The organism is Ruegeria sp. BHSB172, assembly GCF_059613165.1.
The window spans coordinates 1-50,600 of the sequence record NZ_JBXWRZ010000021.1 but is presented as its reverse complement, the minus strand read 5'-3'; the positions used below and the strand labels follow the sequence as shown (position 1 = coordinate 50,600).

Below are 50,600 nucleotides of genomic sequence, written 5' to 3'. Positions count from 1 at the left end.
ATCTCGGTCTCGGCCTGCCGGATCTGGTCGATCAGTTCGCCCAGCCGGGCGTCGTGGTCGGGCGCGGGAGGACATGTTTCGGAGAGCGCCGGGATCCCGACGCCCGTGCTCAGCACTGCGGAAAGGACAAGGTTTCTCATATACCAATGGTGGCGCACCACCAGATTTCGTCAACCCACACCATCGATGGCATCGGCCAGCCCGGTCTCTTTCACCGCCTCCATCGCCACGAAGGTCGAGGTGCTGGCCACATGCGGCATCGAGGAGATCTTTTCGGCCAGAACCGCGCGATATTCCGTCATAGACCCGGTCCGCACCTTCAGCAGATAGTCGAAATTCGACGCGATCATGTGCGCCTGTTCGATCTCGGGCACTTTGCGCACGGCCGCGTTGAACTCGGCCAGCGCCTTTTCCCGCGTGTCGGTCAGGCGCACCTCGACAAAGGCCACATGGTCCAGGCCCAGGCGGATCGGGTCCAGCATCGCACGGTAGCCGGTGATGATCCCCTCGGACTCGAGTCGTTTCAGCCGCGCCTGTGTCGGCGATTTCGACAGCCCGATCCGACGGGCCAGATCCGCGACCGAGATCCGCCCGTCCTCGGCCACGATGGACAGAATCGCGCGGTCGAACCGGTCCAAACCCGGAAAGTCTTTTCGCATGGCATTTGATCCTAAATTCAGGACATCGGGTGCCCGATATTTCATTTTCGGTCCGTTGTCCCGCAAAATCGCAAGTATACTGCGTGAAAGACCGGAGGACACATGACTCACAGCCTGCGCCACACCATCGATTCCATGACCTACGCGGACCAGACCGCGTTGCTGAAATCCCTGACCGATCAGGCCGCCCTGACCCAAGCGGACCGCACCGCCATCTGCGAGGCGGCTGCGCAACTGGTGCGCGACATCCGCTCCAGCACCGCGCCGGGGCTGATGGAGGTATTCCTCGCCGAATACGGCCTTTCGACCGAAGAAGGCGTGGCGCTGATGTGCCTGGCCGAGGCGCTGTTGCGCGTGCCCGATGCCGACACGATCGACGCGCTGATCGAGGACAAAATCGCGCCCTCGGACTGGGGCAAGCATCTGGGTCACTCGTCATCGTCGCTGGTCAACGCCTCGACCTGGGCGCTGATGCTGACGGGCAAGGTGCTGGACGAGGGCAAGGCCACGCCGGTCAGCGCCCTGCGCGGCGCCATCAAGCGGCTGGGCGAGCCGGTCATCCGCACCGCCGTCGGGCGCGCGATGAAGGAAATGGGCCGTCAGTTCGTTCTGGGCGAAACCATCCAGTCTGCCATGAAACGTGCCGCCGGGATGGAGGCCAAGGGCTACACCTATTCCTACGACATGCTGGGCGAGGCCGCCCGCACCGAGGCGGACGCGGCGCGCTATCACCTCGCCTATTCCCGCGCCATCGCCGCGATTGCCGAGGCCTGCACCCATGACGACATCCGCGCCAACCCCGGCATCTCGGTCAAGCTGTCGGCCCTGCATCCCCGCTACGAAGTAGCCCAGGAAGAGCGCGTGATGCACGAATTGGTGCCGCGCCTGCGGGCCCTTGCCCTGCTGGCCAAGGCCGCCGGCATGGGCCTGAACGTGGACGCCGAAGAGGCCGACCGCCTGTCGCTGTCGTTGCAGGTGATCGAGGCGGTGATGTCCGAACCGGCGCTTGCCGGCTGGGACGGGTTCGGCATCGTGGTGCAGGCCTATGGCCCGCGCGCGGGGCTGGTGCTGGACACGCTCTATGACATGGCCGAGCGCCACGACCGCAAGCTGATGGTGCGCCTCGTCAAGGGTGCCTACTGGGACACCGAGATCAAGCGCGCGCAGGTCGCGGGCGTCGATGGCTTCCCGGTTTTCACCCAAAAGGCGGCGACCGACATCTCCTACATCGCCAATGCCCGCAAGCTGCTGGGCATGACCGACCGGATCTATCCGCAATTTGCCACCCACAACGCCCACACGGTCAGCGCGATCCTGCACATGGCTGACGACCAGCCCTTCGAGTTCCAGCGCCTGCACGGCATGGGCGAAACCCTCCACCGGCTGGTGATGGAGCGCCAGAACACCCGCTGCCGGATCTACGCCCCGGTCGGGGCGCATCGCGACCTGTTGGCCTACCTGGTGCGGCGCCTGCTGGAAAACGGCGCCAACAGTTCCTTCGTCAACCAGATCGTTGACGAGCACGTCCCGCCCGAAGAGGTCGCCGCCGACCCGTTCGAGGCGGTTCAAGAGCCCGCGAAACACCTGCCCACCGGCCCCGAACTGTTCCTGCCCGAGCGCCCGAATTCGCGCGGTTTTGACCTGACCCACACGCCGACGCTGGGTGCGATCGACGCCGCGCGCCACGCCTTCCGCGCCCACCACTGGTATGCCCGCCCGCTGCTGGCCGGCGAGGCATCGCCCGAGGCCGACGAGGTGGTCACCAACCCGGCCCACCCGCAGGACCGCCCCGGCACCGTCGCCCCGACCAGCGCCTCGGATGTCGAGCTTGCGCTGGCCGCAGCTGCTCCGTGGCAGCCCCCAGCGGCCGAGCGCAGCCGCATCCTCAACGCCGCAGCAGACCTCTACGAGGAGCACTATGGCGAGATCTTCGCCCTTCTGGCGCGCGAGGCCGGCAAATCGCTGCCCGACGCGGTGGCCGAACTGCGCGAGGCGGTGGACTTCCTGCGTTACTACGCCGCCAACATCCCCGAGGGCGAGCCTGCGGGCACCTTCACCTGCATCAGCCCGTGGAACTTCCCGCTGGCTATCTTCACCGGCCAGATCGCGGCGGCACTCGCCACCGGCAACGCCGTGCTGGCCAAGCCCGCGCCGCAGACCCCGCTGATCGCCCACCGGGCCGTGCAGCTGCTGCATCAGGCCGGCGTGCCGCGCGATGCCCTGCAACTGCTGCCGGGCGGGCCGTCGGTGGGCGCCGCGCTGACATCCGACCCGCGCGTCTCGGGCGTGGCCTTCACCGGCTCGACCGCGACGGCCCTGAAAATCCGCGCAGCCATGGCGCAGAACCTCAAACCCGGCACGCCGCTGATCGCGGAAACCGGCGGGCTGAACGCGATGATCGTGGACAGCACCGCCCTGCCCGAGCAGGCCGTGCAGTCGATCATCGAAAGCGCCTTTCAGTCGGCGGGCCAGCGCTGTTCCGCCCTGCGCTGCCTGTATCTGCAGGAGGACATCGCCGATGACGTGCTGACCATGCTCAAGGGCGCGATGGACGCCCTGTCGGTGGGCGATCCGTGGCTGCTCTCGACCGATTGCGGCCCGGTGATCGACGAGCAGGCCCGTCAGGGCATCGCCGACCACGTCGCCAAGGCCCGCGCCGAGGGTCGTGTGTTGAAAGAACTGGCGCTGCCGCCCGAGGGGATCTTCGTGGCGCCCACGCTGATAGAGGTCCCCGGCATCAATGCGCTGGAACGCGAGATCTTCGGCCCCGTGCTGCATGTCGCCCGCTTCAAGTCGCACGAGATCGACCTGGTGATTGCCGACATCAATGCCACCGGCTACGGCCTGACCTTCGGCCTGCACACCCGCATCGACGACCGCGTGCAGCACGTCACCGAGGCGATCCACGCGGGCAACATCTATGTCAACCGCAACCAGATCGGCGCGATCGTCGGCTCGCAGCCCTTCGGCGGCGAAGGCCTGTCCGGCACCGGCCCCAAGGCGGGTGGCCCGAACTATCTGGCCCGTTTCTGCGCCCCGGACCGACAGGTCGTGGACGCGGAATGGTCCGCCGCGGCCGACCTGCCCGCACCGATCGGGCAGCCTGCCGCGCCGACGACCCGCTCGATGCCCGGACCGACCGGTGAATCGAACCGGCTGACCGAGTTTCCCCGCGCGCCGTTCTTGTGCCTAGGCCCCGGCCCCGAGGCGGCCAAGGCGCAGGCGGAGGCCATACTCGGGCTGGGCGGCACGGCAATCCGGGCCGAGGGGGCGCTGGCCCTACACCGGCTGGAAGACCTGCAGGGAATTGCAGGCGTTCTGTGGTGGGGCGACGCGGACACCGCGCGCCAGATCGAACTGCATCTGTCGCGCAGAACCGGGCCCATCCTGCCGCTGATCCCCGGCTTGCCCGACCGGTCGCGGGTGATGGCCGAGCGCCATCTCTGCGTCGATACCACGGCCGCCGGAGGAAACGCCGCACTTCTGGGCGGTGCGGCATAAGCTGACTTGACGCTGGGCCAGGAAAAGCCCAGCGTCCCCCCATGTTCCCAATTCGAGACCACAACCCCTCGGGGCGCACGCCCTATGTCGTCTATGCGCTGATCGCGGCGAATGTTTTGATTTTCCTCAGCTATGTCGGAATCATGGACGACGCCCGGCTGATCAATCGGTTCTATTTCGACTATGCGATCATCCCCGCCCGCATCAGCGACGGCGTGGCGCTCGAGACGTTGGTGACGTCGATGTTCCTGCATGGCGGCTGGATGCATCTGATCGGCAACATGCTGTTCCTTTGGATCTTCGGCGACAACCTGGAAGACGAGATGGGCCACCTGCCCTTCCTGCTGTTCTACATGGTCGCCGGTATCGGCGCAGGGCTGATCCACATCATCACGGCACCGGGGTCGCTGGTTCCGACCATAGGCGCCTCGGGCGCCATTGCCGGGGTCATGGGAGGCTACCTTCTGATGTTCCCAAGGGCACGCGTAGATATCCTGCTGATTCTGGTCGTCTATGTGCGGGTCTTCACCATCCCGGCCTTCGTGATGCTGGGCGTCTGGCTGGGAATGCAGTTCCTTGGCAGCGTGTCCAGCAACCCTGACGCCGGCGGTGTAGCCTATTGGGCGCATACGGGCGGCTTCGTGATCGGTTTGATTTTGTGCATCCCGCTGTGGCTGAAACGCGGCGGGCCAGCTTATTGGAGCCGTACCCACGGTCACCCGCCGCATCCCGAACACCGCTACAAGCTCAGCCAGTCCCGTATACCAAGAGTGCCACGCCGATGACCCGGATGACCGCCACCTGCCATTGCGGCACCGTGAAGATTGAGGCCGAGTTCCCCGGCGGCCTGTCCACGGCCGCCCGATGCGACTGTTCCTTTTGCATCCGCCGTGGGGCCGCCGCCGTGACCGCCATCACCGACAGCCTGCGCATCCTGCAGGGCGCAGACAATCTGAGCCTCTACACATGGGGCACGCACACGGCCAAACACTATTTCTGCAAGACCTGCGGGATATATGTCTATCACCAGAGGCGATCAGACCCCGCGGAATGCGGGGTCAACCTGGGGTGCATCGAAGGTGGCAACCCGCGCACGCATGGCCCGATTCCGTGGAATGACGGGGTCAACCACCCCTCGGACCGAACCGATTGAGCGGAAGGCTCAGCCCCGGATCACCTTGGCGAACTGGTCGAAGATCGGCTCGTTGGCACAGATCACTTCACCATCCTCCAGAATGCTGCCCTCGGGGTTCAGCGGCTGCACAAGACCACCGGCCTCTTTCACGATGATGATGCCCGCGGCCATGTCCCAGGCATTCAGCCGACGTTCCCAGAACCCCTCGTAGCGACCGGCAGCCACATAGGCCATGTCCAGCGCCGCGGCGCCCCAACGGCGCACGCCCGCGCAGACCGGCATCAGCCGGGCCAGGTCCTGCAGCGTGGCCGGCAGATCGGACCGCCCGCCAAACGGCAGACCGGTCGAAAAGATCGACTCGATCATGCGATGCCGGCCCGACACGCGGATACGCATGTCGTTCATCCAGGCGCCTTCGCCCTTTTCGGCAAAGAACATCTCGTCCTTGGCGGGGTCATAGATCACGCCGGCGACGATCTTGCCCTTGTGTTCCAGCGCGATCGAAATGGCCCAGTGCGGCAGGCCGTGCAGGAAGTTAGTGGTGCCATCCAGCGGATCGACGATCCAGCGCCGGGTCGGGTCTTCGCCCTCGATCTCGCCGCCCTCTTCGGCCAGCCAGCCATAAGTGGGGCGCGCACCCAGCAGTTCCTCTTTCAGGATCTTCTCGGCGGCAATGTCGGCCTTCGAGACGAAATCGCCCGCGCCCTTCATCGACACCTGCAGGTTCTCGACTTCGCGAAAGTCCTTTACCAGCGATCGGCCCGCCTTGCGTGCGGCCTTGATCATGATGTTGAGATTTGCACTGCCAACCATTGTTCCGAGGCTCCTGTCCGGTCAAACCGCGCGTATACTGGCGCAACGCCCCCTTGCCAAGAGGAATGATGCGCATGGCAGCCCACCGTCTCGCGCGGGGCCACGGCCCTATTGCGCCTGCAACTTGCGCGCCTCCTGGCTGGCCAGCTTGACCAACTCCTGCACAAAAGGCTTTTCCATGTCCTCGGCGCGAACAGCAGCGTAGAGGCGCCGCGTGATGCCATCCTTTGTCAGCGGGCGGGTCACATAGTCCGAGTTGTACTTGACCTCGCGCACGACCCAGTCGGGCAGGACCGAAATCCCGCGGTTCGATGCGACCAACAATAGGATCACTGCCGTCAGCTCGACCTGCCGGATCGCTGCCGGCTCGACCCGCGCGGGGATCAACAGCTGGCTGAACACGTCCAGCCGGGTCCGTTCGACCGGATAGGTGATCAGGGTCTGGCCGCGGAAATCCTCGGCCTCGATATACGGTTTTTCTGCCAGCGGATGGGTCGAGGCCGCAACGAAAACGGGGTTGTAGTCGAACAGCTCGATGAACTCGACGCCCGGCAGGTCTTCGGGGTCCGAGGAGACGACCAGATCGACCTCCTCCTTCTGCAGCGCGGGCAGCGCGTCAAAGGCCAGACCCGGCCGGATATCGACATCGACATCCGGCCACGACTTGCGGAAGGCCTCGAGCACCGGGAACAGCCACTCGAAACAGGCGTGGCATTCGATCGCGATGTGCATCCGCCCCGTACGCCCGTCGCGCAGCGAGGAAAACTCCTCCTGCATGGCCTCGACCTGCGGCAGGATCTGCTCGGCCAGACGCAGCAGGCGCAGCCCCGCCGCCGACAGTTTCATCGGCTTCGACCGGCGCAGGAAAAGCTCGACCCCGGCCTGATCCTCGAGCCCCTTGATCTGATGGCTCAGCGCCGATTGCGTGATGTTCAGCTGATCGGCCGCGCGCGCCAGCCCACCGCAGTCATGGATGGCCTTGATCGTGCGCAGGTGCCGGAACTCGATATGCATTTGCAGTCTAACTCATGTTGTTCTTGAGGAATATGAGTTTGTCTCACAACCCGCATCATGGCACAAGAGCCTGGTCACAAACAGCGAGACACCGATGACCAAGCCCGAGATCTCCTTTGAATTCTTCCCGCCGCAAACGCTCGAAGCGTCGTTTAGGCTGTGGGATACGGTTCAGACCCTGGCACCGCTGGGGCCGCGATTCGTTTCGGTCACCTATGGCGCGGGCGGCACCACGCGCGAGCTGACGCGTGACGCCGTGGCCACGCTGCACAAATCGTCGGGGTTGCCGGTGGCCGCGCATCTAACCTGCGTCGATGCTTCGCGCTCTGAAACCCTGGCCATCGCCCAGGAATTCGCCGCCGCCGGCGTCACCGACATCGTTGCCCTGCGCGGCGACCCACCCAAGGGGCAGGACCGTTTCACTCCGCATCCCGACGGTTTCGCGACCTCGGTCGAACTGATCGCGGCGCTGGCCGAAACCGGCAAGTTCAAGATCCGGGTCGGCGCCTATCCCGACATCCACCCCGAGGCATCCGATGCACAGGCCGATATCGACTGGCTCAAGGCCAAGCTGGATGCTGGCGCCGATGAGGCGCTGACTCAGTTCTTCTTCGAAGCCGAGACCTTCTTCCGCTTTCGCGATGCCTGCGCAAAGGCGGGGATCGACAAGCCGATCGTGCCGGGCATTCTGCCGATCGAGAACTGGACGGGCGCCCGCAAATTCGCGAAACGCTGCGGTGCCCGGGTTCCCGGATGGGTCGAGGATGCCTTTGAGAAGGCCATCCGCGACGACCGGCACGACCTGCTGGCCACCGCGCTGTGCACCGAACTGTGCTCGGACCTGATTGAGGGCGGCGTGGACAAGCTGCATTTCTACACGCTCAACCGCCCCGAGCTGACGCGCGACGTGTGTTTCGCCCTGGGGATAACGCCCAAGGTCGACCTGCAACACGTCGCCTGACCTCTCTTGCCGCAATCCCCTGTGCTGGGGCCGCCCCGGGCGGCCCCCTTTTTTTTCGTCCGGCGGCTGCGCAAACCAGCCATGAATACAATCGCCGCGCAAACCTCGAACTGTTGTCCAGAAGCGCCCAATCAGTTGATTTATTTGACACAAACACCGGTTGTCCCGGAAAATAAGGGAACGTGTTTTAAAGAGTGATTTTGGTATGGAGCCAGTCGACAAAATTCAGGCTCGGGTTGATGCATTGCGGGCGCTTGGCCTGGATCAGACCGCGACGGCATCTGACATTCGCAACGCGTGGCGCGACATCGCCTTTCGCGCGCATCCCGACCGCACCGGCGGGGATTCCGTGCAGTTCGCCGAGGCCAAATCGGCCTTTGACCTCCTCAGAAGCGAAGGGCTGGCCACTAAGGCCGCCGGCCCGGCACGTCCACGCCGCCCCAAGCTCAGGGCGCGTCTGATCGAATTGGCCGAAGATGCGCTCGAGTCATGTCGGTCTCTTCTTGGGGCCGGCGGCGCCTTGCCGCATGACGATCACCGCGCGCCCTGCCGAAATTCAGAACAGGCCAACGCAGACCACATTCCCTCGGCCGTGGGGTGCCGGGGGCGCGATCTGACGTTCTTCGTGGCCACGCCGGTTTGCGAGGGTAAGAACCGGGTCGCCCTGCCGACCTCGATCCTGACCAGCGGCCGCAAGTTCGAGGCCGAGATCCTGTCTTTTCAGGCCACGTCATCCGGCGCGGGAGAGGTCTTGGTTCCCGACACGATCCGCGAACGCAAGTTCCCCGGGGCGAAAAGCGTGCGGATCCGGTTTGAGGCCGACCCGCACATGAACGAAGCGTTCTGAAAACGCGAAAAGGCCCGGCAAGTCCCGCCGGGCCCGCGATCATCGAAACAAAGGATCAGTTCTGGATCGGTCCGGCCGAGGTGAATTTGGGGATGACGCTGGTCGAGGCGTCCGACGGCTCGATCTCGGGCCAGTTGCCTTCGGCTAGGTTGATGTTGCCCGACACGTCCTCCTCCCAGAAACCGACCACGACATCGGTGATGTTCAAATACAGCTTGTCATCCACGATGCGCCACAGGTTGGGGTTGCCCGGCACCTTGCCCCCCTTGGACACGCCATAGGCGCAATGCCCGTCATATTGCGGGGCGTAATAGGCGGGATTTTCAAGAAACTTCGCCCGGTTCTCCTCGGACGCGAAAGCCCAGGTGGCCCCGTTGTATTCGGCCGTGATGTCGGCGCGGCCACGCACGGCTTCGGGTTGGGATTGCCCGACGGGCACCTGTTCGAGGTCGCGATAGGCGACAACGTCGTAGCCGGATGCGGCATAGCCAGTCCCGTCAACATATTGAGGCCCGGCAAGGGCCGGAACGCCCAGCATCATGGCGGCGACAAAAGTCAGTGCAAAACGGTTCATGTACGTGATCCTTGTTCTGGAGGCGGTGTCCGCGTGATCTTCGCTGCCGAGAATATTGGAATCCCCCCGATCGCACAGCCCAGCTAACGCTGCTGTGACCGGCCACGAGAAAACGTGAGCGAATTGCGGAGGATTGTTTCACGAAACGCGCAACGTCGGGGGTTGGCCTCGGGGCGTGACGATACTACCTCTGGGACGACCCGGCGCGCCCGGCTTAGGCATGAAAGGCAGAAGATGAGCAACGCATCCACCTATACCCCCCCGAAAGTCTGGACCTGGGACAGCGAAAGCGGCGGACGTTTTGCCAGCATCAACCGCCCCATCGCGGGCGCCACCCATGACAAGGATCTGCCCGTGGGCAAGCATCCGCTGCAACTGTATTCGCTGGCCACGCCGAACGGGGTCAAGGTCACCGTGATGCTGGAAGAACTGCTGGCCCTGGGCCATGACGGCGCCGAATACGATGCCTGGCTGATCAATATCGGCGAGGGTGACCAGTTCGGCTCGGGCTTTGTCGAGATCAATCCCAACTCGAAAATCCCCGCCCTGCTGGACCGGTCTGGCGACAAACCGGTGCGCGTGTTCGAAAGTGGGTCGATCCTGTTCCATCTGGCCGAGAAATTCGGTGCGTTTCTGCCGCAATCCGGCCCGGACCGCACCGAAGTGATGAACTGGCTGTTCTGGCAGATGGGCAGCGCGCCTTATCTGGGTGGCGGGTTCGGCCATTTCTATGCCTACGCGCCCGAGAAATGGGAATATCCGATCAACCGATTTGCCATGGAAACCAAGCGCCAGTTGGACGTTCTGGACCGGGAACTGGCTCACAAACCCTTCATTGCCGGTGATCACTACTCGATCGCCGACATGGCGATCTGGCCGTGGTACGGCCAACTGGTTCTGGGCCGTCTATACGACGCCGCTGAATTCCTGAATGTCGATTCCTACACGAACGTGATGCGGTGGGCAAAAGAGATCGATGCCCGCCCGGCGGTGCAACGCGGCCGGATGGTCAACCGCGCCTTCGGCGAGCCGCACACCCAACTGCGCGAACGCCACGATGCCAGTGATTTCGAGACGCGCACGCAGGACAAGCTGGAACAAGCCGCCGAATAGTCTGACGTCTTTTTCAGCCGCCTGACCGAAGATGCAGCGCCCCGGCGCTGCATTTTCATTTCAGGATCGGCGGTTTGTCCGGATCACTTCCGGGCGCGGCGCGGACAGGATCCGGGCGGGTCGGTTGCGGGATGTCAAACCGCAGCCCAACCATCGACAACGCCTCGGTCGCGGCATCGTCATCAGCAAAGAACCCAACGTCCAATGCTCCAGCTTCGATCCCGGAAAAGGTCAGCGCCTCGGAGACCGCCTTGGCCAGCGCCGGTTCCGCGCCTTGGACCGCATCGACGAAGGCCAGCAGATGCCCGGCCCCGCCGCCCTGGGCGCGCGTCGCCACCAGATAGGCGGCCGAGGCCAGCCCTACCGCCGTTGCCAGCTTGGTATCCAGCGCCGTCAACAATGCATCGGGCAAGCCGGCAGGCGGCAGGAACTCTTCCAGACGCGCCTCGACCGCCTGCGGAGCATGGCTGAGCGTCTCGGCCAGCCAGGTCAGTGCTTCGGCCGGGATCAGCATCGACGAGGGCGCCACCTCGAGGTTCAGGCCCAGCCCGATCCCCTGCCCGCCCAGCATCCCGGCCAGAACCCGGCCCGACAGCGCCGCATAGGGCGCCGGTCTGCCTGCGAACTGCACAAGACGCTCCTCGCGATCGAAGGCCAGCACGAAACGCCCGTCGGCGACTTCGAACAACTCGGGCGAGATATTTTCGCCGCGCGCCTCTTCGGTCAGCATCAGAAACAGCTCGGAATCGGCAAGCCGCTCAAAGAATCGCAGCCGGGCCGCATCGTCCTGCGGACGGGCCTCCATAGCGGCATGGGCTGCATCCAAGGCCGTGGTATCAGTCATTCAGCACCTCTTGCACCCGGGCGCGCAGAACCGGCAACAACTCGGTCTCGAACCAGGGGTTTTTCTTCAACCATGCCGTATTGCGCCACGACGGATGAGGCAAGACGAAGACCCGCGGCGCATGGTCCCGCCAGGCGCGCACCGTCTCGGTCACCGAGGATCGGGTCCCCAGGTGGAATCGATGGGCATGGCCGCCGACCAGCACGGTCAGGGGCACCGCCCCCAATTCCCGCATGACCTTCGCATGCCAGGTCTTGTGGCAGATGGGCGGCGGCGGCAGATCAGCCTGCCGCGCGTCATAGCCGGGAAAACAGAAGGCCATCGGAACGATCGAGACCCGCGAAAGGTCATAGAACTCAGCCGGGCTGAGCCCCAGCCAATCACGCAACCGGTCGCCGGACGGATCGGTAAAGGGCCGGCCGGAGTCGTGGACCCGCGCGCCCGGCGCCTGCCCCGCGACAAGGATCCGGGCGCCGGGCCGGAACCACACCACCGGTCGCGGGCTGTGTCCAGTCGCAGTAGCGGCGAACCGCTCAGCGCACAATCTGCACGACCGGATCCGGTGGGATAGGCTTTCCATAAACTCTGCTCACCTTCTCGTTTTGAGCCGGGCCTTCGCTCGCCAAGTGACATTCTGACCAAGTGCATGTCACATTCGCACGGAACAGTTTTCCGCGCGCATTGAAGATTTGTTTCACAATTCGACATAATGTAGCCAACATGGCCCGATAACAAAGGGGCTTTGGCCGGACCGTCGTGGCCGGGCCGGAACGAAAAAGTTGCACAGGCCGGAAATGCTCGAGTTTGAAAATGTCAGCAAATCCTTCTGGACCGGGACACGCCGCAAGGTGATCCTGGACCGGGCCTCGTTCCGGGTCGAGCTGGGAAAGTCGCTGGGCATCCTTGCCCCGAACGGAACCGGAAAAACGACGCTCATCAACATGATGGCGGGTCTCGAAAAGCCAGACGAAGGCGTGATTCGTCGGGACTGCCGGGTCTCTTTCCCGATGGGGTTTACCGGCGGCGTGTCCAAACGCCTGTCGGCACTGGAGAACGCGCGCTACATCGCCAAAATCTATGGAATGGATCCGGACTATGTCGAAGCCTATTGCAGCTGGCTCTGTGGTCTGGGCGAATATTTCAACCAGCCGCTGGCCACTTATTCCTCGGGGATGCGCGCACGGTTCACCTTCGCATTGATGCTGGCACTGGACTTTGACATGTATCTTATCGACGAAGGCATGCCGGCAACCACAGATGTGGAATTCAACAAGAAAGCGGGTTCGATCCTGCAGGAACGCCTGCGGACGACGACTCTGGTGATCGTATCGCACGACCCGAAGGTTCTTGAGAAATTCGCCAGACAGGCGGCCGTACTACTGGACGGCCGGCTTCACGTTTTTGAGTCTCTGGAAGAAGCGAAACAGGTGTATGACTACCAAACCCAAGGCTAAGAAATACGACCCGAACCGGGCTGCCAAGGGCGAAGGAACGGTCGAAGCCCGGGCCGAAGCCATTTCGCGCATTCGAAAGGCGACGCAGGGCGTGGCCGAAATGCCGGCAGGAACCGAGCTGGATGCGATCAAGCGCGAGGGGCTTACGGGGCGGCAATTGCGCATAGCACGGCGCATGGCGCAGAAACATGGCTTGGCCGCGACGTCGGATTACGACGCCGTGCGGCTGCTGCGCCAAAAGGGGATCGACCCGTTCCCGCGCAAGAACCTGCTGGATATCGTCGGCCAATTGGGCGATGCCCCTGCCCCGGACGGCACTTCCCGAGACCAAGTCAAGATCCACCTGCCGCAGACTATCAAGGGAAAAACCGAAAACCTGCCCAGCCCCGAACTCAGCCCGGCCGAGCGTCGTGCGTTCGAGATTGGCCAGATCCAGAAAGACATCGCCCGGCGGCGGCGGCGCAAGCTGATCGGTCTGTTCGCCCGGCTGGCCGCCTTCGTGCTGCTGCCGACGCTGTTGGTCGGCTATTATTTCTACAAGGTGGCAACGCCGATGTACGCCAGCAATTCGGAATTTCTGATCCTGCAGGCCGATGGCGGGCCCGGCAGCATCGGCGGGTTGCTGGCCGGGACGCAATTTGCAACGACCCAGGATTCGATCTCGGTGCAGTCCTTTCTGGAATCGAAAGAGGCGCTGCTGCTTCTGGACCGTGACGCCGGGTTTTCGAAGGTCTTCCAGCAAGACTGGATCGACCCCATCCAACGCCTCGAACAGGATGCGACCCTGGAAGATGCCTTCAAGCTGTACAAGCGGATGATCACCATCGGCTATGACCCGACCGAAGGCGTGATTCGGATGGAAGTTGCGGCACCGGATCCGGAAACGGCGACCCTGTTCTCGGAGAAACTGATTTCTTATGCCGAGGACCGTGTGAACGCCCTGTCTGAAAAGAAACGCGAAGACCAAATGCGCGACGCCGTCGAAAGCTTCGAGGCGGCACAGGCGGCCCGGCGCAAGGCGCAGGAAGACCTGATCGAGTTGCAGCTTGAAGGCGCCGTTCTGGACCCGGAGAACGTGATCGCCAGCCTGCGCGCCCGTATCAATGAAATCGAGATTCAGCTGCAGGACAAGGAACTGCAACTGGCTGCCCTGCTGGACAACCCGCGGCCGAACCAGGCCAAGGTCGACGGCGTGCGCGCCGATATCGAGCGGTTGCAGGCGGTGCTGGAGGAGTTGAACGCAAAGATGCTGGATGCGTCTGCTGGCGAGAACTCTCTGGCGCGACTGAGCGTGCGCATCCAAATGGCCCAGGCCGACCTGGCGGCCCGGGACATGATGCTGCAGACCGCCATGCAGCAGATGGAGAACACCCGGACCGAGGCCAACCGTCAGGTCCGATACCTGACCGTTTCGGTCAACCCGGTACCCAGCCAAGAGCCCAGCTATCCGCGCAAATTCGAAAATACGATTTTGGCATTCCTGCTGTTTGCTGGTATCTACCTTATGATTTCGCTGACCACGTCAGTCCTCCGTGAACAGGTATCTTCGTAGAGCATATGCAACATGTAAAAATCGCCGACCTGACGGTCGGCAACGATCTTCCGCTGACCGTCATCGCCGGGCCGTGTCAGCTTGAATCCGCCGACCATGCCCAGATGATCGCTGGCCGGATGAAGGAAATCTGCGACAAGGTCGGAGCGCAATACGTCTTCAAGGCCTCGTATGACAAGGCCAACCGCACGTCCCTGTCCGGCAAACGCGGCATGGGGATCGATGCGGGCCTCAAAGTTCTGGACGACATCCGCAAGACGATGGGTGTTCCGGTCCTGACCGACGTTCACACCGAAGCACAATGCGCCGTCGCGGCCGAAGCGGTGGATATCCTGCAGATCCCCGCGTTCCTGTGCCGTCAGACCGACATGTTGTTGGCTGCGGGTGAAACGGGCAAGGCGGTCAACGTCAAGAAGGGTCAGTTCCTGGCCCCATGGGAGATGACGAACATCGTCGAAAAGATCGAAAGCACCGGCAATCGGAACATCCTGCTGACCGAGCGCGGAACATCCTTTGGCTACAACACGCTGGTTGCCGACATGCGATCGCTGCCGCAAATGGCCCGGACGGGATATCCGGTCGTGATGGACGCTACGCACTCGGTGCAGCAGCCCGGTGGCCGGGGCGGATCGTCGGGTGGTCAGCGCGAATTCGCGCCGGTCATGGCCCGCGCCGCGGTATCGCTGGGCATTGGCGCAGTGTTCATCGAAACTCACCAAGACCCGGACAACGCGCCGTCAGACGGGCCGAACATGATCCCGCTGGATCAGATGGGCGACCTGATCGGGACACTGATGCAGTTCGACGCCCTTGCCAAAGCCAACCCAATTCAGATTTGAAAACCGAGATTTGACATGACCAAACCCTTGTCCGAGGTGACCCCGAACACCTGGAGCTTTCTGCGCGACGCGATGATCAAGCCCACCGGCTTTCGCGAATATGATGCCCGCTGGAAATATCCCGACGAGATCAACCTGCCCGGCATGACCGCGCTGGGCCTCGGCCTGGGGACGCAGATGCACAGGCGCGGGATCAAGCCCGAGATCGCGGTCGGAAACGACTATCGCGACTATTCGCTGGCGATCAAGAACGCACTGATCCTTGGTCTGATGCAGGCGGGCATCCGGGTCAAGGACATCGGCCCGGCGCTGTCGCCCATGGCCTATTTCGCGCAGTTCCACCTGGATGTCCCGGCCGTGGCCATGGTGACCGCCAGCCACAACCCGAACGGCTGGACCGGGGTCAAGATGGGCTTTGACCGCCCGCTGACCCATGGCCCCGATGAAATGTCCGAACTGCGCGATATCGTGCTGAACGGTGAAGGCGTGGCCCGCCCTGGCGGGTCCTATGAATTCGTCGATGGGGTGAAAGAGGCTTATATCGACGATCTGGTCGGCGATTTCAGAATGTCCCGTCCGCTGAAGGTCGTCTGTGCCACGGGCAACGGTACGGCTTCGGCCTTTGCACCGGAAATCTTTGAGCGGATCGGGGTCGAGGTCGTACCCAGCCACAATCGGCTGGATTACACCTTCCCCAACTACAACCCCAACCCCGAAGCAATGGAGATGCTGCACGACATGGCCGCGACCGTCAAAGCAACGGGCGCGGATCTGGCCTTGGGGTTTGACGGCGACGGAGACCGCTGCGGCGTGGTCGATGACGAAGGCGAAGAGATCTTTGCCGACAAGGTCGGTGTGATCATGGCGCGCGATCTGGCCAAGCTGCATCCCGGCGCCACCTTCGTGGCCGACGTGAAATCGACGGGCCTGTTCGCCAGCGATCCCGAACTGCAGGCGCTTGGCGTCAAGGCCGACTATTGGAAAACCGGCCACAGCCACATGAAACGGCGCGTTAAGGAAATCGGCGCGCTGGCCGGGTTCGAGAAGTCCGGCCACTATTTCCTGGCCGAGCCTGTCGGGCGCGGCTATGACTGCGGCATGCGGGTGGCCGTCGAAATCTGCAAGCTGATGGACCGGAACCCGGACAAAAGCATGTCGGACCTGCGCCGCGCGCTGCCCAGGACGTGGTCGACCCCGACCATGTCGCCCTATGCCGCCGATACCGAGAAATACGACATCCTTGCGCGGCTGGTCGACAAGCTGGTTGCCAAGGCCGAGGCGCGGGAAACACTGGCCGGGCGCCCCATCAAAGAGGTGGTCACGGTCAACGGCGCGCGCGTGATCCTGGACAATGGCAGCTGGGGTCTGGTGCGGGCTTCGTCGAACACTCCCAATCTGGTCGTCGTATGTGAAAGCAGTGAAAGCGAGGCGGAAATGCGGGCCATTTTCGCCGATCTCGACGCCGTGATCCGCACCGAGCCCGGCGTGGGCGACTACGACCAGACGATCTGACACCGATGGGGGCGCCGCCAGCGCCCCCACAACCATTGATCAGTTGTTTCCCAGCAGTTTCAGCAGGCCTTTCTTGGCCTCTTCTTCAAGCTTTTTCTTGACCGCGTCTTCGATTTGGTCGCTGTCCGTGATGGTCGTGTCAAGCTCTTCTCCGGCCTTCCTGAGAGCCTTCTGCTTGGCGTCCTGTTCCAGCTCTTTCAGCTTTTCGTCGGTGGCCGCCTCGATCACTTTGCTCAGATCCGGTTTGATCGACGGGTTGCTCCACGGGCCCTGGATCCGCACGGGAACCGCCAGCCCCTCGCCTGAATTGGCGCGCAAGGCCACCGGCGTGAAAACATAGTCGATATCCCGCCGACCCAGTCCAATCCGGCCAGACCCGTCCGCGCGGAAATTGTCCAACTGCATCAGCAGATCATTGTTTCTGAGGTTTCCTTTGCGGATCACGAATGAGGCCGTCAGGCTGTTGAACACCGTCGTCCCGCCCACGGCATCGCCACGTCCCATCAGACGATCAAGGTCGATCCCCGCGATGACCCCTTTGCCCACCTTCAGACTGCCCTTGCCACTGAGCGAGCGCATGATCTGATCTTCGCTCTGACCTTCGCCGAGGAATTCCAGATCCAGCCCCCCCTTGCCCGACAACCGTTCAACCCCCGCCAGCGCCGTCAAAGCCTGCTGCAGGTCGACCCCCTGCGCCGATAGCTTGCCGCCGACCGACAATCCGTTGCGGTTGTTGGCGACCACCTGCCCGGTCAGCTGCCCCGCGAACAGCGTGGCCGGGTTCATCTGCATGACCGCGCGCGACCGGTCGAGGCTGAGTGTCAGGTCGCTTGCGCCGAATTCGAGCCCGGGAACCGCAATCGACTCGGCCCTCAGGCGGATCTGCCCATTGGCCAGGCCCAGAACCGATGCGTCGATCGGCTGCTTTGACCATCCGTCGTCGCCCCGTGGCGACGATCCGGCTTTCGGGGCGTCGTTTTTTGGTTGCCTCCGGGTCTGCGTACCAGCATCCGCATCGGCGACACGCGACAGATCCAGATGGCCCGCCGTCAGATTTGCGGTGATATGCGGAGTGGCGGCGACAAGGATGTCTGCATTGCCCGTGATCCGGTTCTGATCAAGCGCGACCTGGATGTCGCGCAGCGCGATGCGTCCGTCGCGGGTATAGGTCATCTGACCGCGCACGTCGGCCGCGCGGCCCAGACCCTGAGGCACGGTCACACCCGCCTGGCCAAAAGCGGCCAGCATCTTGTGTGTATCGGTCGTTGTGATCCGGGTGCGCCCGTCCATTTCCCCTGCCAGATTGACGCGTCCGTCAAAGTTAACCTGGCCCCCGGGCGCGCTCAGGTCCAGCGCCAGCGGCGTCGCCTGACCTGAAGAAAAGGCCGGCAGATCCGATATGCTCAACGCCACCGTAACCGCCCCACCCGGCACGGGCATTTCCGCGTCCATCCGCATCGGGGCGGAAATGTCGGGCCAGCTGGCCGACAGATCCACGTTCGCGAAATCCATGCGAACCGCGCCGTCTTCGACATAGACCAGCCGGGCATTGGTCAGTTCCAGCTTGTCCAGCGTCACGGAACTGGGCTGCGATGCGGGTTTCGGCCCGCCAGACGGCAAGGCGGCCTCGGCTGGCGCGGCCTGTTGGCGGGGTGCCAGTTCCCAGTTTCCGCGTCCGTCGGACAGTTCCAGCCGCACGACCGGGTCGCGCGCCAATACACGACCGATCCGGACCTCGCCGCCCAGAAGGGCCGAGGCATCAACGCCCACCTCCAGGCTGGACGCGCTGAGCATGGGTTCGGGTCCGGCCCAGGGGGCATTCGCAAATTGCACCGGTCCGGTTTCCAGGCCCAGGACGGGCCAGAACGAAAACCGTACGTCGCCCTCAAGCGCAAGGTCGCGCCCGGTCTGGGCCTTGACCTGTTCCGCCAGGATCGCGCCAAGCTTGTCGCCGGGCATCAACAGCAAGGCCCCGATGGTCAATCCGATGGCGGCCATCAGAATGAAAAGAATGCGAAACAGCCACTTCATGATTTCTATGCGCCCCTGTTGTCCTTTGCCTAAATGATGTCTGCCCGACGCGTGGGATTTGCAAGGGGAAGATTTCCCCACTATATGCCGCGCCATGAGCACCAACCCGCCCAACCTCCGCCCCGACCTGGCGCCTGCCGCCCGGATTGACGATGCCCCGCGCCGCGGTCAGCCCACCATCGGCATGGTCTCGCTCGGCTGCCCCAAAGCGCTTGTGGACAGCGAACGCATCCTGACCCGCCTGCGGGCCGAAGGATACGGCATCTCGCCCGACTATGCCGGGGCGGACGCGGTGATCGTGAACACCTGCGGGTTTCTCGACAGCGCCAAGGCCGAAAGCCTTGAGGCGATCGGCGAGGCGCTGGTGGAAAACGGCAAGGTGATCGTGACCGGCTGCCTGGGGGCCGAGCCGGACTACATCCGCGAACACCATCCGCGCATTCTGGCCGTGACCGGCCCGCACCAGTATGAACAGGTGCTGGATGCCGTGCACAGCGCCGTGCCGCCCGATCCGAACCCCTTCGTCGATCTGCTGCCGGCCTCGGGGGTCAAGCTGACCCCGCGCCATTTCAGCTATCTCAAGATTTCCGAGGGCTGCAATCACAAGTGCAAGTTCTGCATCATCCCCGACATGCGCGGTAAGCTGGCCAGCCGCCCCGCCCATGCGGTGCTGCGCGAGGCCGAAAAGTTGGTGGAAAACGGCGTGCGTGAACTGCTGGTCATCAGCCAGGACACCTCGGCCTATGGGCTGGACCGCAAATATGACGTGAACCCGTGGAAAGATCGCGAGGTGCGCAGCCACATCACCGACCTCGCGCGCGAGCTGGGCCAAATGGATGCTTGGGTTCGGCTGCACTACGTCTATCCCTATCCGCATGTGCGCGAGCTGATCCCGCTGATGGCGGATGCGGGCTGCAACCTGCTGCCCTATCTCGACATTCCCTTCCAGCACGCCCACCCGGATGTTCTGAAACGCATGGCGCGCCCCGCGGCCGCGGCGAAAACACTGGACGAGATCGCCGCCTGGCGCGAGATCTGCCCCGACATCACCCTGCGTTCGACCTTCATCGTGGGCTACCCGGGCGAGACCGAGGCCGAGTTCCAGACCCTGCTCGACTGGATGGACGAGGCGCAGCTGGATCGCGTGGGTTGCTTCAAATACGAAAACGTCGACGGGGCGCGCTCGAACGACCTGCCCGATCACGTCCCCGAAGAGGTCAAACAGGAGCGTTGGGAACGCTTCATGGAAAAGGCGCAGGCGATCTCCGAGGCGAAACTGGCCGCCAAGGTGGGCCAGACGATCGAGGTGATCGTGGATCAGGTGGACGAGGACGCCGCCATCTGTCGCACCAAGGCCGACGCGCCGGAGATCGACGGGAACCTGTTCATCGACGAAGGTTTCGAGGCGCTTCGTCCTGGCGACATCGTCCCGGTTCAAGTGGACGAAGCCGGTGAATACGACCTGTGGGGTAAGTTGCTGCACTGAGGCACAGCCCACGAAAAACGGGCGGCCCAAGAGGGACCGCCCGCGAAAGCCAAAATTGGTAAAGCCTTACTGGCTGACCGGGTTGCAGACGGTCTGACCTGCTTCGGTTGTTGCCAGTTCATATCCGGCCGAGCAGCTGGGCGTTCCGTATTTATCATAGTCGGGCTGGATGTAGACCGGAGCGGGTTCTTCCTGCTGACCACAGGCGGTCAGGATCAAGCCAAATGCGGCTGCGGCAGCGAATTTCAGTTTCATGTCCATCAATCCTTCAATACTTTTCTGATATTGCCCAACTTTTCGGGGCCGCGTCCAGAATACGGCCAATATGGCCGCGTGGCAACATTTTGGATCACACGGTCGTGAACCAGGGCAAAACCATGCCGTGTGCCCCATTTTTAGCCTAAGCAAAGGCAGTCCGTCAGGTTACAATGCAACCCGAACCAATTGATGATTTTTCGCTGAAAGGACAAGCAAAATGGCTGAACCACCAATGATCGCCCGCAAGGCCCCCTATCCAGTCGAGGTCAACGAAGGAAAAACCTATTTCTGGTGCCGGTGCGGGAGATCCAAGCGTCAGCCACTTTGTGACGGTTCACATAAGGGCACCGGAATCGAACCCGTCTCATACAAGGCTGAAGCGACGCGGAAAGTCTTTTTTTGTGGATGCAAGCAAACCCAAAACCCTCCGATTTGCGACGGCACGCATTCCCGGCTCTAGCCGCTCAGCGCAATTGCCTCAGAGCATCCGCAATCGCGCAACAAGGCGGCTCGGGCGTCATTTCGGCCTGTTGCTCGGCCAGCCACAGGACACAGCCTTTGCTGCAGTCGGCCGCCCTGCATCGGGTAACGATCTCGGCATAAGCCTGGTGGCTCAGACGCCCGTCGGCCATGGCTTCGGTCAGCGAAACCCCCATGCGACGGGCAACCGAGCGGGCAAGCCAGAAGTGTTTTTCGATATCTCCCAGATGTATGTGCCGCATCACAACTCCTGACCCGTCTCTGCACGAATTCGATGAAACAGCCCGAGATTCGGGCATGCGAAAGGTACCCGCGCACCGATCTTCGCGCCTGACAGCCAATCTCGGCACATCTCTGCCCGCCCACAACCGCGGCAGCGCCGAACTGCTTGTGCCCAGTCCTGCTGCGTCAGACCACCCGAACGGTAGGCGACGAGCAGATCCGTGCGGGTGATGCGCCCCATTTTCAGCACAAGGCGCAGATGGCGCGCGGTGTCGCCCAGCACCTTCATGACTGCCCCCGTGAAGTCCGGCCCAAACGGCCTAGCATCTCGCGGTTTCTGCAGAATTCCGGCGGCTTGCCCCCGAATTCCTCGCCGGCCAGCCCCCGCGCACAACAGACCGGGTCCGGACATTCGGCGCACCGCAACACCGCGTCTGACAACTGATCAAGTGAAACTGCGCCTGAAATCGCGGCTTCCTGCAGGTCAACGCCCACCTGATCCGCCATCCGGTCCAACAGATCCGCATGGCGCTTCAGCGTCTCTTTAGGTGTCATGGCCCCGCCTTTCCTTATACCGATGGCTTTGACGATACGGCAAATGCGCCGCGTGGCCCTTGATACAGGTCAAGCAGTCGCCCCAAGACGGTCCAGATAGGCCCGCGTCGCGTCCTGAACCCGTCGGAACCTGTCGCCGCCCAATTTCTTTCCGCCATACCAGCGAGTGACGATAATCACGTGGTCCTGCAGCCCCGCCCGCTGCATCATGCGCAGGATGACCATGGCCGCTCCGGCTTCGCCATCATCGGCCTTGAGGGCACCTGTCGGCAGGACAGCAGCCCAAGTGTTGTGGGTGGCCTTGGCATACAGCTTGTCCGCCTTCAACGCCCGCAACACGGCATCGATGTCGTCACGGCTTCCGACCGGCGCACCCGAAACCGCATATTTCGAGCCTCGGTCGGTCAAAACAACGCCAAGACGGGTCAGTTCCGTCATTCCATCAACCCCAGATCGGCTGCGGTCTCCAGCACGACCTCGACCCGTTTGGCATTGGGCGGGTGCGACGCCAGGAAACGGTCTCCCGGGTCGGGGATGCGGCTGAAATAGGCCATTCCCTTCAGCGGATCGTATCCGGCTGCATTGGTGATGACGGTTCCCAACACGTCCGCTTCCAACTCGAATGTCTTGGCATAGCTCTGCATGCCCACCTCGGCGCCCAGTTGTTGTGCGCGTTCGATCTCGTCCGGCCCCTCGCCCTGGGCCTTGGCCAACTCGCCAAAGACGCGCGCACCCTCCTTTGCGTTTTCGATCTGGCGCGCGATATGCCCCATGATGTGATGCGCGGCCTCGTGGCCCATCACAAAGGCCATCTCGTCGCCGTTGCGGGCCGACCCGATCATGCCCTGGTTGAAGATCACAAGAGGCCGGCCTTGTTCGTCCAGCGTCTGAAAGGCGTTGGGCTGGGAATAAGGGGCAAGATCTACGAGGATCACGAAGTCACAGTTCTGGCCCTTGGTCTGCCGGCGGCATTCCGCGCCCGCCGCCCTGGCAACCGCGCGGCTGACCTGGCGAAAGGTTTCGGCCTTGTCCCGCAAGGCGAGAGAGGTCGGCGCCCAAGCCTCGGCCGGCACCAGAACGTGGCGCTCGACGGCGGCGCCGCACCCGGCCAAGGCCAGCAGCAGCAAGACAAAAACGCGGCGCATCCACGATATCCTTCCCTCAGATCCGGCGTAAAGCCTAGCGCAGCCGAACCCGAGAGACCACAGCGGACGAACCGATCGATGGTTGCATTGGGCCATCAGGCCGGGCACTGTTGGATCATGTTTTCGATTGAACATGAATTCGACTCGACGGTCATCACCCTGGTGGACGAAGGCCCGCCGCCCCTGCAGGAAGACGTGGTCATCAACAGCTTTGCCGAATGCGTCACCATCGAACAGTTCGACCCGCGGACCGACCGCATCCAGAAGATCACGCTCTCGGCCGGGCAGTTGCGCGACCTTGCCGCCGCGCTGGACCTGCCCGAAGGGGTCTACCAGATTCGTGAGACGGACGATCAAGGATCATAGGCAAACAGCTTGTCCCGCGCGGCCTGCCCTTGCACGAGGGTCAGTCGAGAAGGCGCGACACCCATCGCCTTGGCCAAAATTCGGGCCACCGCCGTGTTTGCCCTGCCATCCTCGGCCGGAGCCGTGACCCAGATCTGGACGACCGAACCATCCACCTGCATACGATCCCGCGCGGCCTTGGGTGTCGCGCGCACGGCGATGCGTTGCCCATCCTTGGCCAGATGGCTCAGATCCGGCAGGTGCTTCAGTTTTGGTTCGGCCATACAATTTTTTCCATTTGGTCAATTGAATTGAGCCTGAGTCTTTCGAGATGAGAGTTTGCCCTTGAAATGACGCCTTGTCTGCCCGAAATACCAATGGCCCATGTGAAAAAGGTTAACATATGTCTCTGAAGAACCCGGCCGCGTTGGAATTTCTGCAATCCCGCCGCTCTCGCCCGGCCAAGACGCTGGTTGCGCCCGCGCCGAACCGCGATCAACTGATGCCGCTGCTGACTGCGGCGGCCCGCTGCCCCGATCACGGAAAGTTGGAGCCGTGGCGGTTCATCGTTCTGGAAAAAGGCGCCATGCCCCGTCTGGCCGCGCTGACCGAAGAGCGTGGACAGGCACTGGGCAAAAGCCCCGACGAGATCGCAAAAGCCCGCAGCCAGTTCGACATGGGGCAACTTGCCGTTGCCGTGATCGAGGTTCAGAAACCGTCCGAAAAGATCCCTGCGATCGAGCAGACCTATTCGGCCGGGGCGGCCTGCCTGGGCCTGCTGAACGCGGCGCTGGCCGCGGGTTGGGGCGCAAACTGGCTGTCGGGCTGGCAAACGCATGACCGGGAATTCTGCGAACGCGGTCTCGGCCTGGCGCCGAACGAGCGGGTTGCCGGGCTGATCCACATCGCCACCGAAAGCACCGCTCCGCCCGAACGCCCCCGCCCGGATGTGGACGCGATCACCGAATGGGTGTCCGAGTGATCGTTCTCAACGCCTTTTTCGCCGCCCTCGGCCAGATCGGAGACCCCCGGTTCCGCAAGGTCCTGATGCGCGGCATCGGCCTGACGATCCTGTTGCTGGTCGTTGCTTGCACCGGTGCCATCTGGCTGATCAACTTCGCGTCAGGCTCTGAGATTTCGCTGCCTTTTGTCGGGGCCGTGCCGTGGCTGAACGATGTCCTCAACTACTCCGGCATTGTGCTGGTGCTGATCCTTCCGATCTTTCTCATGATTCCGGTGGCTTCGGCGATCACCTCGATGTTCCTGGACGAGGTCGCCCAAGCCGTCGAGGACAAGCATTATCCGGCCCTTCCGCCCGTCCCCCGCATTCCGGTCGCAGACGCGGTTCTGGATTCGCTGGGGTTCCTGGGCGTTCTGATTGTCGCGAACCTGCTGGCCCTGGTGCTTTATGCCCTGTTCCCGCCGCTCATGCCGTTTATCTTCTGGGGCATGAACGGTTTTCTTCTGGGGCGCGAATACTTCACGCTGGCCGCCATGCGCCGGGTCGGCCGGGACGGGGCGCGCCGGTTGCGCGCGCAGCATGCCTCGACCATCTGGATTGCCGGCACGTTGATGGCCATCCCGCTGACCTTTCCGCTGGTCAACCTCGTGATTCCGATCCTCGGAGCGGCCACCTTCACGCATATCTTCCACGCGCTGAACGGCCGGCCCGAGGTAGCCCGTCAATCATAGACGAAGGATTCACACAGAATCCGGTGCCGGGGTACGCCCAGCGCGGTCAAGTCCTGCTGTACCGCGGTCAGCATTCCGGGCGGGCCGCACAGGACAAACAACCAGCTTCGGCGCGCCTCATCGTCGAACAAACGGCGCAACAGAGACCGGTCGATCACCCCTACCTCACCGGTCCAGTCCTCGGCCGGTTCCGAAACCACGTGAACCAGGCGCAGATGCCCGCCCCGTTCCATCGCGGCAAGTCTGTCGGAATCGACGATCTGTGCCGCCGACCTGTTGCCGTAGACCAGCGTCACCGGGCGCGGATCGCCCTGCGCGCGCAACTCGTCCAGAATGCTCAGCATTGGGGCGATCCCGACACCCCCGGCGATCAGCGCCATGCCCGGTGCGTCCCGCTCGACCGGGGTCAGATGCCCGAACGGACCATCCAAATAGGCCGGCGCACCGATCGGAATCCGCCCCAAGCTGCGGGTGAAGTCGCCCAGTTCCTTGATGACGAACCGTATCTCGGGGCCCCCCGAAGGCGCCGAGGCGATGGAAAACGGGTTGTCGTTCACTGAAAACGGGCCGTGCCCGACCTGCAGCCAAGCAAACTGTCCGGCCTGGAATTTGAGCCCGTCATGGCCGTCCGGCGCCAGCACCAGTTCCCAGGTGCGTTCGGCAATCGGCCCGACACTTGTCACGCGCCATGGTCGGCGCAACCGGGCGAGCGGCGCCAGAAGATAGACCCGCAGCATACACGCACCGGCAACCGCCCCCAATGCCAGCCAGACGCCGGTCAGAACCGGGTCTGCGCTGTAGCGGCCCGCCGCCAGCGCGTGCCAGATGGCAAAACCCGCAATGGTCAGAGCCATCAATCCGTGACCCAACCGCCAGTTCTGGTATTTTCTTCCCAGATCCGACCGCGACAGGGCCAACCCCACCAAGACCGGCAGCAACATCCAGGCGACGGCGCCGGGCAGGATGGTCTCGGGCTCCCAGCTTAGGGTCAATTGGCGCGTGGAGTCCCAAGGATAGGGCGGGTTGCGCGCGCCCTGATACAGAAAGGGATGGATCAGGGCCAACACCAAGGCCACGCGCGCCAGAACCCGATGCCAACGCATCGTCACATCCATGCCGATCCGACGCGAGATCAAACGAAAGCGGCCCGACAACAGGAACTCGACCAGCAGGATGGCCAAAGCGACCAGACCTGCGCCGGTCGCAAGCTCATCCCACAGGGACCGGAGGGGAAGCCCCTGCATCCCCGCCAGGGCCAGCGGCGTCACCAGCAGGACCACATATCCGACGATCAGTACCTGCCTCGGCACGAGCCGATACTCCCCTATGCAAAAGCAAGCGCCCGGCCGGTGTCACTCGACGGGGTCAAGCTGGTTCAGCCAGTCAAAATCCCTGATCGAGATGACACCCGACACGATGATTCCGGCAATGATCGCCCACAAGACGATCGAAATTCCGGTGGTGATCCACAGTTTCTTCTTCATGTGGTGAACTTCCGGCGCGCCCGCATGGGTGCCCGGCACGATGTCGCCCAGATCTCCCTGCGTCTTGATGCGCACGGGCAATACGACCAACAGGGTCAGAAACCAGATGACGGCGAACAGAACCAGCGCGGCCGTAATGGTCATACAAGAACCTCCTTGCCCAGTTCAGACCTGCTCTAGTTCGACGAGGCAGCCGTTGAAATCCTTTGGGTGCAGGAATAGAACGGGCTTGCCATGCGCGCCGATTTTGGGCTCTCCGTTGCCCAGCACGCGGGCACCGGTCTCCTTCAGGTGATCGCGCGCGGCGATGATGTCCTCGACCTCGTAGCAGACGTGATGGATGCCACCCGAAGGGTTCTTTTCCAGAAACCCTTTGATGGGGCTATCTTCGCCCAGCGGGTACAGCAATTCGATCTTTGTGTTCGGCAATTCGATGAACACGACGGTAACTCCGTGATCGGGTTCGTCCTGCGGGTCGCCGACCTTGGCCCCCAGCGCGTTTCGATACTGCACCGAAGCGGCCTCGAGGTCGGGAACCGCGATTGCGACGTGGTTGAGGCGGCCGATCATGACAAACTCCTTTGTTCGGGTCATCGACGGTTATGGGCGCTGCCCCTGCAAAGGGCAAGTGCGCCAAAACGCGCGTTAACCCTGTGTTATCCAGATCTTCCTAGCGTGAGGCATCTGCTGAAAGGAGTTCTGCCATGGACGATTCGGTGCCCTTCGCCGCATCCACCCCTGCTCCAAGCGCCGCACGGCCGTTGCTTGGGCAGACGATTCTGGTTGTCGAGGACAGCCGATATACCTGCGACGCCCTGCGATTGATGTGCCTGCACAGCGGCGCCCGTATCCGGCGCGCGGACTGCCTCAGATCCGCCCGGCGGCATCTTCAGATCTACCGCCCAAGCGTGATCATCGTGGACATGGGCCTACCCGATGGCTCAGGTGCCGATCTGATCGCGGAACTCAACATCGCCAACCCTCGCATCAGCGCCATTCTTGGCATGTCCGGTGACGACGGCACGCAAGATCTGGCGTTAAGGGCCGGGGCCGATGGCTTCATGACCAAGCCGCTGAAATCGCTGGCTCATTTTCAAACAACAATCCTCCAACTGCTGCCGGAGGACCGGCGCCCCGGCAACCTGCATGCAGTCCGCGACGAAGAAATCTCTCCGGATCCGATGGCCTATCAGGACGACATGGCTCACATTGCCGACCTTCTGACTGGGCCCGCCGATGACCGGACGCTGGACTATGCGGCGCAATTTCTGCGCGGCGTTGCGCGCGACGCCGGTGACTCCGTTCTGGCCGAAGCGGCGCAACAGCTGGCCATTTCACGCGTCCGAGGCGCCCCCGTAACGGTCCTGGCCGCCCGTGTCGCCGGTCTGGTGCAAAACCGCCTTGAACGGCGCGAGGCAATCTGAATGATCACTGCGTATTTCATCACCACCGCTTTGCTTTGCGCCTGGTGGTACCGACAGACCCGGCGGCAGGCGCGGTCCATACGGGTCAATCGACTGAATCAGCCCGGATGGCTGGATTGAAACTTGCGGTCTTGGGACCTTCGCCCTGCCGAAAGGGTCCCGGCCGAAACAATCGGCCCAGACCGGCCGCCCACGGCAAAACCTAACGGGCCCGCGGATACGTGCGCATCCGCTGAACCTCGCTTGGCCGCGTGAACAGGGAGGTGCGAGCGGGTCGGATCAATCCTGCGGAATGATGCGCAGGCCCAGTTCCATCAACTGATCCGAGGTCGGGTCCGACGGCGCCTGCATCATCAGATCTTCGGCACGCTGGTTCATCGGGAACATCATGACCTCGCGGATGTTGGCCTCGTCCGCAAGCAGCATGACGATCCGGTCGATGCCGGCGGCGCAGCCGCCGTGCGGCGGGGCGCCATAGTGGAACGCGTTGAACAGCGCGCCAAAGCGGCTTTTGACCTCTTCCTCGCCGTAGCCGGCCAGTTCGAAGGCCTTGAGCATGATCTCGGGCTTGTGGTTGCGGATCGCGCCCGAGACCAGCTCATAGCCGTTGCAGGCCAGGTCGTATTGATAGCCCTTGACCTCAAGCGGGTCGCCTTGCAGCGCCTCCATGCCACCTTGCGGCATCGAGAACGGGTTGTGTTCGAAATCAATCTCGCCGGTTTCCTCGTCCTTTTCGTAGATCGGGAAATCCACGATCCAGGCAAAGGCGAAGCGGTCCTTGTCAGTCAGGCCCAGTTCCTCGCCGATGACGTCGCGCGCCTTGCCCGCGACCTTTTCGAAGGTCTTGGGCTTGCCGCCCAGAAAGAAGGCCGCGTCGCCTTTGCCCAGACCCAGTTGCTGACGGATAGCCTCGGTGCGTTCGGGGCCGATATTCTTGGCCAACGGGCCGGCCGCTTCCATTCCGTTCTCGCCCTCGCGCCAGAAGATGTAGCCCATGCCCGGCAGGCCCTCTTTCTGGGCAAAAGCGTTCATCCGGTCGCAGAATTTGCGGCTGCCGCCACCCGGCGCCGGGATCGCGCGGATCTCGGTGCCTTCCTGTTCCAGCAGCTTGGCGAAGATCGCGAAACCGGACCCCCGGAAATGGTCCGACACCACTTGCATCTTGATCGGGTTGCGCAGATCGGGCTTGTCGGTGCCATACCACAGCGCCGCGTCCTTGTAGGAAATCTGCGGCCAAACCTTGTCGACCTTCCGGCCATTGCCGAATTCCTCGAAGATACCCGTAAGCACCGGCTGGATCGTGTCGAACACGTCCTGCTGGGTGACGAAGGACATCTCGAGGTCGAGCTGGTAGAAATCGGTGGGCGAGCGGTCGGCGCGCGGGTCCTCGTCGCGGAAGCAAGGGGCGATCTGGAAATACTTGTCGAAGCCCGACACCATGATCAGCTGCTTGAACTGCTGCGGCGCCTGAGGCAACGCGTAGAACTTGCCCGGATGCAGGCGCGACGGAACCAGGAAGTCGCGCGCGCCCTCGGGGCTGGATGCGGTGATGATCGGAGTCTGGTATTCGCGGAAGCCCTGATCCCACATGCGGCGGCGCATGCTGGCGATCACGTCCGAGCGCAGTGCCATATTGCGCTGCATCGCCTCGCGGCGCAGGTCCAGGTAGCGATAGCGCAGGCGCGTTTCCTCGGGGTATTCCTGATCGCCGAACACCATCAACGGCAGTTCCTCGGCCGCGCCCAGCACTTCCAGTTCGCGGACATAGACCTCGATCTCGCCGGTGGGCAGCTTGGGGTTCACCAACTCGGGGTCGCGCGCCTTGACCGTGCCGTCGATGCGGATGCACCATTCCGAGCGCACTTTCTCCAACGCGCTGAATGCATCACTGTCGCCGTCGCACAGGACCTGGGTCACCCCATAGTGGTCACGCAGGTCAATGAACAGCACGCCGCCGTGATCTCGCACCCGGTGAACCCAGCCCGACAGGCGGACGGTTTCACCGACATTGGCGGCGGTCAGATCGGCGCAGGTGTGGCTGCGATAAGCGTGCATGGATGGTATCCCTTCGGGCGCTGAATTCGTCGCGCCGATACACCGCGATCACGTCGGGAAGTCAAGGGTTGGGGCGCGATGCGGGCCGGAATGCAGACAAATTCGAAAAAATCGCTATCTTTTGGACATGTGAACTTGAATAGTTTTCCCGGCACGCGGGAGCCAGGCCCCTTGAGCAAGGAGGTGTTCGGCCGATGTGGCAAACTGTTTTGGATCGCGTATTGCGGGGTTTCATCACCCGCGGAACTCTGCGGATCACCTATCCTGACGGGACGGCGCGCACCTATGGCGACGCCACGCAGCCAGAGGCGCATGTCACCCTGCATGACCCCGCATTGATGGCGCGCTTGGTGCGCAATCCCGAGATGGCTTTTGGCGAGGGCTACATGGACGGCACCCTTACCGTCGACGAAGGCGGCCTGGAAAGCGCCATGCGGATCGCGATTCGATGCGCGGCCAGCGGGTCATTGCCCCTGCTGCAGCAGATCCAGGACTGGGCCGGGTATCTGCTGCGACCGATCCTGCAGCGCAACTCGGTCCGCTCGGCGCGGCGCAATGTTGCGCATCACTATGACCTGTCCGACGACTTCTACCGGCTGATGCTGGACCCTGACATGCAGTACAGCTGCGCCTATTTCCAGCAGCCCTGGATGACTTTGGAACAGGCACAAGCCGCCAAAAAGGCGCATATCGCGCGCAAGCTGTGCCTTGAACCCGGAATGCGCGTGCTGGACATCGGCTGCGGTTGGGGAGGGCTGGCCCTGACGCTGGGGCGTGACCACGGCGTGCAGGTGACCGGGCTGACCCTGTCGCAGAACCAGCACCGCACCGCGACCAAGCGGGTGCAGCAGGCCGGGCTGACCGACCGCATCGACATTCGGCTGATGGACTACCGGCAGATGCAGGATCAGTTCGACCGGATCGTCTCGGTCGGGATGCTGGAGCATGTGGGCGCGCCACAGCTGCGCACCTATTTCGACCGGGTCGCGGCCCTGTTGAAACCCGACGGCGTGGCGTTGATCCATTCCATCGGCCGCAATGGGCCGCCCACCGGCCAGTCGCCTTGGCTGAACAAGTACGTCTTCCCGGGCGGCTATGTCCCGTCGCTCGAGGAAATCGTCAAACCCGTGGCCCGCACCGGCCTGTGGTTTCTGGATGTCGAAAGCCTGCGGCTGCATTATGCCCTGACCCTGCGCGCCTGGCGCGACCGGTTCGAGAGCAACCTGGATCAGGTACGCGCGATGTATGACGACCGGTTCATCCGCATGTGGCGGTTCTACTTGACCGCCTGCATCCTGGTGTTCGAGGAGCGCGACCAGACCGTTTTCCAACTGCAACTGGGCCATCGCCGCGACGCGGTGCCGTTAACGCGGGACTATCTGTATCAGCCGGGTCAAGACATGCGCAACGCCGCCGAGTAGAGCCCCTAGAACGGGCGCTGCACGTTTCCGGAATAGAAGAACACGCCCAGCCCGGCGGCAAAGATGATGTTGCCCGCGATCGCGTGCAGCAGCACCGCATAGAAGAACGACCCACGCTTTCGGTAGGCCCAGGAAAACAGCAGCCCGCCCGCGAATGTCATCGCGGCGACGATCCAGCTCCAATACATCAGATGGGCAAAGGCAAACAGCCCGGCGTTCAGCAACGGCAAGGCCGTGCCGTCAGGCAGAATCGCGTGATAGCGGCGATAGAACAGTGTGCGGAACAGCAGCTCTTGCGGAAGCGCCGACAGCAACGGATAGCCCAGCCAGATCACGACCAGAAATTCCGGCCGGTTCAGCAGCAGATAAAAGGCCGCATCGGGGCGCGTGGCCATCACCAAGGCCGCACAGATTGCCGCCATTGCGAATGAGAACCCGATCACCTCGGCCCAGCGCCAGTTGCGCCAGCCATAGCGCAGCTCGGCCCAGGAAAAGCCCTGAGTGCGGTGCAGCAGGGCGGTCCCGCCAGCGGTGAAGAAGAACAGGGCCGGAAACATCCAGTCGGGTGGAAACAGAACCGCGATCAGCAAGGGGACCGCGACATAGAACGCCACGAATTCAGCCTTCAGGCGCAGGTTCGACACCTGCAATCCACGCGCAGAACTGCGGTCGCTCATGGCAATATCACTTGGGCCGGGATCAAACCGCGCAAGGAATTGCCCATCCAGACCCGGTGCGCGGCGGCCAGATCATGCAGGGTCAAGACCGCCTCGACCGCGCGTCCGGTTTCGATCAACTCCTCGCGCAGGATGCCCGGCAGCAGGCCCGCCGCAACCGGCGGTGTCAGCAGGCGCCCGCCTTCCGTTTCGACGAACAGGTTGGTGATGGTGCCCTCGCACAGTTCATCCCGTTCGTTCAGGAACAAAAGCTCGTCCACGCCGTCGGGCAATTCCGCCCGCGCCTGATCATAGATCGCGCGGCGGGTGGTCTTGTAACGCAGCCAGATGTCCGAGGACATCAGCCGCGGCGTGGCGATGCCCACCGTCCAGCCCGGCGGGTTGTCCGCCAGAGGCCCCGTGGTGACCTCGGGCTTGCCTGTCATGTCCAGAGTCAACCGGCACCGCAGCGGGTCCGCGCCGGCCACGCCGGCCACTACCTCGCCCACACGCCGCACGTCGAACCGAACACCCAGCCAATCCGCCGTGCGCGCCATGCGCCGCAGGTGGCGCTCCAGCCGCACAAAGCCCTGCCCGGGCCGAAACGCAAAGGTTTCGATCAGACGGAAATCAGGCTCAGTTGGTGCGCGAACCGGGCTTTCCATAGCGCTTCCTCATATTCCGACGCGGCAGTGCTGTCCCAGACGACGCCTCCGCCGACGTTCAGCGTGGCCCGATTGCCCTCGACCATCAAGGTCCGGATCGCGACGTTGAATTCCGACCGCCCATCCGGGGCGGCCCAGCCAATGGTGCCGCAATAGATGTCGCGCGGCCAGGGCTCCAGATCCGAAAGAATCTCCATCGCACGGATCTTGGGCGCCCCGGTGATCGAACCACAGGGAAACAGCGCCGTCAGGATGTCGGACAGCCCGGCCCCCACCTGCAGCCGCGCCTGCACCAGCGACACCATCTGATGCACGGTGGCGTAGGTCTCGACCTTGAACAGCTCGGGCACCTGAACGGTTCCCGGCAGCGCCACGCGGCTGATGTCATTGCGCAGCAGGTCCACGATCATCAGGTTCTCGGCCCGGTTCTTTTCGTCCGAGGACAGGAAATCCCGCCGACGCGCATCCTCGGCCAGATCGGCGCTGCGCGGCTGGGTGCCCTTCATCGGCCGGGTCTCGATCATCCCGTCGGCATCGGTGCGGAAGAACAGCTCGGGCGAGCGGCTGAGCAGATCGGGCAGCCCGTCCTGCTGGACCAGCGCGCCATGGCCGACCGGCTGTCCGGCGGTCAGCGCGGCGTAGAGCGCGGCGCTGTTGCCCTCGGTTTCCAGGTCAATGGGAAATGTCAGGTTGGCCTGATAGATGTCCCCGGCCCCGATCGCATCATGCACGGCGCGGAAGGCTTCGGTATAGCGCGCCTCGCTCCAACGCGGCTGACACGCAGTCAGCCCGGCTGCACCGGACGGCAGGTCGTGCACGCTCGGGCCATCGAATACCCCAAAGCACAACAGCGGCAATCGACGGTTTCCGGGCAGCCTTGCGGTCAGCTTCGGCTCGAGCGCATAACCCAACTCATAACTGGCATAACCGGCCAGCCAACCGCCCTTCGCGCGCGCGTCATCCAGCGCCGCCAAGGCATGGGGCACCTGCTCCGCCCGGTCGGCGCGGATCACCTGGGTAGGCCGGTCGAAACCTGTGCCCGGACCGGCGGGTCCCTGATCGAAACGAATGCGCAATTGCTTCCTCATCTACCGTTCCGCGGCATATAGAGAATACGGTGCCAAGGGAAAGGGGGGAAAGCGGCAATTTCGATTCCGTTTCCGATCCCCCTTGCACCTTTTGCCCGGGTCCCTATAACGCACGACAATTTGGGCGCTTGGGCGGCGCCCGCGACTCGTGCAGAATCGAAGGGACCAGGCCATGCCGAAGAGAACCGACATCCAGTCGATCATGATCATCGGGGCGGGGCCCATTGTCATCGGGCAAGCTTGCGAGTTCGACTATTCCGGCGCCCAGGCCTGCAAGGCCCTGCGCGAGGAAGGTTATCGGGTCATCCTGGTGAACTCGAACCCCGCCACGATCATGACCGACCCGGAACTGGCCGACGCCACATATATCGAGCCGATCACGCCCGAGGTCGTCGCCAAGATCATCGAAAAAGAACGCCCTGACGCCCTGCTGCCCACGATGGGAGGTCAGACCGGCCTGAACACCTCGCTGGCGCTGGAAGAGATGGGCATTCTGGAAAAATTCGGCGTCGAGATGATCGGGGCCAAGCGCGAGGCCATCGAGATGGCCGAGGACCGCAAGCTGTTCCGCGAGGCGATGGACCGCCTGGGCCTTGAAAACCCCAAGGCGACAATCATCACCGCTCCCAAAAAGGCCGATGGCTCTGCCGATCTGGATGCCGGCGTGCAGATGGCCTTGGACGAGCTGGAAAACATCGGCCTGCCCGCGATTATACGCCCCGCCTTTACACTGGGCGGCACTGGCGGTGGGGTGGCTTACAACCGCGAGGACTACATCCATTATTGCCGCTCGGGCATGGATGCCTCGCCCGTGAACCAGATCCTCGTCGACGAAAGCCTTCTGGGCTGGAAGGAATACGAGATGGAGGTGGTGCGCGACAGCGCCGACAACGCCATCATCGTCTGTTCCATCGAAAACGTCGACCCGATGGGCGTGCATACCGGCGACTCGATCACCGTGGCCCCTGCCCTGACCCTGACCGACAAGGAATACCAGATCATGCGCAACGGCTCGATCGCCGTGCTGCGCGAGATCGGCGTGGAAACCGGCGGCTCGAACGTGCAATGGGCAGTGAACCCTGCCGACGGCCGCATGGTCGTGATCGAGATGAACCCGCGCGTGTCGCGCTCGTCGGCGCTGGCGTCCAAGGCGACCGGCTTCCCGATCGCCAAGATCGCGGCCAAGCTGGCGGTGGGCTACACGCTGGACGAATTGGACAATGACATCACCAAGGTCACCCCTGCCAGCTTCGAGCCGACCATCGACTATGTGGTCACCAAGATCCCGAAATTCGCCTTCGAGAAGTTCCCGGGCGCTGAACCCTACCTGACCACCGCGATGAAATCGGTGGGCGAGGCGATGTCGATTGGGCGCACGATCCACGAATCGATGCAAAAGGCGCTGGCTTCGATGGAATCGGGCTTGACCGGCTTTGACGAGGTCGAAATTTCGGGCCTGAGCATCGGCCCTTGGGGCGCTGTCGAAACCAGCGACGACAAGGCGCATGTTATCAAGGCGATCAGCCAGCAGACGCCGGACCGGCTGCGCACCATCGCGCAGGCGATGCGTCACGGGCTGTCGGATGACGAGATCCAGGCGGTCACCAAGTTCGATCCGTGGTTCCTCGCGCGCATCCGTGAGATCGTCGAGGCCGAACGTGACCTGCGCAAGAACGGCCTGCCGGTCACCGAAGAGGGCCTGCGCGCGGTCAAGATGCTGGGCTTTACCGATGCCCGTCTGGCCAAGCTGACCGGCCGCAACGAGGACAACGTGCGCCGCGCCCGTCACAACTTGGGCGTCAAGGCGGTGTTCAAGCGCATCGACACCTGCGCCGCCGAGTTCGAGGCGCAGACGCCCTACATGTATTCGACCTACGAGGCCCCCACGATGGGCGAAGTCGAATGCGAGGCGCGCCCCAGCGACCGCAAGAAGGTGGTCATCCTGGGCGGCGGCCCGAACCGGATCGGTCAGGGGATCGAGTTCGACTATTGCTGCTGTCACGCCTGTTTCGCACTGACGGATGCCGGGTATGAGACCATCATGGTCAACTGCAACCCCGAGACGGTGTCGACCGACTATGACACGTCGGACCGCCTGTATTTCGAGCCGCTGACCTTTGAACACGTCATGGAGATTCTGCGGGTCGAGCAGGAGAACGGCACCCTGCACGGCGTGATCGTGCAGTTCGGCGGCCAGACGCCGCTGAAGCTGGCCAACGCGCTGGAACAGGCCGGCATCCCGATCCTCGGAACCTCGCCGGACGCCATCGACCTGGCCGAAGACCGCGAGCGGTTCCAGGCGCTGGTCAACCAGCTGGGGCTGAAGCAACCCAAGAACGGTATCGCCTCGACCGACGCGCAAGCGCTGGAAATAGCCGAGAAGATCGGATTCCCGCTGGTGATCCGCCCGTCATACGTTCTGGGTGGCCGCGCGATGGAGATTGTGCGCGACATGGATCAGCTGAAGCGCTACATCAACGAGGCCGTGGTGGTTTCGGGCGACAGCCCGGTTCTGCTCGACAGCTACCTAGCCGGTGCGGTTGAGCTGGATGTGGATGCGCTGTGCGACGGCAAGGATGTGCATGTGGCGGGCATCATGCAGCATATCGAAGAGGCCGGCGTGCATTCCGGCGACTCGGCCTGTTCGCTGCCGCCCTACTCGCTGTCGGCCGAGGTCATCGCCGAGATCAAGGAGCAGACCTACAAGCTGGCCAAGGCGCTGAACGTGGTCGGCCTGATGAACGTGCAGTTCGCGATCAAGGATGGCGAGATCTACCTGATCGAGGTCAACCCGCGCGCCAGCCGCACCGTGCCCTTCGTGGCCAAGGCAACCGACAGCGCAATTGCCTCGATCGCCGCGCGGGTGATGGCGGGCGAACCGCTGTCGAACTTCCCGCAGCGTCCGCCCTACAAGGAGGGCCAAGACACCGAGATCGCCGACCAGATGACCCTGGCCGACCCGAACATGCCGTGGTTCTCGGTGAAAGAGGCAGTGCTGCCCTTTGCCCGTTTCCCCGGCGTCGATACCATCCTTGGCCCCGAGATGCGCTCGACCGGCGAGGTCATGGGCTGGGACCGCGACTTCCCCCGCGCCTTCCTCAAGGCGCAGCTGGGCGCCGGCATGGTGCTGCCGTCCAAGGGGCGGGCCTTCATTTCGATCAAGGATGCCGACAAGGGCGCGTTGATGCTGGAGGCGGCGAAGGTTCTGGTGGAACAGGGCTTTACGCTGGTCGCAACGCGCGGCACGCAGACCTGGCTGGACAGCCAGGGCGTACCCTGTGACGTGGTCAACAAGGTCTATGAAGGCCGCCCCGACGTGGTGGACATGCTGAAGGACGGTCAGGTGCAGCTGGTGATGAACACCACCGAGGGCGCGCAGGCCATCGAGGACAGCAAGGCGATCCGCTCGATCGCTTTGTATGACAAGATTCCCTACTATACCACGGCCGCAGCCAGCCACGCCGCTGCGTTGGCCATCAAGGCGCAGGCCGAGGGCGATGTAGAAGTCAGGTCTCTGCAGGGCTGATACGCGTAAAGGGCAAAGCCCGATAGAACCACGCCGAACTGGTGCGCTCCGTGCGGCGGGGCGCCCTTTCCGCACCCGTGTCGCGCAGGTTGCGGCAAGGTGGGATCAGGCCCAGGCCAGGGCAGTGCCGATAATGACGAGGGTGATGCCCAGTCCCTCGCGGTAGGAAAAGGACTCGCCGAACAGAAAGAAAGAGGCGATGGCGATCAGCACGACCTCGGCCCCCAGAATGCCGGTATAGATGATGCCCAGCCGTTCGTCGCGCAGCGCGGCGAGTTCCAGCGTGGCGGCAGCCAGCAAGGTGGCGACGATCAGCAGCCCCAGCCCGAGGCCGGGAAGCTTCCACCAGAACTTCATCGAGATCATGGCCACGGAATAGAGACCCGCCGATCCAAACGCGATGATGGGGATCATGGACATGGGGCCTCCGCCGCTGGTTTCCGTTGGGTCAATCTTAGCAGGTGCGGGTCAGCGGGGCTGTGAAGTGGCTCACATTGCGGGGAGGCCCCTCCCAGACTTGTCGACGGGTGGCAGGATCAGTTCAGGCCGAGCATGTCCTTGGCCTTGGCCAGCGTATCGACCGAGGCCTGGTGATCCCCGGCGTCGTGCAGTTGCTGGCCTTCGTCGCGCAGGGCCTCGACCTGCGCGACCTGCTCGTCGCTGAGCTCGGTGCCTGCCGCCAGCGCCGCGTTGATGGCGGCGATGTCGGTGGGGCATTGAGATGCGAAAGCGGGCACGGCGAACAGCCAGAGTGCGGATGCGATCGTCAGATGTTTCATCGGTATATCCTCCCATGGTGAGGGACGGAGGTTATCACGAAACGCTCTCCGGCTCAGCGGACCTTGGTCGGGTGAAATCGTGCCCGGCGGCCAGCGCGCGTGTGGCGGTTGGTCAGCAGAGATGACGGCAGCGCCGGCCCGAGGGGGTGAGACCCGTTTAAGAAACGGTCCGGTGGACCGTTTCAGGGCCGAACGGGCGGAGCCCCGGGGCGCAAACGCGCCGCCAGTTTTGCCGAAGGCAAACCCTCGGTTTGACGGGAGCGGGTCGGCGCGGCCCGGCGGGGCCGCTGGGTGGGTGGGTTGATATGGGTGATGGGCGTGAACACCTATCCTACGTTTGCTGCCACCTACCAAGTTTATCCGCTTTAGCATGGCTTGGCGATCCGACATTGGGGTTGACCGTTTGAAAGGCATTTACCGGGATACTAGACATTGGTCGGGAATAGATTTGACGTTTGATGCGCGAGCGGATCGCGATCGCCGGCGCACGTTAAGATGCGACCAAAGCCTGCATTTTAATCTTGTCGATTGACATAGACTCATTTCAACCTAAAGAGGAGTCGCGCTGCATTGCCTCCAAATGAAACTCATCGTCAGGAAACAGTTCAAATGGAATCCACAAACTGGCTTGCCGTACTTGCCGTACTCGCTTCTCCGATCACGATGATCATAGTTTCAGGGGCCGCTTGGATACTTGCCCCCAAAATGGCAGAAGAAATCCGAAACAATTTCCGCCAAGCAAAGGCTGAAGAGCTAGAGGGAGATGCCCTTAAAAGGCTCGAAGAAATAGTAAGAGCCTGCGAAAAGGAGAAAGCGCGGTTTCGCGACGGATATGTCCACGGAGCAGCAGAAATAGAGGGAGAGAGAGAACGAGTTTCAGCCGTCTCTTCAGAAATCGTAGAAAAAGCTACGATAATCCTTCAATCTTATCGCGACGCGATCAAGGAATACGCTGACTGTTCACTGAAATACTATGTTAGGCACTATGAGGCGCATGCGCTTCTGGAAAAGGTTGAAAACGAAGTTCAACGAGAGCGAAAAGATTGGATTGAGAATAAGGACCGGAAATTTACAGAGAACGTTGCCAGAAACCACTTTGGGAAATTGATAGAAGGCCTAGTTGAAGTACAAAAAGCGCTTGGAACTTCTACATCATGATCCGGCTTTGGAGAACTCTCACTTCGGAACACCGCTCCGTTTGACTTCAGCGGCTAGCTAGAAAGTTGCTTTCACGGTGTACCCGTTGACTATCAAGCCCAACCGTTTCCAAGAGTCCCAACATCTATTCCCGCAGTCTACTGCGCCAACAGACACGAAGATGGACAGCCTCAGCTGTCCATCTTCAACGCCGAAATAAACGCTTCCTGCGGGATGTCGACCTTGCCGAACTGGCGCATCTTCTTCTTGCCGGCCTTCTGCTTTTCCAGCAGTTTCCGCTTCCGCGTGGCGTCTCCGCCATAGCATTTCGCGGTCACGTCCTTGCGCAGCGCGGATAGGGTCTCGCGGGCGATGACCTTGCCGCCGATGGCCGCCTGGATCGGGATCTTGAACATGTGGCGCGGGATCAGCTCTTTCAGCTTTTCGCACATGGCGCGGCCGCGGGTCTCGGCGCGGTCGCGGTGGACCATGACCGACAGCGCGTCCACGGGCTCGTCATTCACCAGGATCGACATCTTGACCAGGTTGTCCTGCCGGTAGCCCGTCATCTGGTAGTCGAAGCTGGCATAGCCCTTGGTCACCGATTTCAGGCGGTCGTAGAAGTCGAAGACGACCTCGTTCAGCGGCAGGTCATAGACGACCATGGCGCGCTGCCCCGCATAGGTCAGGTCCATCTGGATGCCGCGGCGGTCCTGGCAGAGTTTCAGCACGTCGCCAAGGTATTCATCCGGCACGAGGATGGTGGCCTTGATGCGCGGTTCTTCCAAGTGGTCGACCTTGGACATGTCGGGCATGTCGGCGGGGTTGTGCAGCTCGATCATCTCGCCGTCTTTCATGTAGACGTGATAGATCACCGAGGGCGCGGTGGTGATGAGCTCGATATCGTATTCGCGTTCGATGCGGTCACGGATGACCTCGAGGTGCAGCAGGCCCAGGAAGCCGCAGCGGAAGCCAAAGCCCAGCGCGGCCGAGGTTTCCATCTCGAAAGAGAAGCTGGCGTCGTTCAGGGCCAGTTTCTCGATCGCGTCGCGCAGGTCTTCGAATTCGGCGCTGTCCACGGGGAAGAGGCCGCAGAACACCACCGGCTGCGCGGGTTTGAAGCCCGGCAGAGCGGTTTCGGCACCGTTGCGGTCATTGGTGATGGTGTCGCCGACGCGGGTGTCGCGCACCTGCTTGATCGAGGCGGTGAGAAAGCCGATCTCACCCGGGCCCAAGCTGTCGACCATCTGCATCTCGGGGCGGAAGACGCCGACGCGGTCGACATGGTGCAGGGTGCCGTTCGACATGAACTTGACACGCATCCCTTTTTTCAGAACGCCGTCCATGATGCGCACAAGGACGATCACGCCGAGGTAGGAGTCATACCAGCTGTCGACCAGCATCGCCTTGAGCGGCGCGTCGCGCTCGCCCTTGGGCGCGGGCAGCTTGTGCACGATCGCCTCGAGCGTTTCGTGGATGCCCTGCCCCGTCTTGGCGCTGACCTGAATGGCGTCGGTGGCGTCGATTCCGATCACGTCCTCGATCTGTTCGGCGACGCGGTCGCAGTCGGAGGCCGGCAGGTCGATCTTGTTCAGCACCGGCACGATCTCGTGGTCGGCGTCGATGGCCTGATAGACATTGGCCAGCGTCTGCGCCTCGACCCCTTGCGTCGAGTCAACCACCAGCAAAGAGCCTTCGACCGCGCGCATCGAGCGGCTGACCTCGTAGGCGAAGTCCACGTGGCCGGGGGTGTCAATCAGGTTCAGCACATACTTTTCGCCATTGTCGGCGGTATAGTCGATGCGGACCGTGTTGGCCTTGATGGTGATGCCGCGCTCGCGCTCGATATCCATGCTGTCGAGCAGCTGTTCCTTCATGTCACGATCCTGCACCGTTCCGGTCTCTTGGATGAGCCGGTCGGCAAGGGTGGATTTGCCATGGTCGATATGCGCGACGATGGAGAAATTGCGGATATGAGCGAGGTCTGTCATGAAGGGGGATATGTCCGCAGATTGTCACCTCGTCAAGCAGGGAAGCGCAGGGTAGAAGGGGTCACGAGCGACTTTGGCAACCGACGTTTACCCGTTGTTGGGACTGACAGGCGAAGCTGCGGCACCGGGCGAGGCGTGAAGGCAGGACATGGCGGACTATTCGATCTACGTTTTGGGCGAATCGCAGATGACCATCTCGGGCGGCGAACAGTTGGACGGCGTCACCCAAGGGGACGGCTCGCACCTGGTGGGGCAGACGATCACCTTCAACACGGTCAACCCGACCGAAATATTCATCTCCGACGCCGGCGCCGACACCGATTTTCGCGACAATGATTCCGATCAGGTGCTGAACGGAGACCAGACCATTGACGGAACGCTGTTCACAAGCGGCACGCAGGTCGAGGCCGAATACGGCATCACCCTGACCGACGGCACCAATACCTGGCAGGCGGTGGCGTTCAACGTGAACAACTCCTCGCCTAGCTATGCCACCGTCGAGGGGCTCGCCTTCATCGGCGGACCCGGAAGCTTTCCGCCCGCAGGCGTCCCTTTGACGGTGGTCAGCGCGCAGGAAGGGCCCAATTTCGATTCAAGCGCCTATGTCACGCCGATCTGCTATGCGCCCGGCACCCTGATCGAGACCGAGCGCGGCCAGATCGCGGTCGAGAATCTTGCCGTGGGCGACCGGGTTTGGACGCTGGATCACGGGTGTCAGCCGGTGCAGTGGGTCGGTCGGCAGAGCGTGATCGCCGCCGGACGGTTCCGCATGGTAACGATACCAGCGGGAACCTTGGACAATACGGCTCCGCTGTGCGTGTCGCAGCAGCACCGGCTTTTGGTTGCGCATCCGTCGGTTGAGTTGATGTTCGGGATGGATCAGGTTTTCGTGCCGGCCATCAGCCTTGTCGACGCGGGCGCTGCTGCGCTGTCGCCGGCCCTCACGGTGACGTATCACCATTTCATGCTGGACCGGCACGCCATCGTACGCGCCAACGGCGCCCTTTCCGAAAGCCTGCTGGTATCGGCGGCGCAGTCGGGCACGCCAGATGCGCTGTTCTTCCCTGACCTCGATGGGGCTGCGCGCATGGTAATTGCCCGGCCTGCTCTGACCCGTCGCGAAGGCGCGACGCTGATGCATGAGATGATGCGTGTTGATCGGGATCGAGGTTTGATTCATACTGCGCGCAGCTGAGAGAGGCGCAAGACCTCTCCGGGCAGGCAAAGCGAGGCATGAGCATGAAACACTTCCTATTGATTGCGGTTTGCGCATCGACGCTGACGGCGGTGGCGCCGGCCATGTCCGACGCGGCGCAGATCAAACGGGCCTGTCTGGCGTCGGACCGCACCGCCGCGACACGGCAACGGTGCAACTGCATCCAGAGCGTCGCCGACCAGGTGCTGACCCGCAGCGACCAAAAAACCATCGCCAAATGGTTTACCGACCCGAACCAGGCGCAGGCAATCAAAATGTCGAAAAGCGCCCGCGACGATGCTTTGTGGGAACGGTATCAGGCCTTTGGGCAGGTCGCTCAGGCCAGTTGCAGCTAGGAGGGCAACGGGCCAGTGCTTGACCTGACCTGTGCCGAACCGCAGGAATGGCGCAGCGAAAGGTGTGTTGCATGGGAATGAAGGGGCTGACCCTGCGTGGGCTGGAAGTATTTGCGGCCCTTGCGCGGACCGGTTCGGTGGCGCAGGCCGCCGAGATCACGGGGCTCAGCCAGCCGTCGGTCAGCCAGCAGTTGCGCAATCTGGAAAAGGCGTTAGGCACCGATCTGGTCGATCACGGCCGCCGCCCCATGCGCCTGACGCCCGCCGGGCGCAGCTTTCTGGCCCGGGCCGAGGCGGTTCTGGCCGAGCTGCAGATGGCCCAAAGCGAGCTTTCGGTCATGGACCTGGGCCATTTGACAACCCTGTCGATCGGGCTGATCGACGATTTCGACAATGACCTGACCCCTCGCCTGGCCACGCTTCTGGCCGAGCGTCTGACCCGGTCGCGGTTCAAGTTGATCACCCTGTCCAGCCTGGATCTGTTCCGCGCGCTCGAAGACCAGAGCCTGCACATGGCCGTATCGGCTCACAGCGGCGAGGTTCTGGAGGACGTGGTCGAATATCCGCTGGTGCAGGACCCGTTCATCCTTGTGGCGCCCAACGGCAGCGCTGTGGACGAGGAAGCCCTGCGATCCCTTCCGTTTTTGCGCTATGCGCGCGAACAGTTGATCAGCCGCCAGATCGAAAGCCATCTGGCCCGCGCGCAGCTTGAGTTCGAGGACCGGTTCGAGATCGGCTCGCACCTGGCGTTGATGGCGATGGTCGCGCGCGGGCTGGGCTGGGCGATCACCACGCCGCTGGGCTACATGCGGGCCGCCCGGTTCCATGACGGGCTCGAGGTGCACCCCGCCCCGTTCGGCGCTGCGTCGCGCAGGATTTCCCTGTTCACCCGGTCCGACTGGTCCGATCAGGTCCCGCGCGAGGTGGCCGGCATGACCCGCCACCTGATGCAGAGCCAGATGATCGACCCTTGCCTGACCCGTCTGCCCTGGCTGTCCGGGCAGTTCAGGGTGATCGGAGGTTAGGCGTCCAGATACGCGATCAGCCCGTCGACGGCGGTTTCGATCAGATCCAGCGCGCCGTCGAAGTCGCGCGTATAATACGGATCGGGCACATGATCGGCGCCGGTCTGGGCCGCGAAATCGGTCAGCAGGCGCACCGGGGTTTCATTGCCCGCCGGGCGAAGCGCTTCGATCTTGGCGATGTTGCCGTCATCCATCCCGACGATCAGGTCGAACCGGTCGAAATCGGCGGCAATGAACTGTCGCGCGCGCAGGTCACTCAGGTTCAGCCCACGGGCACGGGCTGCGCGCTGCATTGGGCCATAGGGCGGATCGCCCACATGCCAGTCCGAGGTGCCGGCGCTGTCGGCGGCGTGGTGGTGCGCGCGGGCGCGGAAAACGCCCTCAGCGGCGGGCGAGCGGCAGATATTGCCGAGGCAGACAAACAGGATACGCTGTGACATGACTCGGGTGTAGCGCGCGGAGGGCGGATGGGAAAGATCGTGATTTTGACCGGGGCCGGGATTTCGGCCGAAAGCGGGCTGGGCACCTTTCGCGACGAAGGCGGGCTGTGGGCGCAACACCGGATCGAGGACGTGGCCACTCCCGAGGGCTTTGCCCGCGACCCCGCGCTGGTTCACGCCTTCTACAACGCGCGCAGGGTGCAGGCGGCGCAGGCGCAGCCGAACGCGGCCCACCGGGCGCTGGCCCGGCTGCAGCGCGACTGGCCCGGCGAGGTGGTGATGGTGACGCAGAACGTGGATGGCCTGCACGAAGCCGGGGGCGCGACCGGTGTGATCCACATGCACGGCACGTTGGCCGGCGCGCTCTGCGCGGCCTGTGGCCACCGCTGGCCCGCCCCGGCCGAAATGGCTGTGTATGAATCCTGCCCCGCCTGCGCCGGTCTGACCGCGCGGCCCGATATCGTCTGGTTCGGCGAGATGCCGTATTTCATGGATCAGATCTATGGCCACCTGGCGCAGGCCGATATCTTCGCGGCCATCGGCACCTCGGGACAGGTCTACCCGGCCGCGGCCTTCGTACACGAGGCGATCGCCGCCGGCGCGCGAACGGTCGAGCTGAACCTGGAGCCCTCGGCAGGCGTATCCAGTTTCGACGAGACCCTGTTCGGACCGGCAACGCAGGTGGTGCCGCACTGGGTCGATCTCCTGTTGGCTCAGAGGTGACTTGAGGCCGCCCCGCAGGCTATGCTGAACCAAACCAGACAGGGAGTTTGCAATGACCGAACCGGACAGGCCGCAGGGCGAGGTCTTGGATGACGGCGCGCTGGATGGGCGTGCAGCGCTAGGGGAAACCCTTGCTGACCTGTGGTGGACCTTCCTGTTGCGCGGGTTGCTGGCGGGGGCGGTGGGCATCGCGGCGCTGTTCTGGCCTACCGGCAGCATCGCGCTGCTGCTGCGACTGGTGGGTGTTCTGCTGATCCTCGATGGCGGGCTGACGCTGCTAGGCTTTGGCCGGCGCGGGTTGATCGGCGGTGCGGGTTTCGGCGCGGTGCTGATCGGGCTGGTCCTGCTGATCTGGCCCGAGGGCACCGCCAGACTGGCGTTCTTCCTGCTGGGGGCCTGGGCGCTGATCATCGGCATCGGGTCGCTGATGTCGCTGGGTCAGATGCACCCGCTGGACCCCGAGCGAGCCACGGTACGCAACTCGGGCCTTGTGGCGCTGGTGATCGGGCTGGTGCTGATCTTCTGGCCCGGCAGCGGGCTGGTGGCGTTGGGCTGGGCCATCGCCTTTTCCGCGCTGGCTTTCGCCGCGGTCATGCTGTTCATGGCGGCCCGGTTCAAGCGCGCGGGCGATCGGGTGACCATCCGCACCGTCAACAGATAAGGCCGACGCAAACAGGCCGGGCATTGCCCGGCCTGACGCATGGATGACGGCCGCAGCGCGGCCCGAAGACAGGCGTGCCTTCAGTTCGAATGCTTCATGTGGCCGTCCTGGCGCTCGAGATCGACTGGGATCTCGACCTGCACCTCGCCGGCCTGCTCGAACACCAGCGTGACCGGAATTTTCGCACCCTGCTCGAACGGCTTTTTGATCCCCATGAACATCACGTGGTCGCCGCCACGTTGCAGCATGTGGGCTTCGCCGGCCGGGATGGCAAAGCCTTCCTCGACCTGCATCATCTTGGCGACGCCGTTCTCGTCGATCTTGTGCGTGTGCAGCTCGACCCGCGCGGCGACGTCCGACTGGGCCGAAACCAACCGGTCATCAATGTCGCCGGTGTTCTTGATCATCATGAATGCCGCACCGGCCTTGGCGTTCATGCCCGAGGATCGGGCATAAGCATCCTCGACCGAGATGATGCTGTCGGCAAAAGCGGCGGTGGACAAGACGGTAGCAGCCAAAGTGGCCAGAAAAGTGGATTGGAAGCGCATTTGGGCCTCTCCTTGAAACGTGTCTGAATGTTTTGGAAACGATCTCAGACGCGGATCGGAGGCCCCCTGGCCGATTGACCGTGGACCAGCGCGACCACCAAATCAGAGGTTCCGCGCAGCGGGCCGGGCTGGACCCGATCCGGTGCATGAGGATGCGGTAGCTGGTCGGCAAACACCGCCCCCAGAAGACTGAGAGCATAGTCCGGGCAATAATGCGGCGCCTTGGTCGGCTGGCCGTTTTCGTCCATGTAGACCACGACCGGCCCCGTGCCGGTACACAGCACCATCTGCCCCACGGCCCTGTCCATGCCGCGCGAGGCGGCAACGCTCTGTGCTGTCAGCGCAAGAAGCAGCGACAGGGCAATCGGCAGGATCGTACGCAGGGTCCGGGTCATCTCGCCCGAGGTATAGGCGCGATCGAGGAAATCCGACAAGGGGATTGACCCGCCTGAGACAGTTTGGCGCTGCAAAAAAACGGGGCGGCCAAAAAATGGGCTGCCCCGTGTCCAGTTGTCAGGGAGGTCAGAAAAAATCGCGGTCGTCGCGCTGGGTCGTCAGGCCTGTGTGCAGGCGGTTCACCCGCCGTTGCATCCGGGTGCAAATGGATACCGACTCGACCAGAATTGTCGAAAGGACTGAAAGAAATTTGGAGGTTTTCGCAGACATCTCATCGCTCCGCCGCTGCAATACGTACATGCTTAAGAAGATTCTCGCGCATTGTATGTGAACAATTTCACCGTTTGACGCGAAATTGTTTGGCGTCAAGGATGCGCGCCCGCGAAGGCCCAAACCCGTACAAAGATGTCTGCGCAACGAAGAGCCCCCGCGCCAACAGGCACGGGGGCTAAAAACAAGACCTGTGGGGAAATCAGGCCGAGGCTTGTGCCTTGGCGATTTCCTTCTTCACTTTCAGTGCGTTCGGGGACAGATCCTCATCCTTGGCCTTGGCCAGGAAGGCGTCCAGACCACCGCGGTGGTCGACCGAGCGCAGGGCAGCCGCCGAGATGCGCAGCTTGACGCCGCGACCCAGCGTTTCCGACTGCAGGGTCACGTCGTTCAGGTTGGGCAGAAAGCGACGCTTGGTTTTGTTGTTGGCGTGGCTGACATTGTTGCCAGTCATCGGGCCTTTTCCGGTCAGTTCGCAACGGCGCGACATGGTTTCATCCTTTGTTTCTGGTGGGCCGGGCTGCTGCACGCGGCCAAATCACAAGGGGCGCAACCCGAAGTCGCGCCCGAAAACTGGTTGGATGCGTTTAGTGGGAATCGCTTCAAGGGTCAAGACGGGTAGCGCGAAATCTTTGCTCCCCCTCCCGATCATGTTCCCGCACCCCAGTTTTCGGCCAGCAACGGTTTTGCGTTGCGCAGGTGCCGCGCGATTAATCGGGCCTGCTGGCGCCCGCGTGGAATGGTGCGAGCCGGGTTCGACACGTGAACCCCGCCTGCCAATTGCGGAAAGATGGCGAGGATCTCTTCTCGCGCTTTTGCGCCCAGCGACCGCAGCGCCTCGGGGCCGGTGAACAGGCTTTCGGTTGGAGCGCCCTCGGCAAACACGATTCGGTGCTGGTCGAACAGCAGGTGGAAATACTCCACCCCCGGAATGGCGTCATCGACGAAGATGCCCGGCAGCGCCGTCAGCCTGATGGCGGGGATCAACACCTGATCCTGCCCGAACATTCGCCGCGCGATGGGGGACTGGACCAGCATCCGGTGCTGCCGAGACACCAGCAGATCGCGCGCAGGCAGCCCGGCCCCAAGCGCACCGGCAAGGATCCGCACCGGGGCCAGCTTGGGGTTTGCCCGGATCTCGGTCGCGCTGAACGCGCGACATCCGATCCAGCGGATCGGCTGGTCGCCGCCCGAATCGGTCCGGACCAGCTGCCCAAGGCGCAGGTTCTGGATGGGCGCCGGACCATGCGGTGTCAGGATGCGCGCGCCACGGGTGAAGCAGGGGACGCCGGATCCTTTTTCGAACTGCGAATAGGTGATCGTCTGGCCGGATGGCAGGGCGAAGGATCCGCTGGTTAGAGAATAGCTGGTGCCATCGACGACAGTGAACGTGCCAAAGCTGCTGTCGGTGACGACCGTCCCGGCCGGCAAGTTGAGCGTATCGCTACCCGACCCGCCCTGGATGTCGCCGGACACCGAGGTTGCCTGCAGCGTCAACGTGTCATTGCCACTGCCGAGGCGGATGTTGCCGATGGTCGAGCCTTGCACCGTCACGGTGTCGTCGTCGGCACCGGCGGTCAGGCGACCGCCAATGGAGCTGTTGATGATCGTCAGCGTGTCGATCCCGGCATTGCCGCGCACCGAACCGGAAATCGTACTGTTGGAAACGGTCACGACATCATTGCCGCCACGCGCGCGAATGCCGTCGATCGGGCTGCCTTGCGGAGAGCCGTTCAGCGTACCGCTGTCATTGCTGACATCGATATTGTCGTTGCCATTCGTCCCGTTGATATTGGGCATGGTCGGCCCGTCCCGTCGCGTTTGCCCGTCCTGCGTGCAAGATATGGCGCCCTGTCAAATGCAGCCGGCCGGCCTCGGTTTTCGCGTTCAGGCTACATGACAACACGCTGCTGCACAAAGCTTTCGTTGCCGCGCCCACAGGGCGCCTAGATCTGCGCAAGCGCCTGCAACATCCGTTCAGCCGCGGCCGAGGGGCTGAGCCGCCCTGCCCCGACCTCGGCGCCCAGCCGATCCATCTCGGACCGGGCCCGCGGGGTCTCCAGCTTGGCGAGCAGGGCGTGACGCACCTCTTGGTCGAACCAATAGCGGGCCTGTTCGGCGCGGTTGGCATCCCAATGCCCGTTCTGTTTGCGCCAGTCGGCCACGGCCTGCATCTCGGCCCAGGCCTGGTCCAGGCCGCGCTCCTCGACCGCCGAGACTGTCATCGCCTTGGGAAATCCCTCGGGGTCCTGCGGGCGTTTACGCAGCAGGCGCAGCGCCCCGGCATAATCGGCGCAGGTGCGGGTAGCGGTGGCTTTCAGGTCGCCGTCGGCCTTGTTCACAAGGATCATGTCGGCCATCTCCATGATGCCCCGCTTGACGCCCTGCAATTCGTCCCCGCCGGCCGGGGCCAACAACAGAAGGAACAGGTCAGACATTTCCGACACCACGGTCTCCGACTGGCCCACGCCCACCGTTTCGATCAGCACCACGTCGAACCCGGCCGCCTCGCACAGGGCGATGGCCTCGCGCGTGCGGCGGGCGACGCCGCCTAGGTGGCTCTGGCTGGGTGAGGGGCGGATGAAGGCGTTCGGCTCGCGGCTGAGGCGTTCCATCCGGGTCTTGTCGCCTAGGATCGAGCCGCCGGACCGGGCCGAGCTGGGATCGACCGCCAGAACCGCCACCCGCAGTCCCTGCCCGATCAGCATCATGCCGAAACTCTCGATGAAGGTGGATTTGCCTACCCCCGGCGTTCCCGACAGGCCGATGCGCAGCGCCTGCCGCCCGGCGCCCGACAGAGCGTCGAGCAGCTGCGCCGTTTGGGCGCGGTGATCGGCGCGGGTGCTTTCGACAAGGGTGATCGCGCGGGCCAGCGCCCGGCGGTCGCCTTTGAGGATCCTGTCGGCAAGCTCGGCTGTGGTCATGGGCGGGGTCCTTCGTCGAAATCTGCCCTAGATGACGGGGATGGGCCGAGTTTGTCCAGTACCGCCGCGCGCGGGATTTGACGCAGGCGTTCTGGACCTTGGACGGGGCTTTGGCGATAAGGCGGCATGACCCGTCTACCGATCGACGATGCCCTGCCCGACCTGATCGCCGCGCTGCGCGCGCGCGGCCGCGCAGTGCTGCAGGCTCCGCCCGGGGCCGGCAAGACCACGCGCGTGCCGCTGGCGATGCGCGACGCCGGCCTGTGCGACGGGCGGATCGTGATGCTGGAACCGCGGCGGCTGGCCGCCCGCGCCGCCGCCGAACGCATGGCCGAGACACTGGGCGAACGCGCGGGCCAGACCGTCGGCTATCGCGTGCGGGGCGAGGCGAAAGTGTCGAAAGCCACCCGGATCGAGGTGGTGACCGAAGGCATCCTGACCCGGATGCTGCAATCCGAACCCGACCTGCCCGGTGTGGGTGCGGTGATCTTCGACGAATTCCACGAACGCTCTTTGAACGCCGATCTGGGGCTGGCCCTGTGTCTCGAGGTCGCCGGTGCGCTGCGCGACGACCTGATCCTGCTGGCAATGTCGGCCACGCTGGATGCCGATCCGGTGGCGCGGTTGATGCACGCGCCGCTTGTGACATCCGAGGGGCGCAGTTTTCCGGTTCAGACCCGCTGGCTGGACCGCCCGCTGGGCCCGCAGGCGCGGCGGCTGGACGCGTTGGTCGACCTGGTGGTTCAGGCCGAGCGCGAGACCCGCGCCACCGGCGGCGGCATTCTGGTGTTCCTGCCGGGCGAG

The 50,600-nt window shown here is 63.3% G+C and carries 55 protein-coding genes; 25 read left to right on the top strand and 30 right to left on the bottom strand.

Going from position 1 to position 50,600, the window contains the following annotated elements; all coding sequences use genetic code 11:
• Window positions 1-170 precede the first annotated feature (170 nt).
• Window positions 171-659, bottom strand: a complete 489-nt coding sequence (locus AC2FM3_RS11310; protein ID WP_496681777.1) for an Lrp/AsnC family transcriptional regulator — start codon at window positions 657-659, stop codon at window positions 171-173.
• Window positions 660-761: 102 nt separating this feature from the next.
• Here AC2FM3_RS11310 and putA point away from each other — a divergent pair, with 102 nt between their 5' ends.
• The 3 genes from putA to AC2FM3_RS11295 are packed head-to-tail and all read left to right on the top strand — an operon-like array spanning window position 762 to window position 5,313.
• Window positions 762-4,160, top strand: a complete 3,399-nt coding sequence (gene putA / locus AC2FM3_RS11305; protein ID WP_496681775.1) for a bifunctional proline dehydrogenase/L-glutamate gamma-semialdehyde dehydrogenase PutA — start codon at window positions 762-764, stop codon at window positions 4,158-4,160.
• Between the two features lie 41 nt (window positions 4,161-4,201).
• Entirely contained in the window at window positions 4,202-4,945 is a 744-nt protein-coding gene (locus AC2FM3_RS11300; protein WP_496681773.1) for a rhomboid family intramembrane serine protease, read from the top strand.
• Window positions 4,942-5,313 (top strand): GFA family protein, encoded by a 372-nt coding sequence (locus AC2FM3_RS11295; protein WP_496681771.1) that lies wholly within the window; start codon window positions 4,942-4,944, stop codon window positions 5,311-5,313. The genes AC2FM3_RS11300 and AC2FM3_RS11295 overlap by 4 nt, the downstream gene beginning before the upstream one ends.
• A gap of 9 nt (window positions 5,314-5,322) precedes the next feature.
• Here the strand turns inward: AC2FM3_RS11295 and AC2FM3_RS11290 are convergent, their stop codons facing one another.
• Together AC2FM3_RS11290 and AC2FM3_RS11285 are read right to left on the bottom strand one after the other, a co-directional pair.
• Window positions 5,323-6,108, bottom strand: a complete 786-nt coding sequence (locus AC2FM3_RS11290; RefSeq protein WP_496681769.1) for an inositol monophosphatase family protein — start codon at window positions 6,106-6,108, stop codon at window positions 5,323-5,325.
• A 108-nt stretch (window positions 6,109-6,216) separates the two neighbouring features.
• Window positions 6,217-7,122 carry a LysR family transcriptional regulator gene (locus tag AC2FM3_RS11285; RefSeq protein ID WP_496681767.1) on the bottom strand — a complete coding sequence of 302 codons (906 nt, stop codon included), beginning with the start codon at window positions 7,120-7,122 and terminating at the stop codon, window positions 6,217-6,219.
• A gap of 94 nt (window positions 7,123-7,216) precedes the next feature.
• On the opposite strand from AC2FM3_RS11285, the gene metF reads away from it, so the two are divergent.
• Complete coding sequence (gene metF / locus AC2FM3_RS11280; RefSeq protein WP_496681766.1) at window positions 7,217-8,083, top strand: methylenetetrahydrofolate reductase [NAD(P)H]; 867 nt, start codon at window positions 7,217-7,219, stop codon at window positions 8,081-8,083.
• A 205-nt stretch (window positions 8,084-8,288) separates the two neighbouring features.
• The gene (locus AC2FM3_RS11275; RefSeq protein WP_496681764.1) at window positions 8,289-8,930 is read left to right on the top strand and encodes a J domain-containing protein; all 642 of its coding nucleotides are present in this window, start codon (window positions 8,289-8,291) and stop codon (window positions 8,928-8,930) included.
• 55 nt (window positions 8,931-8,985) lie between these two features.
• Here AC2FM3_RS11275 and AC2FM3_RS11270 read toward each other — a convergent pair whose 3' ends face one another.
• Window positions 8,986-9,504 carry a YHS domain-containing (seleno)protein gene (locus AC2FM3_RS11270; RefSeq protein ID WP_496681761.1) on the bottom strand — a complete coding sequence of 173 codons (519 nt, stop codon included), beginning with the start codon at window positions 9,502-9,504 and terminating at the stop codon, window positions 8,986-8,988.
• A gap of 234 nt (window positions 9,505-9,738) precedes the next feature.
• On the opposite strand from AC2FM3_RS11270, the gene yghU reads away from it, so the two are divergent.
• On the top strand, window positions 9,739-10,617 hold the full coding sequence (yghU, locus tag AC2FM3_RS11265; protein ID WP_496681758.1) for a glutathione-dependent disulfide-bond oxidoreductase: 879 nt from the start codon (window positions 9,739-9,741) through the stop codon (window positions 10,615-10,617).
• 55 nt (window positions 10,618-10,672) lie between these two features.
• Here yghU and AC2FM3_RS11260 read toward each other — a convergent pair whose 3' ends face one another.
• Together AC2FM3_RS11260 and AC2FM3_RS11255 are read right to left on the bottom strand one after the other, a co-directional pair.
• Window positions 10,673-11,461 carry an SseB family protein gene (locus tag AC2FM3_RS11260; RefSeq protein WP_496681756.1) on the bottom strand — a complete coding sequence of 263 codons (789 nt, stop codon included), beginning with the start codon at window positions 11,459-11,461 and terminating at the stop codon, window positions 10,673-10,675.
• Window positions 11,454-12,041, bottom strand: coding sequence for a uracil-DNA glycosylase family protein (locus tag AC2FM3_RS11255; RefSeq protein ID WP_496681753.1), 588 nt, complete (start codon window positions 12,039-12,041; stop codon window positions 11,454-11,456). The genes AC2FM3_RS11260 and AC2FM3_RS11255 overlap by 8 nt, the downstream gene beginning before the upstream one ends.
• Window positions 12,042-12,255: 214 nt before the next feature.
• Here AC2FM3_RS11255 and AC2FM3_RS11250 point away from each other — a divergent pair, with 214 nt between their 5' ends.
• The 4 genes from AC2FM3_RS11250 to AC2FM3_RS11235 are packed head-to-tail and all read left to right on the top strand — an operon-like array spanning window position 12,256 to window position 16,818.
• Window positions 12,256-12,915: an ABC transporter ATP-binding protein gene (locus AC2FM3_RS11250; RefSeq protein WP_490362212.1), complete on the top strand. Its 660-nt coding sequence runs from the start codon at window positions 12,256-12,258 to the stop codon at window positions 12,913-12,915.
• Complete coding sequence (locus AC2FM3_RS11245; protein ID WP_496681751.1) at window positions 12,893-14,467, top strand: KpsE/RkpR family capsule polysaccharide export protein; 1,575 nt, start codon at window positions 12,893-12,895, stop codon at window positions 14,465-14,467. The genes AC2FM3_RS11250 and AC2FM3_RS11245 overlap by 23 nt, the downstream gene beginning before the upstream one ends.
• Window positions 14,468-14,472: 5 nt before the next feature.
• On the top strand, window positions 14,473-15,306 hold the full coding sequence (gene kdsA, locus AC2FM3_RS11240) for a 3-deoxy-8-phosphooctulonate synthase (RefSeq protein WP_496681748.1): 834 nt from the start codon (window positions 14,473-14,475) through the stop codon (window positions 15,304-15,306).
• A gap of 15 nt (window positions 15,307-15,321) precedes the next feature.
• Window positions 15,322-16,818: a phosphomannomutase/phosphoglucomutase gene (locus tag AC2FM3_RS11235; RefSeq protein ID WP_496681746.1), complete on the top strand. Its 1,497-nt coding sequence runs from the start codon at window positions 15,322-15,324 to the stop codon at window positions 16,816-16,818.
• 39 nt (window positions 16,819-16,857) lie between these two features.
• On the opposite strand, the gene AC2FM3_RS11230 is transcribed toward AC2FM3_RS11235, so the two are convergent.
• On the bottom strand, window positions 16,858-18,849 hold the full coding sequence (locus AC2FM3_RS11230; RefSeq protein WP_496681744.1) for an AsmA family protein: 1,992 nt from the start codon (window positions 18,847-18,849) through the stop codon (window positions 16,858-16,860).
• 94 nt (window positions 18,850-18,943) lie between these two features.
• Between AC2FM3_RS11230 and rimO the strand changes: the two genes are divergently transcribed.
• Complete coding sequence (gene rimO, locus AC2FM3_RS11225) at window positions 18,944-20,335, top strand: 30S ribosomal protein S12 methylthiotransferase RimO (protein ID WP_496681741.1); 1,392 nt, start codon at window positions 18,944-18,946, stop codon at window positions 20,333-20,335.
• Between the two features lie 66 nt (window positions 20,336-20,401).
• Here the strand turns inward: rimO and AC2FM3_RS11220 are convergent, their stop codons facing one another.
• Window positions 20,402-20,590: a hypothetical protein gene (locus AC2FM3_RS11220; RefSeq protein WP_496681739.1), complete on the bottom strand. Its 189-nt coding sequence runs from the start codon at window positions 20,588-20,590 to the stop codon at window positions 20,402-20,404.
• Window positions 20,591-20,810: 220 nt separating this feature from the next.
• Between AC2FM3_RS11220 and AC2FM3_RS11215 the strand changes: the two genes are divergently transcribed.
• Window positions 20,811-21,053 (top strand): CDGSH iron-sulfur domain-containing protein, encoded by a 243-nt coding sequence (locus tag AC2FM3_RS11215; RefSeq protein ID WP_496681737.1) that lies wholly within the window; start codon window positions 20,811-20,813, stop codon window positions 21,051-21,053.
• Window positions 21,054-21,057: 4 nt separating this feature from the next.
• Here AC2FM3_RS11215 and AC2FM3_RS11210 read toward each other — a convergent pair whose 3' ends face one another.
• The 5 genes from AC2FM3_RS11210 to AC2FM3_RS11190 all read right to left on the bottom strand — a co-directional run bounded on the left by AC2FM3_RS11210 (window position 21,058) and on the right by AC2FM3_RS11190 (window position 22,995).
• On the bottom strand, window positions 21,058-21,315 hold the full coding sequence (locus AC2FM3_RS11210; RefSeq protein ID WP_496681735.1) for a DUF6455 family protein: 258 nt from the start codon (window positions 21,313-21,315) through the stop codon (window positions 21,058-21,060).
• Entirely contained in the window at window positions 21,315-21,584 is a 270-nt protein-coding gene (locus AC2FM3_RS11205) for a DUF6455 family protein (protein WP_496681732.1), read from the bottom strand. The genes AC2FM3_RS11210 and AC2FM3_RS11205 overlap by 1 nt, the downstream gene beginning before the upstream one ends.
• Window positions 21,581-21,850: a DUF6455 family protein gene (locus AC2FM3_RS11200; protein ID WP_496681731.1), complete on the bottom strand. Its 270-nt coding sequence runs from the start codon at window positions 21,848-21,850 to the stop codon at window positions 21,581-21,583. The genes AC2FM3_RS11205 and AC2FM3_RS11200 overlap by 4 nt, the downstream gene beginning before the upstream one ends.
• A 69-nt stretch (window positions 21,851-21,919) precedes the next feature.
• Window positions 21,920-22,288 (bottom strand): YigZ family protein, encoded by a 369-nt coding sequence (locus AC2FM3_RS11195; protein WP_496681728.1) that lies wholly within the window; start codon window positions 22,286-22,288, stop codon window positions 21,920-21,922.
• On the bottom strand, window positions 22,285-22,995 hold the full coding sequence (locus tag AC2FM3_RS11190) for a M48 family metalloprotease (RefSeq protein ID WP_496681726.1): 711 nt from the start codon (window positions 22,993-22,995) through the stop codon (window positions 22,285-22,287). The genes AC2FM3_RS11195 and AC2FM3_RS11190 overlap by 4 nt, the downstream gene beginning before the upstream one ends.
• Window positions 22,996-23,112: 117 nt before the next feature.
• On the opposite strand from AC2FM3_RS11190, the gene AC2FM3_RS11185 reads away from it, so the two are divergent.
• Window positions 23,113-23,361, top strand: coding sequence for a DUF8831 family protein (locus AC2FM3_RS11185; RefSeq protein WP_496681723.1), 249 nt, complete (start codon window positions 23,113-23,115; stop codon window positions 23,359-23,361).
• Here the strand turns inward: AC2FM3_RS11185 and AC2FM3_RS11180 are convergent.
• Window positions 23,349-23,624, bottom strand: a complete 276-nt coding sequence (locus AC2FM3_RS11180; protein ID WP_496681720.1) for a DUF167 domain-containing protein — start codon at window positions 23,622-23,624, stop codon at window positions 23,349-23,351. The two genes, AC2FM3_RS11185 and AC2FM3_RS11180, sit on opposite strands and share 13 nt — an antisense overlap.
• 119 nt (window positions 23,625-23,743) lie before the next feature.
• Between AC2FM3_RS11180 and AC2FM3_RS11175 the strand changes: the two genes are divergently transcribed.
• Window positions 23,744-24,322: a nitroreductase family protein gene (locus AC2FM3_RS11175; RefSeq protein ID WP_496681718.1), complete on the top strand. Its 579-nt coding sequence runs from the start codon at window positions 23,744-23,746 to the stop codon at window positions 24,320-24,322.
• Window positions 24,307-25,032 (top strand): EI24 domain-containing protein, encoded by a 726-nt coding sequence (locus AC2FM3_RS11170; RefSeq protein WP_496681717.1) that lies wholly within the window; start codon window positions 24,307-24,309, stop codon window positions 25,030-25,032. The genes AC2FM3_RS11175 and AC2FM3_RS11170 overlap by 16 nt, the downstream gene beginning before the upstream one ends.
• On the opposite strand, the gene AC2FM3_RS11165 is transcribed toward AC2FM3_RS11170, so the two are convergent.
• From AC2FM3_RS11165 to mce, 3 genes are read right to left on the bottom strand one after another with little or no spacing between them, the layout of a single operon-like run.
• Complete coding sequence (locus AC2FM3_RS11165) at window positions 25,023-26,342, bottom strand: ferredoxin reductase family protein (protein ID WP_496681714.1); 1,320 nt, start codon at window positions 26,340-26,342, stop codon at window positions 25,023-25,025. The two genes, AC2FM3_RS11170 and AC2FM3_RS11165, sit on opposite strands and share 10 nt — an antisense overlap.
• Window positions 26,343-26,384: 42 nt before the next feature.
• Entirely contained in the window at window positions 26,385-26,660 is a 276-nt protein-coding gene (locus AC2FM3_RS11160; RefSeq protein ID WP_496681712.1) for a DUF1467 family protein, read from the bottom strand.
• Between the two features lie 21 nt (window positions 26,661-26,681).
• Window positions 26,682-27,086 carry a methylmalonyl-CoA epimerase gene (gene mce / locus AC2FM3_RS11155; RefSeq protein WP_496681779.1) on the bottom strand — a complete coding sequence of 135 codons (405 nt, stop codon included), beginning with the start codon at window positions 27,084-27,086 and terminating at the stop codon, window positions 26,682-26,684.
• Between the two features lie 134 nt (window positions 27,087-27,220).
• On the opposite strand from mce, the gene AC2FM3_RS11150 reads away from it, so the two are divergent.
• Window positions 27,221-27,940: a response regulator gene (locus tag AC2FM3_RS11150; protein ID WP_496681709.1), complete on the top strand. Its 720-nt coding sequence runs from the start codon at window positions 27,221-27,223 to the stop codon at window positions 27,938-27,940.
• 279 nt (window positions 27,941-28,219) lie between these two features.
• Here AC2FM3_RS11150 and aspS read toward each other — a convergent pair whose 3' ends face one another.
• Window positions 28,220-29,995, bottom strand: coding sequence for an aspartate--tRNA ligase (gene aspS / locus AC2FM3_RS11145; protein ID WP_496681706.1), 1,776 nt, complete (start codon window positions 29,993-29,995; stop codon window positions 28,220-28,222).
• 194 nt (window positions 29,996-30,189) lie between these two features.
• Between aspS and AC2FM3_RS11140 the strand changes: the two genes are divergently transcribed.
• Window positions 30,190-31,416 (top strand): class I SAM-dependent methyltransferase, encoded by a 1,227-nt coding sequence (locus AC2FM3_RS11140; RefSeq protein WP_496681704.1) that lies wholly within the window; start codon window positions 30,190-30,192, stop codon window positions 31,414-31,416.
• 5 nt (window positions 31,417-31,421) lie between these two features.
• Here the strand turns inward: AC2FM3_RS11140 and AC2FM3_RS11135 are convergent, their stop codons facing one another.
• From AC2FM3_RS11135 to AC2FM3_RS11125, 3 genes are read right to left on the bottom strand one after another with little or no spacing between them, the layout of a single operon-like run.
• Window positions 31,422-32,093: a CPBP family intramembrane glutamic endopeptidase gene (locus AC2FM3_RS11135; RefSeq protein WP_496681702.1), complete on the bottom strand. Its 672-nt coding sequence runs from the start codon at window positions 32,091-32,093 to the stop codon at window positions 31,422-31,424.
• Window positions 32,090-32,737 carry an aminotransferase class IV family protein gene (locus tag AC2FM3_RS11130; protein WP_496681700.1) on the bottom strand — a complete coding sequence of 216 codons (648 nt, stop codon included), beginning with the start codon at window positions 32,735-32,737 and terminating at the stop codon, window positions 32,090-32,092. The genes AC2FM3_RS11135 and AC2FM3_RS11130 overlap by 4 nt, the downstream gene beginning before the upstream one ends.
• Window positions 32,692-33,825 (bottom strand): aminodeoxychorismate synthase component I, encoded by a 1,134-nt coding sequence (locus tag AC2FM3_RS11125; protein ID WP_496681697.1) that lies wholly within the window; start codon window positions 33,823-33,825, stop codon window positions 32,692-32,694. The genes AC2FM3_RS11130 and AC2FM3_RS11125 overlap by 46 nt, the downstream gene beginning before the upstream one ends.
• Window positions 33,826-33,997: 172 nt before the next feature.
• Here AC2FM3_RS11125 and carB point away from each other — a divergent pair, with 172 nt between their 5' ends.
• Window positions 33,998-37,351 carry a carbamoyl-phosphate synthase large subunit gene (gene carB, locus AC2FM3_RS11120; protein ID WP_496681695.1) on the top strand — a complete coding sequence of 1,118 codons (3,354 nt, stop codon included), beginning with the start codon at window positions 33,998-34,000 and terminating at the stop codon, window positions 37,349-37,351.
• Window positions 37,352-37,456: 105 nt separating this feature from the next.
• On the opposite strand, the gene AC2FM3_RS11115 is transcribed toward carB, so the two are convergent.
• Together AC2FM3_RS11115 and AC2FM3_RS11110 are read right to left on the bottom strand one after the other, a co-directional pair.
• A complete protein-coding gene (locus tag AC2FM3_RS11115; protein ID WP_496681692.1) occupies window positions 37,457-37,771 on the bottom strand; it encodes a hypothetical protein in 315 nt (104 codons plus the stop codon).
• A gap of 116 nt (window positions 37,772-37,887) precedes the next feature.
• The gene (locus tag AC2FM3_RS11110) at window positions 37,888-38,130 is read right to left on the bottom strand and encodes a PA2433 domain-containing protein (protein WP_496681689.1); all 243 of its coding nucleotides are present in this window, start codon (window positions 38,128-38,130) and stop codon (window positions 37,888-37,890) included.
• A 609-nt stretch (window positions 38,131-38,739) separates the two neighbouring features.
• Between AC2FM3_RS11110 and AC2FM3_RS11105 the strand changes: the two genes are divergently transcribed.
• Complete coding sequence (locus AC2FM3_RS11105; protein WP_496681687.1) at window positions 38,740-39,288, top strand: hypothetical protein; 549 nt, start codon at window positions 38,740-38,742, stop codon at window positions 39,286-39,288.
• Between the two features lie 170 nt (window positions 39,289-39,458).
• Here the strand turns inward: AC2FM3_RS11105 and lepA are convergent, their stop codons facing one another.
• A complete protein-coding gene (lepA, locus tag AC2FM3_RS11100) occupies window positions 39,459-41,258 on the bottom strand; it encodes a translation elongation factor 4 (RefSeq protein ID WP_496681685.1) in 1,800 nt (599 codons plus the stop codon).
• A 148-nt stretch (window positions 41,259-41,406) separates the two neighbouring features.
• On the opposite strand from lepA, the gene AC2FM3_RS11095 reads away from it, so the two are divergent.
• The 3 genes from AC2FM3_RS11095 (at window position 41,407) to AC2FM3_RS11085 (ending at window position 43,834) form a co-directional block, all read left to right on the top strand.
• Complete coding sequence (locus AC2FM3_RS11095; protein WP_496681682.1) at window positions 41,407-42,453, top strand: Hint domain-containing protein; 1,047 nt, start codon at window positions 41,407-41,409, stop codon at window positions 42,451-42,453.
• Window positions 42,454-42,491: 38 nt separating this feature from the next.
• A complete protein-coding gene (locus AC2FM3_RS11090) occupies window positions 42,492-42,809 on the top strand; it encodes a hypothetical protein (RefSeq protein WP_496681681.1) in 318 nt (105 codons plus the stop codon).
• A gap of 71 nt (window positions 42,810-42,880) precedes the next feature.
• Window positions 42,881-43,834, top strand: coding sequence for a LysR family transcriptional regulator (locus tag AC2FM3_RS11085; protein ID WP_496681678.1), 954 nt, complete (start codon window positions 42,881-42,883; stop codon window positions 43,832-43,834).
• Here the strand turns inward: AC2FM3_RS11085 and AC2FM3_RS11080 are convergent.
• The gene (locus AC2FM3_RS11080) at window positions 43,831-44,274 is read right to left on the bottom strand and encodes a low molecular weight protein-tyrosine-phosphatase (RefSeq protein ID WP_496681675.1); all 444 of its coding nucleotides are present in this window, start codon (window positions 44,272-44,274) and stop codon (window positions 43,831-43,833) included. The two genes, AC2FM3_RS11085 and AC2FM3_RS11080, sit on opposite strands and share 4 nt — an antisense overlap.
• 27 nt (window positions 44,275-44,301) lie before the next feature.
• Here AC2FM3_RS11080 and AC2FM3_RS11075 point away from each other — a divergent pair, with 27 nt between their 5' ends.
• Entirely contained in the window at window positions 44,302-44,997 is a 696-nt protein-coding gene (locus AC2FM3_RS11075; protein WP_496681672.1) for an NAD-dependent deacylase, read from the top strand.
• A 52-nt stretch (window positions 44,998-45,049) separates the two neighbouring features.
• Window positions 45,050-45,658 carry an HdeD family acid-resistance protein gene (locus AC2FM3_RS11070; protein ID WP_496681669.1) on the top strand — a complete coding sequence of 203 codons (609 nt, stop codon included), beginning with the start codon at window positions 45,050-45,052 and terminating at the stop codon, window positions 45,656-45,658.
• An 80-nt stretch (window positions 45,659-45,738) separates the two neighbouring features.
• On the opposite strand, the gene AC2FM3_RS11065 is transcribed toward AC2FM3_RS11070, so the two are convergent.
• The 5 genes from AC2FM3_RS11065 to meaB form a co-directional block, all read right to left on the bottom strand.
• Complete coding sequence (locus tag AC2FM3_RS11065) at window positions 45,739-46,206, bottom strand: copper chaperone PCu(A)C (protein WP_496681667.1); 468 nt, start codon at window positions 46,204-46,206, stop codon at window positions 45,739-45,741.
• 44 nt (window positions 46,207-46,250) lie between these two features.
• Complete coding sequence (locus tag AC2FM3_RS11060; protein WP_496681665.1) at window positions 46,251-46,640, bottom strand: hypothetical protein; 390 nt, start codon at window positions 46,638-46,640, stop codon at window positions 46,251-46,253.
• A 434-nt stretch (window positions 46,641-47,074) separates the two neighbouring features.
• Window positions 47,075-47,362 carry a 50S ribosomal protein L28 gene (rpmB, locus tag AC2FM3_RS11055; RefSeq protein WP_040634222.1) on the bottom strand — a complete coding sequence of 96 codons (288 nt, stop codon included), beginning with the start codon at window positions 47,360-47,362 and terminating at the stop codon, window positions 47,075-47,077.
• A 158-nt stretch (window positions 47,363-47,520) separates the two neighbouring features.
• On the bottom strand, window positions 47,521-48,672 hold the full coding sequence (locus AC2FM3_RS11050) for a Hint domain-containing protein (RefSeq protein ID WP_496681662.1): 1,152 nt from the start codon (window positions 48,670-48,672) through the stop codon (window positions 47,521-47,523).
• A gap of 146 nt (window positions 48,673-48,818) precedes the next feature.
• Window positions 48,819-49,796 carry a methylmalonyl Co-A mutase-associated GTPase MeaB gene (gene meaB, locus AC2FM3_RS11045; RefSeq protein WP_496681660.1) on the bottom strand — a complete coding sequence of 326 codons (978 nt, stop codon included), beginning with the start codon at window positions 49,794-49,796 and terminating at the stop codon, window positions 48,819-48,821.
• A gap of 126 nt (window positions 49,797-49,922) precedes the next feature.
• Here meaB and AC2FM3_RS11040 point away from each other — a divergent pair.
• A partial coding sequence (locus AC2FM3_RS11040; protein WP_496681657.1) for a DEAD/DEAH box helicase occupies window positions 49,923-50,600 on the top strand: 678 nt, incomplete at its 3' end.

Excerpts from the sequence above, each read along its gene's own strand:
- AC2FM3_RS11310 (WP_496681777.1), bottom strand. The coding sequence starts at position 659 with ATGCGAAAAGACTTTCCGGGTTTGGACCGGTTCGACCGCGCGATTCTG.
- putA (WP_496681775.1), top strand. The coding sequence starts at position 762 with ATGACTCACAGCCTGCGCCACACCATCGATTCCATGACCTACGCGGAC.
- AC2FM3_RS11300 (WP_496681773.1), top strand. The coding sequence starts at position 4,202 with ATGTTCCCAATTCGAGACCACAACCCCTCGGGGCGCACGCCCTATGTC.
- AC2FM3_RS11295 (WP_496681771.1), top strand. The coding sequence starts at position 4,942 with ATGACCCGGATGACCGCCACCTGCCATTGCGGCACCGTGAAGATTGAG.
- AC2FM3_RS11290 (WP_496681769.1), bottom strand. The coding sequence starts at position 6,108 with ATGGTTGGCAGTGCAAATCTCAACATCATGATCAAGGCCGCACGCAAG.
- AC2FM3_RS11285 (WP_496681767.1), bottom strand. The coding sequence starts at position 7,122 with ATGCATATCGAGTTCCGGCACCTGCGCACGATCAAGGCCATCCATGAC.
- metF (WP_496681766.1), top strand. The coding sequence starts at position 7,217 with ATGACCAAGCCCGAGATCTCCTTTGAATTCTTCCCGCCGCAAACGCTC.
- AC2FM3_RS11275 (WP_496681764.1), top strand. The coding sequence starts at position 8,289 with ATGGAGCCAGTCGACAAAATTCAGGCTCGGGTTGATGCATTGCGGGCG.
- AC2FM3_RS11270 (WP_496681761.1), bottom strand. The coding sequence starts at position 9,504 with ATGAACCGTTTTGCACTGACTTTTGTCGCCGCCATGATGCTGGGCGTT.
- yghU (WP_496681758.1), top strand. The coding sequence starts at position 9,739 with ATGAGCAACGCATCCACCTATACCCCCCCGAAAGTCTGGACCTGGGAC.
- AC2FM3_RS11260 (WP_496681756.1), bottom strand. The coding sequence starts at position 11,461 with ATGACTGATACCACGGCCTTGGATGCAGCCCATGCCGCTATGGAGGCC.
- AC2FM3_RS11255 (WP_496681753.1), bottom strand. The coding sequence starts at position 12,041 with ATGGAAAGCCTATCCCACCGGATCCGGTCGTGCAGATTGTGCGCTGAG.
- AC2FM3_RS11250 (WP_490362212.1), top strand. The coding sequence starts at position 12,256 with ATGCTCGAGTTTGAAAATGTCAGCAAATCCTTCTGGACCGGGACACGC.
- AC2FM3_RS11245 (WP_496681751.1), top strand. The coding sequence starts at position 12,893 with ATGACTACCAAACCCAAGGCTAAGAAATACGACCCGAACCGGGCTGCC.
- kdsA (WP_496681748.1), top strand. The coding sequence starts at position 14,473 with ATGCAACATGTAAAAATCGCCGACCTGACGGTCGGCAACGATCTTCCG.
- AC2FM3_RS11235 (WP_496681746.1), top strand. The coding sequence starts at position 15,322 with ATGACCAAACCCTTGTCCGAGGTGACCCCGAACACCTGGAGCTTTCTG.
- AC2FM3_RS11230 (WP_496681744.1), bottom strand. The coding sequence starts at position 18,849 with ATGAAGTGGCTGTTTCGCATTCTTTTCATTCTGATGGCCGCCATCGGA.
- rimO (WP_496681741.1), top strand. The coding sequence starts at position 18,944 with ATGAGCACCAACCCGCCCAACCTCCGCCCCGACCTGGCGCCTGCCGCC.
- AC2FM3_RS11220 (WP_496681739.1), bottom strand. The coding sequence starts at position 20,590 with ATGAAACTGAAATTCGCTGCCGCAGCCGCATTTGGCTTGATCCTGACC.
- AC2FM3_RS11215 (WP_496681737.1), top strand. The coding sequence starts at position 20,811 with ATGGCTGAACCACCAATGATCGCCCGCAAGGCCCCCTATCCAGTCGAG.
- AC2FM3_RS11210 (WP_496681735.1), bottom strand. The coding sequence starts at position 21,315 with ATGCGGCACATACATCTGGGAGATATCGAAAAACACTTCTGGCTTGCC.
- AC2FM3_RS11205 (WP_496681732.1), bottom strand. The coding sequence starts at position 21,584 with ATGAAGGTGCTGGGCGACACCGCGCGCCATCTGCGCCTTGTGCTGAAA.
- AC2FM3_RS11200 (WP_496681731.1), bottom strand. The coding sequence starts at position 21,850 with ATGACACCTAAAGAGACGCTGAAGCGCCATGCGGATCTGTTGGACCGG.
- AC2FM3_RS11195 (WP_496681728.1), bottom strand. The coding sequence starts at position 22,288 with ATGACGGAACTGACCCGTCTTGGCGTTGTTTTGACCGACCGAGGCTCG.
- AC2FM3_RS11190 (WP_496681726.1), bottom strand. The coding sequence starts at position 22,995 with ATGCGCCGCGTTTTTGTCTTGCTGCTGCTGGCCTTGGCCGGGTGCGGC.
- AC2FM3_RS11185 (WP_496681723.1), top strand. The coding sequence starts at position 23,113 with ATGTTTTCGATTGAACATGAATTCGACTCGACGGTCATCACCCTGGTG.
- AC2FM3_RS11180 (WP_496681720.1), bottom strand. The coding sequence starts at position 23,624 with ATGGCCGAACCAAAACTGAAGCACCTGCCGGATCTGAGCCATCTGGCC.
- AC2FM3_RS11175 (WP_496681718.1), top strand. The coding sequence starts at position 23,744 with ATGTCTCTGAAGAACCCGGCCGCGTTGGAATTTCTGCAATCCCGCCGC.
- AC2FM3_RS11170 (WP_496681717.1), top strand. The coding sequence starts at position 24,307 with ATGGGTGTCCGAGTGATCGTTCTCAACGCCTTTTTCGCCGCCCTCGGC.
- AC2FM3_RS11160 (WP_496681712.1), bottom strand. The coding sequence starts at position 26,660 with ATGACCATTACGGCCGCGCTGGTTCTGTTCGCCGTCATCTGGTTTCTG.
- mce (WP_496681779.1), bottom strand. The coding sequence starts at position 27,086 with ATGATCGGCCGCCTCAACCACGTCGCAATCGCGGTTCCCGACCTCGAG.
- AC2FM3_RS11150 (WP_496681709.1), top strand. The coding sequence starts at position 27,221 with ATGGACGATTCGGTGCCCTTCGCCGCATCCACCCCTGCTCCAAGCGCC.
- aspS (WP_496681706.1), bottom strand. The coding sequence starts at position 29,995 with ATGCACGCTTATCGCAGCCACACCTGCGCCGATCTGACCGCCGCCAAT.
- AC2FM3_RS11140 (WP_496681704.1), top strand. The coding sequence starts at position 30,190 with ATGTGGCAAACTGTTTTGGATCGCGTATTGCGGGGTTTCATCACCCGC.
- AC2FM3_RS11135 (WP_496681702.1), bottom strand. The coding sequence starts at position 32,093 with ATGAGCGACCGCAGTTCTGCGCGTGGATTGCAGGTGTCGAACCTGCGC.
- AC2FM3_RS11130 (WP_496681700.1), bottom strand. The coding sequence starts at position 32,737 with ATGGAAAGCCCGGTTCGCGCACCAACTGAGCCTGATTTCCGTCTGATC.
- AC2FM3_RS11125 (WP_496681697.1), bottom strand. The coding sequence starts at position 33,825 with ATGAGGAAGCAATTGCGCATTCGTTTCGATCAGGGACCCGCCGGTCCG.
- carB (WP_496681695.1), top strand. The coding sequence starts at position 33,998 with ATGCCGAAGAGAACCGACATCCAGTCGATCATGATCATCGGGGCGGGG.
- AC2FM3_RS11115 (WP_496681692.1), bottom strand. The coding sequence starts at position 37,771 with ATGTCCATGATCCCCATCATCGCGTTTGGATCGGCGGGTCTCTATTCC.
- AC2FM3_RS11110 (WP_496681689.1), bottom strand. The coding sequence starts at position 38,130 with ATGAAACATCTGACGATCGCATCCGCACTCTGGCTGTTCGCCGTGCCC.
- AC2FM3_RS11105 (WP_496681687.1), top strand. The coding sequence starts at position 38,740 with ATGGAATCCACAAACTGGCTTGCCGTACTTGCCGTACTCGCTTCTCCG.
- lepA (WP_496681685.1), bottom strand. The coding sequence starts at position 41,258 with ATGACAGACCTCGCTCATATCCGCAATTTCTCCATCGTCGCGCATATC.
- AC2FM3_RS11095 (WP_496681682.1), top strand. The coding sequence starts at position 41,407 with ATGGCGGACTATTCGATCTACGTTTTGGGCGAATCGCAGATGACCATC.
- AC2FM3_RS11090 (WP_496681681.1), top strand. The coding sequence starts at position 42,492 with ATGAGCATGAAACACTTCCTATTGATTGCGGTTTGCGCATCGACGCTG.
- AC2FM3_RS11085 (WP_496681678.1), top strand. The coding sequence starts at position 42,881 with ATGGGAATGAAGGGGCTGACCCTGCGTGGGCTGGAAGTATTTGCGGCC.
- AC2FM3_RS11080 (WP_496681675.1), bottom strand. The coding sequence starts at position 44,274 with ATGTCACAGCGTATCCTGTTTGTCTGCCTCGGCAATATCTGCCGCTCG.
- AC2FM3_RS11075 (WP_496681672.1), top strand. The coding sequence starts at position 44,302 with ATGGGAAAGATCGTGATTTTGACCGGGGCCGGGATTTCGGCCGAAAGC.
- AC2FM3_RS11070 (WP_496681669.1), top strand. The coding sequence starts at position 45,050 with ATGACCGAACCGGACAGGCCGCAGGGCGAGGTCTTGGATGACGGCGCG.
- AC2FM3_RS11065 (WP_496681667.1), bottom strand. The coding sequence starts at position 46,206 with ATGCGCTTCCAATCCACTTTTCTGGCCACTTTGGCTGCTACCGTCTTG.
- rpmB (WP_040634222.1), bottom strand. The coding sequence starts at position 47,362 with ATGTCGCGCCGTTGCGAACTGACCGGAAAAGGCCCGATGACTGGCAAC.
- AC2FM3_RS11050 (WP_496681662.1), bottom strand. The coding sequence starts at position 48,672 with ATGCCCAATATCAACGGGACGAATGGCAACGACAATATCGATGTCAGC.
- meaB (WP_496681660.1), bottom strand. The coding sequence starts at position 49,796 with ATGACCACAGCCGAGCTTGCCGACAGGATCCTCAAAGGCGACCGCCGG.